The organism is Maribacter sp. 4G9 (assembly GCF_002742265.1).
Lineage (GTDB): Bacteria > Bacteroidota > Bacteroidia > Flavobacteriales > Flavobacteriaceae > Maribacter.
Genome location: NZ_MDGL01000126.1, coordinates 1 through 57,671, shown reverse-complemented (window position 1 = coordinate 57,671; position 57,671 = coordinate 1). Strand labels below are relative to the sequence as shown.

Below are 57,671 nucleotides of genomic sequence, written 5' to 3'. Positions count from 1 at the left end.
CCATTGATATCCGTAATGCCAGCCTTTTGTGTGGTAATATTCAACACGTGGGTGGCCGCCACGTCCCCATCCTTGCTGGTGACCCTGCCTTTTAAATTTTTGGTTTCCCAGGTTTGCGAAAAAGCCAGAACGGGGAAGAGAATAATCAAAAGGAACTTAGTCCTCATTCAGGTTTTCTCGGAAAGATTTACTCAGATTCACCAGCGAATCGATCAATTGAAATTCGTTTTCCTTACGCAAAAGGGACCTGGCCGGTAATTTTTGGTCGCAATAGGTCAAAAAAGGTTCGATTTGGCTCTGGGTCAATTGTAGGTCCTCCATAAAAAACCGGTTGTCATAAACCCTTCTAAGCACGTCGCTTACCGCTACCTGAGGGCCGTCGTCCGGGGCATCCGCCTTGGCTTTGAAAATAGCCTTAAAAATGTTCACGAAATTGAGTCCGTCCTGCATCCCCCGCTCCGTTTGGGAAAGGGCAATATTTTGAACCTCGGTACTACGGTCGATCTCATATTCCACCTCTTTGAACTCTTCGTTCCTCAGTTGCAAAAAGCGCTCCTCGTTTTCGGGGGTGACGACCACTTCGTCCAATTCTGTAATCTTCTCGTTTACGCTCACGATGATCCTATTTTTCTCCAGGATTTCCGGAGTAATCTTCACTATTTGGTACTGATAATTCACGGCCGTAAAGACCAGCTCGTCACCTTCCTTAACCCGAATGGCAAACTCACCGTCCTCATCCGTCTCCGTGGCCTCTTCGCTGGTAGAGTTGATCACATATTCGTTGGGCACGTCCACGTTTTTATACAAAACATGTCCGTAAATAAGTCTTCTCCCATCATCCTGTGCATGGGAAAAACAAATGAAGAGGAATAAAAGGGACGATAGTAAGTTCTTGGCCATAATGTGTTTGTATGAACTTGTCAAAGATAGGCAAGTCCTATTTAGTGAAGATAAAGTACGTACATGTACCGATTTTAAAAAAAATCCGACAAATAAACTTTTGTTAATTTCTTGTACGTACTTCAAAATACGTATCCAATACGGTACAACCTAAGAGGTTACTACATTCATTTCAACCGATTTAACATACATTTTGTCCTAAAGAGCTATCATTTTAACGCTAAAAAAAGGTTTGGCCTATAGATAATCCTATTTTTGTTTTCCCACTATTTTCAAGTCAAATAGCACTATATGAAACGTCTCTTTATACTCTCCTTTGTTTTGTGCATGGCTACCATGGCAGCCGTGGCACAGATTAAAATTGGCGACAATCCCCAGAACATTGACCCAAGCTCTTTATTGGAACTGGAGAGCAGCTCCAGGGTACTCGTAATTTCGAAAGTTTCCACGTTACAAATGGAGACCATAACACCACAGCGTGGGGGCTTGGTGTACAATACGGATACGGAATGTATCCATTATTACGACGGTGCCCAATGGGTAAATCTCTGCGATGCCGTAAGCTTTACCCTTACTAACGATCCCATTGAAAACCTTAGAAGCACCATCGCCATTACACAGACCCAGGGCAACTATAATCTGGAAGTGGCCACCAATAGTATACGTACCGAACAAATTGCTGATGGCGGCATCAACGGTGTGGACATACAGGATAATTCGATTGGAAGGAATAAACTGGGGGATGCTGCCGTAGGCCCGGATGAACTTGCAACGGAATCCGTGGATTCTGATGCGATCATAGATCGAACCATCGAATCTCGTGATATGGCTATTGCAGGGCCAATTCAAATATTGACGACCAACATAAATGGGATCCCGGATTGGCAGAACCAGAATGAGCTATACGAATTGACCTTTGATAAGGATTCCAATACGTTGACCCTTAACCCGGCAACGGGAACGGGAAGCAATAGTATCAACTTGGAAGCTTTGGTAGGGTCTGATGACCAAACCTTGACGTTAACCCCTGATAACCGTTTACAAATAGAGAATGGCAATGAAATCGATTTGAGCTTTTTAAACAATACTGGGAGTGACAACCAGACAATTGATTCGGACAACACCCCTGGAAATATTGCAATTCTGAATGGAAATGAAATAACCTTAAACGTCAACGATGCGGATGCCGAACCCGATAACGAACTTCAAAATATCAATGAAGTTTTAGCGGACGGGAACGATGCGGGTGGCTTATTAATTAAAAACATAGGTACACCAGTGGATGACCAAGATGCCGCTACTAAGGGATATATAGATACCGAAATCGCGGATATCGTAACATCTGGAGGAAGCGATCCAATAAATGAACAAAACCAAACTTTTGAGGTGGCGGGTGGAGAATTACGGTTAACCGATGTAGCAGGAACACTGGCCGTCCCGCTAACAGATATCGACACAAATACCCAATTGTCCGACGCCGATATAACGGCATTAGGATATATAAAAACAGACCTTGATGAACAAAATCTCGCACAAGTTTTAGCCCAAGGAACAGACGCCAATGCGCTTCAAATTAAAAATTTGTTAGACCCAACTGATCCTCAGGATGCAGCGACTAGAGCCTATGTAGATGCCAATGCTGGAGGCAACCAAAACCTAGCACAGGTTTTAGCACAAGGGACAGACGCCAACACCCTCCAAATAAAAAACTTATTAGATCCAACAGACCTACAGGACGCTGCAACAAAAAAATACGTAGATGACAATATTGTGGCTGCCGGCGGGGGAGTACCGACAGATGAGTTAAATCAAACATTTATTATTAATGGATTAAATATTGAATTAACTGATGCAGGAGGAACTTTACAAATTCCCATTAATCAAATAAACTCTGATGACCAAGATGCTGATGAAGTGCTCGTAACGGCAGCGCCAACGAACTACACAGCCGGAACTCCCAATGTGGAAGCCCATCTTGCGGGAATCGACGCTGCCCTTGCTGCCGGAGGAAACCCAACCGACGAGATTCAGGACTTGGACCTTACGACCGACATACTTACAATTACGAACAACGCCGCGGCAACGCCGATTGATTTAACTCCTTACTTGGATAATACCGATGATCAGGACGCTGCCGAGGTGGCGGTGACAGCAGCGCCAACGAACTACACAGCCGGAACTCCCGATGTGGAAGCCCATCTTGCGGGAATCGACGCTGCCCTTTCAGGTGGAGGGGGTTCTATAGAATTAGCCGATCAAACAACAATAACGGGTGACGGAACTTTAGGAAATGAGTTTACCGTTGGGACCATTGGAACAGGAGAGATTGGGAATGGAACGATTTTGCTGGAAGATATCAATCAAAATGGAGCAGCTGACGGTCAAATAATTAAATGGGATGCCACGGCCAATGCAGGTACCGGGGGTTGGATTGTAGCAGAAGACAGAACCGATGGTACCGGAGTTCCCACATTAACAAATGCGACCATTTTGATTGGAGATGCCACAAATACACCTCAGGAAAGAACTATAAGTGGCGATGTTACATTGGACAATACCGGTTTGGCAACCATTACAGTAGACGCCATCACTTCAGCGGAAGTCACTGATTTGTCCATTGCAACGGATGACTTGGCAAATAATAGTATAACAATAGAAAAAATAGCTGAGGGATTAGATGGACAAATTCTTACGACCAATGGCACTGATGTTATCTGGGCTGACAATACCTTAGCAGTCTCCAATTTAGCAACTGACGATCTTACCCAAGACAATGAAGATCGCATTTACAACTTTGGTGCCAATGCCCTAACTTTTTTAGGAACAGGAACTATTGGGATTTCACAAAACCCTGCTTTTAATGCTGCCGCCGCATTACATGTCGATGGAACTACGTTGAGTAATGGTTTCGCAACGGCTAGCCCCCTAGGTTTTTATTTTAATGGCAATTTGGAAACGGGACTACATTTTGATGAATTTACCCCAGATTTGGTAAGCCTTACCGCAGGAAATATAAGGGCTTTGACTGTTACAAATACAGCTGGAACCACCAATGTTTTGGTTCCCGAACGCCTACAACTGGGTGGATTGGTAGCCGATAATTCAAATGCCGTTGGAACAAATGGGCAAGTTTTGACCTCTACTGGAACTGGGGTAGCATGGCAGGATGTACCCGGAAGTTTAACGGGTGTTACCGGATCAATATTTTTTGCCGATGCAACTGGAGAGGTTTCAGAAAATAATGCTCAACTTTTTTGGGACACAGGATTGAACCGCCTGGGTATTGGGACCAACACCCCTGAACGTAAATTAGATGTCGCCGGTGAAATTAGGGGAAATCAATTTTCATCAACAGGAGGTACTGTAGCAGAGCCAGCATATAGTTTCAGTACAGGTGATGATGCCAATACGGGTATGTTTAGACCAGCCGCTGATGAAATTGGTTTTGCTGTTGGTGGAGTTGAAGCATTAAGAATGGAGGAAGACGGAGGCAATACAAACGTTACCATATTTCAAAGTCTAACCCTTGAGAACCTACTTTTAGATAAAGACGGTGATGCTGGAACTCCGGGTCAAATATTATCTTCTACGGGCACTCAAACGGACTGGATTGATGCTCCCACTGGAGGAGCCATAAATACTGATGCCACGCTTACAGGCGATGGGCAAACTGGAACGCCACTTAGTATCGCGGACAATTCAATAAATTCTGCAAGGATAGCGGATGGCACAATCGCCAACGAAGATATTGCTGCAAACGCCATTGAAACGGCAAACATTCTGGACGCCAATGTCACCGAGGCCAAAATCGCTCCCGGCGCGGACGGGGAGGTACTTACCACCGCAGGTGGAGTGGCAACATGGGCGGCACCGACAGCAGGTGCCGTGTCCACGGACGGTACCACGATAACTGGGGACGGAAACGCAACCGACCTTTCAGTGCCAATCGGAGGAATCACAACGGGCCAAATTCTCGATGGTACTATCGCAAACGCTGACATCGCTGCAAACGCCATTGAAACAGCGAACATTCTGGACGCCAATGTCACCGAGGCCAAAATCGCTCCCGGCGCAGACGGAGAGGTATTGACCACGGCAGGTGGAGTGGCAACATGGGCGGCACCGACAACAGGTGCCGTGTCCACGGACGGTACCACGATAACCGGGGACGGAAACGCAACCGACCTTTCGGTGCCAATCGGAGGAATCACAACGGGCCAAATTCTCGATGGTACTATCGCAAACGCTGACATCGCTGCAAACGCCATTGAAACAGCGAACATTCTGGACGCCAATGTCACCGAGGCCAAAATCGCTCCCGGCGCAGACGGCGAGGTACTTACCACGGCAGGTGGAGTGGCAACATGGGCGGTACCGACAGCAGGTGCCGTATCCACGGACGGAACTACGATAACTGGGGACGGAAACGCAACCGACCTTTCGGTACCAATCGGAGGAATCTCAACGGGCCAAATTCTCGATGGTACTATCGCAAACGCTGACATCGCTGCAAACGCCATTGAAACAGCGAACATTCTGGACGCCAATGTCACCGAGGCCAAAATCGCTCCCGGCGCAGACGGAGAGGTATTGACCACGGCAGGTGGAGTGGCAACATGGGCGGCGCAGGTGGAGTGGCAACATGGGCGGCACCGACAGCAGGTGCGGTAATATCAGATGCCACACTCGATGGAGATGGACAGACCGGCACACCATTGAGCATCGCCGCGAATTCAATAAATTCCGCAAGAATAATTGATGCTAGTATTAACGCGGATGATTTAGCTGATGACTCGGTCGAAACTGGTGAGATTTTAAACGGAACTATATTAAACGAAGATATTGCCCCTGGAGCAGCAATAGACGGTTCAAAAATTAATCCAATTTTTACAGCCCAAATAAATGCAACTGCGGGGATTACTTCGGGCGCGGATATTTTACTGAATGGAAATGCACTTGTACCCGACTACGTCTTCCAAAAATATTTCTTGGGTACATCAACAATTAATGAAACATATCGTTTTGAATCTCTAAAAGAAATCGAACAATTCATTAAGGCTAATAACCATCTCCCCGGGGTGACTTCGGCGGCTACTGCCAAAAAAGAAGGCGCCTGGAACTTGAGCAAATCAAATTTGCAAAACCTTGAAAAAATAGAAGAACTCTTCCTCCATACCATAGAACAGGAAAAGAAAATCGAGACCTTGCAGGAAGAAAACCAAGCACTTTCCAAAGAATTGGACGCCTTAAAGGAACAGGTAAAAGCCATTCAAATCCTATTAGCAAAAGAAAATGAATAGAGTTCTCAACATCATTGCATTCTTTTCCTTGGTTTGTGTTACAGCCCAGACCGTGCTATACAACAATGGCAATATGCGTATACATGAGGGCGGCAGCTTGGGCTTCCACACCGATCTTATCAATGATGCCCCTTTTGATGGAAACCGCGGGCTTGTGGGGTTTTACGGGGAGAACGTTTCGGTTTTTGGTACCGTGGTCCCATTGTTTTACGATGTGGAAGTGGCGGTTGAAAACGACCTAATCTTGACTTTGGGTCTGGATACCACCAATAATACCAATTTTATTTTCGGGGATGTTTTTACACCAAAGGCGAACCCTGCCGTGTATTACAACTTTTTGGGAGATGCCTTTTATAACGGAGAGGGCAACCTACAGAAAATTAACGGCTATGCCGCCATTGCCAACAAACAGAATTTTATGTTTCCGGTAGGGAGCAACGATGCCTTACGACCCTTGTCCCTGAATTCTGAGAGCGTCAATCTCTTTGCCAAATGTGCTTATTTTTTCCAAAACCCAAGTACACAGTCGGTCATACCGGGCAACTTCAACATCGAGGAATTGGACATAGACATTGCAGCCGTTTCCAATATGGAGTTTTGGCGATTGGAGGGCAGTGTACCTTCTACGATTTCCATTTCCTGGAACAGGGACAGCAACATGGCCAACCTTACCGATGACCCCACCACCATCATTCCCGTGGGGTGGAGCAAAGTGTCCCAACGGTGGATCAATTTGGAGGCCTCCTTTGTTACGGGCGATCTGGAACAGGGATTTACAACTTCGGCAACCTTTATTCCCAACGATTATGAAATCATCACCTTAGGGGTGTCCCAAATACCTTTTGAGCCTTTGGAAAAAGAGGTACTTACCCTGGACAACTTTTTTGTTTCGCCCAACGGGGACGGCATCAACGACCGTTTTTTTGTGGAGGAGTTGGCGGAATCGCCCAACAATATGGTGCGCATCTACGACCGTTTTGGGCTAAAAGTGTTCGAACAGGCGAACTACGTGGACGAATTCGACGGTTTTTCAAATGTTGGCAACATTATATTTGGTCGGGAAGAAGGCCTACCCATTGGGGTGTATTTTTATACGATAGACATGTTGGACCTTGATTTAAAGTATCAGGGCTTTCTGTACCTCGCCAGATAGGTTTTATCCCAAAACTTGGCACGCAATTAGATTTGGATAAGGGGTAATATTTCGGGCCGTTTGAACGTTATATACTTGTCGTGCGATTCGGATGGAATCGGTCTAAACGATAATTTTGATTAATTTTAATAGGTATCATTTGACCTATCGGAAACAAAACAAAAAATGAAGAGAAGATCCTTTATCCAAAAAAGTGGCGGAGCGGCCTTAGGGCTTTCCTTGCTTCCCAATCTATTCATGCAGGAAATGGGCTATTCCACGGCGGAATTGATGGGAAAAGCGCGCATTGAACTTTTTGGCAAGGACATCAATCTACGGAAAGAGGCCCATGACGCATTTTTGGAGATGAAAAAAGCGGCGTATTCAGACGGTATCGACCTAAAAATTGTTTCCAGCTTCCGGGATTTTAGCAGACAGGAAGGCATTTTTGAACGCAAATACATCACCTATACCGATGAAGGTATGGAACCCATGGCGGCGGTTGAAAAAATAATCGAATATTCCACCATTCCCGGTACCAGCAGGCACCACTGGGGCACGGATGCCGATATTATAGACGGCTATAGAAAGGTAGACGGCGATGTGCTCGATTTGGAAAAATATGGCAACGGAGGCCCTTTTGAGGACTTTAAGTTATGGATGGACGAGCATTCTGAAACCTATGGTTATTATCTAGTATATACGGACGACCCAAAACGAAGGGGTTTCAAATACGAACCGTGGCATTATAGCTATGCCCCCTTGTCCATTCCCATGTTGGAAGCCTATAGAGGAATCAACATAGTGGCCCTACTTGAGAAAGAGGATTTTTTTGGTGCCGAAAATTTTACACGGGCTTTCCTACGTAGTTACATTCAAAACAATATTTTAGACATAAATAGGGCACTTCTGTAACTCTTTTGTATCTTAGGTTCTGCTATTTAGAACACTAACATCATGAGAAGAGGAAGTTGGAAAATCCGAATCTTTATCGGTTTGGCCATTGTGGCCTTCGCCTTTATCCAAAAATGCAACAACAAAGAGGAGAACCCGTATACAGGACGTTCCCAAACCATTAACATGTCTCCGGAGCAGGAAATTGCCATAGGACTGCAAAGTGCTCCAGAGATGGCGCAACAGCACGGTGGGCTCTACCCCGATGAAAAATTACAGGCCTTTGTGGATGCCGTTGGCAACCGGTTGGTAAGCAGCAGCATTGCCAGGGAAACCCCTTATAAGTACGACTTTCACCTATTGGCCGATGACAGGACCATAAACGCCTTTGCCTTGCCGGGCGGACAGTGTTTTATCACCTATGCCCTCTTTCGCCAATTGAACGAGGCCCAACTTGCAGGGGTTTTGGGCCATGAAATAGGGCATGTCATTGGCAGGCATTCCGCGGAAAGAATAGCCGAAAGTACCTTCTGGCAAACCGTAACCATGGGCGCTTCCGTGGGTGCGGACATGGGGGATATTGTGGGCAGCATCGGCCAAAATACCCTGCTTACCAATGGTAGGGATGATGAGTTGGAAAGTGACGAACTGGGCGTCTTGTTCATGATCCAATCAGGTTATGACCCCAATGAAATGATCAAGGTCATGGAAATATTAAAGGCGGCCGCCGGGCCAAACCGGGTCCCTGAATTTCAGAGTACACATCCCGACCCGGAAAACAGGATCGAAAAAATTAGGGAAGCCATAGAAAAATATAGGAACGAAGGTTAAACGTTAAATTTTGCGGATAATCGGTTTTATACTGAAGATACCTTGTTCTTTTCATTATATTTATAATTCCCGAATCGCTTTAACTACTAAAATTTGACCCTTATAGCTTTGATTTAGTAATACATGCCAAAGGTTTTTTGGTATCTAAACAAGACACTATAATGGGAACACTGACACACTTTAAGAATCTTTATGTTGGCGCATTTGAAAATTGCAAACCGGAAATATTGGTGGTGATCTTAAAGGTCTACTCCGTATTTTGCGCCTTGATGTTGTTTATGGCCGTATATGCTTTTATGCATAGGGCATTGAACGGTTTTGAATTTTAATGGTTGCTCTTTTACTTGAACACTATGGAGCGAACATTTTAAATAAAAAAGCCCATCGAAATCGATGGGCTTTTTTTCTAATTCAAATAAACACCCTAAAAATCAAGAGTTGGAATTTAAAACTTCCAAAACTTCTGTCGCCTTGGACATTTCAGCATAGTCCTTTACCGTATAGCCCTGGTCACTCTTAATGTTCAAATTGGCTTGGTTCAGTAGTAATACTTTTAAAACTTCGGCCTTGTTGTACCTTGCCGCATACATGGCGGGAGTCATTCCCAAGGACTTTTCGTTTACACTTTCGCCAGTGGCGAGCAAACTTCTAACTTTCTCCACATCCCCTTGCATGGCTGCTTTGCACAATGAATTAATATTATCGTTTAAAGTTACTATCGTTACATGGTTTGTAGTGGTATCAAAATTGACTTTACCATAAGAGTTTGAAAAACTCAAAATCCCTATGGCCACGGTTAGTAATAATATTTTTTTCATAAATAGGACATTAGATTGTTAAACATTTTTGTTATATCAACAAAATTAAACAACAAATATTATGAATAATTCATTTTAAGAAAATAATAATAAAAAATTAACAATGACCATCATTCCCTTAACATGTTTTGCAGTTACATTTTCCTCGCTCAGAAAAATTGGATATTCAGAATCGTTTTTGTCGGTCGGTCAGGACAGTTTTTGCAATTTCCTTTAATATAAAAAAGGCCTATTCTCTCTAATTCGCGAACAGGCCTTTCGCCTTTTGATTGATGGTTTCTAAAATCTTAACTGCCCATAGCGCTTTCCAATACAGCGAGTGCATCGGCGGCATTTGAAAGTTCGGCATATTTAAATACCGAAAAACCTTGGTTACTCTTAATTTTCAAGTCGGCACCATGGTCAATGAGCAATTGAAGCACTTCGGCCTTATTATAGCGCGCCGCAAACATGGCAGGCGTCATGCCCAAGGATTTTTTGTCGATGTCTTCCCCTAGTTCTATCATTCGCGCAACCGTTTCAATATCACCCTGCATGACAGCCTTGCAAAAAGAACTAATATCATAGCTCGTTTTGCCGCTCTCCAAGATATCGTGATTTTTGATGGATGTTTCGTTGGCCATAAGACCCGTGCCCATGAACAAAGCCGCCATGGACAACGTTAGGATTGTTTTTTTCATGATGAATGAATTTTAATTGATGAATAGATTGTTCTTATATAATTATAGACGGGCCTTATGATCATATGTTACAGGATTAACACTTATATAACTAAATTTTAACAATGGCCATAATTTAGCTTGGGCCTTTTTAACAAATTCATATTATGATTTAAAAAGAGTCTGTATGTATTAGTTATACTTAGGGAATCCTATTATTTTTGATGAACACTATTTTACGACCCAAGGATGAACAAGAAAGTTATATTAATGATATTGGACGGATGGGGGAAATCCCCAGACCCCAGCGTTTCTGCAGTTGACAAGGCCAATACGCCTTTTATTGACAGTTTGTACAAGAAATACCCCAATGCCAATTTACTTACTGACGGCATGAACGTTGGGCTTCCGGAAGGCCAAATGGGCAATAGCGAGGTTGGGCACATGAACTTGGGTGCCGGTAGAATCGTCTATCAAGATCTGGCAAAAATCAATTTGGCCGTAAAGGATGATACTTTAAAGGATGAACCGGTATTAAAGTCTGCTTTCAAATATGCCAATGAAAATAACAGGCCTGTACATTTTCTAGGTCTTTTAAGTAACGGCGGGGTACATAGCCATATAGACCATTTGAAAGGATTGATTTCTGCTGGTTTGAACTCCGGACTTGAAAACATGTATATACATGCCTTTACGGATGGGAGGGACGTTGATCCAAAGAGTGGCATCGGTTTTTTGGAGGATTTGGTTTCCTTTTGTTCTGGAAAGAAAGCCCAATTGGCATCAGTGGTAGGGAGGTACTTTGCCATGGACCGTGATAAGCGTTGGGAACGCGTAAAAAAGGCCTATGATGTCATGGTCAATGCCGATGGTGAAAAATCCACAAATATTGTTCAAAGTATACAGGAAAGCTATGACAATAACATTACCGATGAATTTGTAGAACCGATCGTAATGGTAGATGACTTGGGCGACCCTATAGGTCAGATCAAGGATGGCGATGTGGTCATATTCTTCAATTTTAGAACGGACCGGGGTAGGGAACTTACCCAAGTGCTTAGCCAGGAAGATATGCACGAGCAAAACATGCATAAGCTAAATCTTTATTATGTAACCATGACGAACTATGACGATTCCTTCAAAGGGGTTCATGTTGTTTACGATAAGGAAAACATAAAGGAAACCTTGGGCGAAGTACTTGCCAATGCCAATAAGAAACAGATTAGAATCGCGGAAACCGAGAAATATCCCCATGTGACGTTTTTCTTTAGCGGTGGACGGGAAGTACCCTTTGAGGGTGAAAAAAGGCTTTTATGTCCCTCACCGAAAGTGGCTACCTATGACCTTCAGCCCGAAATGAGTGCATATGATATTAGGGATGCCATTATTCCCGAACTAAAAAAAGGTGAGGTGGATTTTGTTTGCCTGAATTTTGCAAATCCGGATATGGTAGGCCATACAGGGGTTATGGAAGCCGCTATAAAAGCTTGTGAAACCGTGGATTCCTGTGCAAAGGATGTCATCACTGCCGCTATAGAAAATGACTATTCCGTGCTGGTCATAGCGGACCATGGAAACTGCGAAACCATGGTAAACCCGGATGGCTCCCCAAATACGGCACATACCACCAATCCTGTTCCGCTTATTCTAGTAGACAAGGACATTAAAAACATTAGGGACGGGGTACTGGGCGATATAGCCCCAACAATATTAAAACTCATGGGTGTGGCGCAATCCCCTTACATGACCCAAAAATCACTGGTGGACTAGCCAAATCCAAAATAAGCGTACTTTTGCAGTTATGGTAAAAATAAAATCGGCGGAAGAAATAGAACTCATGCGTGAAAGCGCCCTGATTGTATCAAAAACCTTGGGCATGTTGGCTTCGGAAATTAAACCAGGGGTCAACGCATTATATCTAGATCAATTGGCGGAGACGTTTATACGGGACCATGGCGCGGAGCCCGGTTTTTTAGGAATGTACGATTTTCCAAATACTTTGAACATGAGCCCAAACGCCCAAGTGGTACATGGTATTCCAAATGCCGAACCCTTGAAGGATGGGGATATTATATCCGTAGATTGTGGGGCATTAAAAAATGGCTTTTACGGCGACCATGCCTACACTTTTGAGGTTGGCGAAGTGGCCCCGGAAGTAAAACGGTTATTGAAAGTAGCGAAAGAATCCCTTTATATTGGTATTCGGGAATTTAAGGCCGGTAACCGCGTTGGCGATGTAGGCTATGCCATTCAAAACTATTGTGAAAGCCATGGCTATGGTGTGGTACGTGAACTTGTGGGACATGGACTGGGCAAAAAACTGCATGAAAGTCCGGAAATGCCCAATTATGGCAAAAGAGGGCGTGGTAAAAAGTTTGTTGAGGGCATGACCGTGGCCATTGAACCTATGATCAACATGGGAACCAAAAACATAAAACAACTGAAGGACGGTTGGACCATTCTTACCGCGGATGGAGCACCCAGTGCCCATTTTGAGCACAATGTAGCCATCGTAAACGGAAAGCCGGAGTTACTATCCACCTTCCAATATATTTATGATGCCCTAGGTATCATATCTGATGAGGAGAATGAGTTTAGACAGACAAAAATACGATCTTGAGTATTTTTCAAATGTTATATAGAGATGACCCGATTTTAATCGGAAAACAACGATCCTCGTTTTTTGGGTAGATGAAAAAAATCTTCAAATTTTATCTAAACCTTATACCAAGACCTCTGCTTATCAAAATAAGCTATTTGGTTAGGCCATTACTGGTATTGTATTATTCAGGTAACAAATACCAAGACCCTATAGACGGTAGGACCTTCCGCAGTTTTCTGCCTTATGGCTACGAAAATCCTAGGGAAAATGTGCTTTCCCCTTCCACCCTTTCTTTGGAAAGACACAGACTGTTATGGCTCTTTTTGAAAAAGAACACCAATTTTTTTCAAGACAACCTGAGGGTATTGCACTTTGCCCCGGAACAGGCCTTTTATAAAAGATTTAGAGAACTTAAAAACCTGGAGTACGTTACAACCGACCTAAATTCGCCTTTGGCAGACGTTAAAGCGGACATTTGTAATCTGCCATTTGAAAGCAACAGGTTTGATGTGATTCTATGCAACCATGTTCTGGAGCATATTCCCAATGACACCAAGGCCATGGAGGAACTTTATAGGATTTTAAAACCGGGCGGATGGGGTGTTTTTCAAATCCCGCAGGACTTACAAAGGGAAAAAACCTTTGAGGACAATTCCATCATCGATAAAAGAGAAAGAGCCAAAATATTCGGTCAATACGACCATGTGCGAATTTATGGCAGGGACTATTTTGAAAAGCTGAGATCTATAGGTTTTAAGGTCGAGGAAATAAACATGACATCCAAAATGGCACAAGAGGAAATTGAAAAATATAGATTGGCAAATGGAGAAATTATCCCCTTGGTGAAAAAATAATCACTCTACCAAGAGTGCCTTAAACCCATTGGTCAAAAATTCTTGGGTAACCCCTTTTTCGTCCAAATAGATTATATAAGCTTCCAAGTCCTTATTATAGTTTATTACCTTAAAAGCCTCGTGCAAATCCATGGCCATAAATGCCGTTGCATAGGCATCGGCCGTAGCACAATCATTCGCCAGTATAGTGACCCCTAACGTATTTGAGTTTTTAGTGTAACCGGTAATAGGATCAATGGTATGTACATATTTTTTACCTGTAGTACTATCCACCCTATATTTTCTATAGTTACCGGATGAGGCCAGGGCCTTATCGGACATGTTTATCAATAGCTTCAATTGTCTACCTTCTTCCGCTTGTGGATCGTCAATACCCACGACCCAAGGCTTTTCCTTTTCCAAATTTGTTCCCTTTGCCACTACTTCACCACCTACTTCCACCAGATAATTTTGAATGCCTTTTTGATCAAGCATAACCGCCAACCTATCTATGGCATATCCTTTGGCTATGGCATTAAAATCGAAATAGATATTGGGATTATCCTTAACGATTCTATTCTGCGAAGTAAGCGAGACCTTTTTGAACCCTACATAACCCAACAAACTATCCACCGCCAAGCTGTCCATAGCGATTTGTTCCCCGGGACCGAAGCCCCATGCATTGACCAGTGTGCCCACGGTTGGGTCAAAATACCCCCTTGTTTCCTTATGGACCTTTCTTGATAGCTCAAAAACTTCCCGGAACATGTTATCCACAACGACAAGACTATCGCCCCCATTTATTTTTGAAATATCGGAATCTGGAATATAGGTCGATAGAGATTTATTTACAGCAGTAAAAACGGAATCAATATTCTTCTCTAAATCCAACTCCTCACTTGCTAGATATATAATATTGAAAGTCGTACCAAGTGCCTCTCCCCTTGTTTGATTTCGTACAATCCCTTTATTACAGGAAAAAACAAAAAGTACTCCTGCCAAACAAATCCATTTCCTCATTATTCAATTTCTATTAATCCTTCATAATCCACTATATACTCTTCGTTAAGGTATACAGGCAGATTGTAATCCTTTGCATTCACCAAACCTACGGGCGCATAAAAGGTTTTAGCCTCAAATTTTAGTGCATGATCCCTCATTTTATATAGATCTGCCCTAAAAAAATCCAAATCCAGGGGGTCTCCGGGGTATTCGATTGCCTTTACCACAACAAAACTCATCTTCTTTTCCTTGATACAAACGAATTGCGGATTCTTTCGAAGTTCGCTATTCACTGCCAAGAATTCGTACCCATCCCCCTCCAGTTGCTTTCCTACCAAATTCATGGCCAAATTATGAAGTTCCTGTTCTGATAATGGTTTCATTGTTTCAAACTATTAGAACCATCCTTAGGTAATGAACTGAAAAATTATCGAATTCAGTGTATCCTATAAATTCTTTTCCAAAAAAAACCGATATGTTGGCATATCGGTTTTTCCTTTTTTTGCTTTCTATATCCTTAACCTCCGAAATCGTCGAATCGAATATTTTCATCGGGAATACCGAAATCCTCTCCCATTTTCTGAACTGCCTTGTTCATTAGAGGAGGTCCACAGAAATATAATTCAATATCCTCTGGAGATTCATGTTTACTCAAATAATTGTCGATTACACAGTTATGGATAAACCCTACGAAGCCATCCCCTGGTGCGTCGATGTCTTCCTTAACTTTCCAATTGTCTTCCTCCAAAGGCTCTGAAAGGGCCAAATAAAACTTGAAGTTGGAAAACTCTTTTTCGAGCTGATAGAAGTGATCTAAGTAAAAAAGTTCCCTCTTGGACCTACCACCATACCAGTAGGTCACTTTTCTTTTTGTCTTCAACGTCTTGAAGAGATGATATAGATGGGAACGCATAGGGGCCATACCGGCTCCACCACCCACATATAACATTTCGGCATCTGACTCATTAATAAAAAATTCACCGTAAGGTCCGGATATGATACAATCATCCCCTGGCTTTAAGCTGAATATATACGATGAAGCAATTCCTGGGTTTACATCCATCCATCCATTTTTAGATCTATCCCATGGTGGTGTAGCAATACGCACATTCAGCATAATTTCACGTCCCTCTGCTGGATAAGAGGCCATAGAGTATGCCCTTTCAACAGTTTCAGGATTTTTCATAACCAAAGGCCACAGATTGAATTTATCCCATTCCGCCTGAAATTTATCGGGTGTTTCGTGTTCCTCTGGATGCGCAGTGATATCTATATCAGAATATTTTATCTCACATTCCGGTATTTCTATTTGAATATAGCCACCAGCCTTATAGTTCATATCCTCAGGGATTTCCACCACAAATTCCTTAATGAAAGAAGCAACGTTATAATTCCTTACGACCTTGGCATTCCATTTCTTTATCCCAAAAACCTCTTCGGGAATGGTAATCTCCATATCCTGCTTTACCTTCACTTGACAAGCCAAACGGGCACCATGGTTCAATTCCTTTTTAGAGAAATGAGGTGTTTCCGTGGGCAAAGCCTCACCACCACCGGATAATACATGGCACTCACATTGAATGCAGGTACCTCCTCCACCACAAGCGGAAGGCAAGAATATTTTTTGGTTTCCCAACGTTGAAAGTAAGGAACTTCCAGAACCTACTTCTATTTTTTTCTCACCATTTATAGTGATAGTTACGGGTCCGGATGGTGATAGTTTTTCCTTTGTGAACAATAACAAAGCCACTAATATCATCAGTAGGATTAAGAAAGCGACTACCGTAATCAAAATTGTTCCGCCTGTACTTGCAGCTAAAATCATGCCTTTTATTTTACGTCGTTATAGGAGATTTCCTTCTCGTCCATCTCAGAATTATTTTCAGTTACCTCTTTTGTTGGTGTTTCTATCTTTACCTCCTTGGGTGCTTCAATATGTACGGTTTCCTGGGCCTCTTCTGCTGCATCATCACCACCTGTCAACATACCTCCAAAGCTTTGAAACCCTATCCCCATTAAACCGGTTATAATAAAGGTAATCCCCAAACCCCTTAATGGCGCAGGAACATTGGAATATCTTATTTTTTCACGGATGGCCGCTATGGCCAAAATCGCCAAAAACCAACCTATACCGGAACTAAGACCATAATTAAAAGCTAGTCCGAATGTTTCGATCTGTCTGGATTGCATAAAAAGAGACCCACCTAGAATAGCGCAGTTTACTGCAATCAAAGGCAGGAAGATACCCAAAGAATTATACAACGATGGAGAAAATTTTTCAACCACTATCTCCACTAATTGAACCATAGTAGCAATGGTTGCAATGAACAAGATGAATGAAAGGAAACTTAGATTGTAATCCGCGTATTCCGGGCCCAACCACGACAATGCGCCTTCTTGTAGAAGGTATCTATCCAATAACCAATTCAAGGGAACGGTTACCGCGAGTACAAATATTACTGCTGCACCAAGACCAACGGCCGTTGCCACTTTTTTGGATACCGCCAAATAGGAACACATTCCCAAGAACACGGCGAATACCATATTGTCAATAAAAATGGACCTAAAAAACAATTCTATATGTTCTAACATAATATATTTATAAGTATGTTCTTAATTCTCTTCTACCAAAGCAGGATTTCTGGATCGCTGTACCCAAATTATGATTCCCACTACAATCAAGGCCGCAGGTGGTATGATCATAAACCCGTTATTCTCATAACCAAAGGAATACAGACCGGTTTTCTCTATAGGGTCACCAAATACTGGATATCCAAAAAGAGTTCCAGACCCCAATAGTTCCCTAAAAAAACCTACGATTACCAAAATAATGCCATACCCTAATGAGTTACCAATTCCGTCCAAAAACGATCTCCAAAGCCCGTTACCTAATGCAAAAGCCTCAAAACGCCCCATGATGATACAGTTGGTAATAATCAATCCAACAAATACAGAGAGCGTTTTACTTAATGGATAGGCAAAAGCTTTGAGTACTTGATCCACTACAATTACTAAGGTTGCAACCACGATTAGCTGGACGATAATTCTGATTTTTGATGGGATGATATTCCGCATCGCAGAAATAACCACGTTTCCTAGACCTAAAACGAACATTACTGCAATTGCCATAACAACGGAAGCCTTAAGTTCAGCGGTAATGGCCAATGCGGAACAGATTCCCAATACCTGAATGGTAATAGGGTTATTATCCGCTAATGGATCCTTAATTAGATTTGCATCCTTTTTTGATAAAAGTCCCATATTAATTTGTTCTAATAGTTTTTAAATAATCTTTGTAAAGATTCAAAGTTTCCTTAATCATGGCAGATACTCCATTTCCTGTGATGGTGGCTCCGGCCAAGGCATCCACTTCGTTATCCTCTTTATCATTGTTAAGGGGGTCGTTATTCCCTTTTGCCACATTGATTCCTGCATATCTGGTACCAGCCATGATACTTTCCCCAGTGAAATCATCCATGAAATAACGCTGGTTAATGTTAGCTCCCAGACCAGGGGTTTCACCCTTGTGATCAAAAAATACCCCTTGAACGATCATTTTATCATCCAAAGCGATGTATCCCCAGATATCGTCCCATAATCCTTTCCCGTACATTGGAATCACGTAAAACTTCTTTCCGTCCTTTTCACCAATGAACAAGGGCAATTCAGGTGTTTCACCTTTTTTTGCCAAGGCCAATTGCTTTTTCATATCAATTAGATACGCCTCGTCATTATCTACAATCTGGTCCCCTTTAATTATAATTTGCTCGGTTATATATTGGGAAAACTTATCTTCCACAATATCCGTAGGGACAAAATTTACGCTTCCTTCATCAACATTATCGTTGATTCCCATGGCATAAAGAATGTTTTGCTGTTTCTCAAAACGCATATTCTCGTTGATTCGACCACTTAATCCAGTGGCCAAAAAAGCGAGTATGGACCCTACCACGATTACCATAACCGAGGCAAAAACCACGGTGTATACATTTTTATCTGTATTGATTGCCATAATTAAACCGTTTCTACTTTTAGTTCTTCAGCCTTACCGTCCGTATCCTTTGGAAGCACAACGGCATTCTTAAATCTTTTCATTCTCCTATTTATGTTGGCCTTCACCACATAATGATCAATGGTAGGCGCGAATACGTTCATCAAAAGTATCGCCAAGAAAACTCCCTCTGGATAAGCGGGGTTGAAAACCCTTATCATTACCGAAATAAAACCGATAAAGAAGCCGTAAATCCATTTTCCCCGATTGGTCTGCGAACCCGTTACAGGATCTGTCGCCATGTAGACAATACCAAATGCCAAACCACCTACAATTAGGTGTTTCCAAAAATCAAAACTCATCAAGCCATAAAATTTGCTGGTTTCGGTTATCCAACCAAATTCTACAACTTGGTTAAAAATGAATCCCATGACCAGGGAACCGATGATGGCACTCAACATTATCCTCCAACTAGCAATCTTACTAAAAACCAAAAAGAGCCCTCCGATCAAAATCAAAAGCGTAGAAGTTTCTCCCACTGAACCAGGTATAAAACCAAAGAACATGTCCGAGACGGAATAGCTTATATCTGCATTTTGGGCCAAAGACCCAAGAATGGTCTCGCCGGATATGGCATCCGGGCCACCGGCCCTTTCCACGGCACCGTGTACCCAAACCTTGTCACCACTCATCCATGTAGGGTAGGCGAAAAATAGAAAGGCCCGTATAGTAAGTGCAGGATTCAAAATATTCATACCTGTACCACCAAATACTTCCTTACCGATTACCACGCCAAAAACTACGGCAACGGCCAACATCCAGAGCGGGGTATCCACCGGAACGATCAAGGGAACCAACATTCCCGTTACCAAGTATCCCTCTTCTACTTCATGGCCTTTTATAACAGCAAATATAAACTCAACAATAAGGCCCACACCATAGGACACGATTACTAACGGTAAGACCTTAATTATACCGATCCAAAAATTATCCCATGTCAAAAAGTTTTCGAACAAAGACAAACTACGCGGCGTTCCATTAGCCGCATCAATAGCGGCAAAGTGTTGGTATCCTGCATTGAACATGGAAAAAATAAGCACGGGTACAAGTGCCATGATAACCGTGTTCATGGTTCTCTTTAAATCATCGGCCGCCTTTACATGCGTACCGCCATGGGTAGTTTCATTAGGAGTAAACAAAAATGTATGGAAGGCATTGAAGGCAGGCGCCATCTTTTTACCCTGATACTTCAGTTTTAACTCATGCATTTTACTTTTTAAGCTCATATCTTATCCTATTTCTTTTTGCAATAAATCCAATCCTTCACGAATGATTTTTTGATGGGGTTGTTTGGAAATACAAATAAACTCAGTTAAAGAAAAATCCTCTGGTGCAACTTCATAAAGTCCTAGTTGTTCCATTTCATCCAAGTCTTGAACCATACATGCCTTTAAAAGCTGTAACGGGTAGATATCCATTGGAAAAACCTCTTCATACTGTCCTGTTACCACAAATGCCCTGTGTTCGCCATTGGTGTTCGTGGTCAAGTCATACTTCTTGTTGGGTTGCAACCATGAAAAAGTCAAAGCCCTCGTTGTTGAGACTTTATTGAAAATAGGTTTGTTCCATCCAAATAATTCATAATCATCCCCTTCCGGGATAACGGTTACAGCATTGTTATAAAATCCCAAATGTCCGTCAGGCCCGCTTTTTGATCCTGTTAGAACATCGCCGTTAATGACCCTGAAGTTTTCTTCGTTTACACCACTGGCATATAAAAAAGTAGAAATTTCAGCACCAATTTTCGTAGTGTAGTATTTAGGGGATTTAACGGATGAACCTGCCAAGGCCACAATTCTTTCCGCATTGAACTTTCCTGTTAAGAAATATTCCCCGATGATGACCAGATCCTGAGGGGATACGGTCCATACCAACTCACCTTTATTGATAGGGTCAATTTTGTTTATCTGTGTACCTACCAATCCTGCAGGATGTGGACCAGAAACCTTATGCAGCTCCACACCTTTTAGACCGGCCAAAGGAGAATTTCCCGAAGCACCCACGGAAACATGAATTTTTCCGGGCGTAAGTTTTACCAAAGCGGATATGGCCGCCTGTAATTCTTCTTCCTTTCCTTTTAACACATAATCCAAGTCAGCCGCCAAGGGAGCTGTTGCATAGCCTGAAATAAAAATTGCCTTGGGCGTTGTTTTGGGATCGGCAATTACGTCATAGGGACGTTGTTTAACAAAAGGCCAGCATCCAGATTTCAAAAGAGCGGCCTTAATATCCTGCCCTGATGCCTTTTCCAAATCCATTTTTTTGTGCTCGATTACCTCTTGGTTCTTATCGGCCAAAATCTTTACCTTGAGGATTCTTCTTCGTGCGCCCCTTTCTATTTCAACCAATTCCCCACTAACAGGGGAAACGAACAGCATCTCCTCATTACCTTTATTGTAGAATAAGGGCTCTCCAGCTTTTACCTCGGCCCCTTCCTTCAATAACATCTTTGGAGTTATTCCGTGAAAATCATTAAGATTGATTGTGTAAACATTGCTCAAGACCGCTTTTGAAGTAGACAATTCGGCAGCGCCTACCAAATTGATATCCAGTCCTTTTTTAATTCGAATGTCCTTTGACATATTATTGTAGACCTTAGGTTAACAAAATTTGGTGCGAATTTACTACTAAATGAAAAGTTTTCATAATAATTAACCATAATTTAGGCATTCCATCGAGGTAAATTTTTTAGGCATCCTTTTTGTTTACCTTTAAGCTAAATATTATTGTTAAATGCGATTATTCCTTAAACAAATATCCTTAAGTATACTTTGCTTACAAAGTATGATTGCCCAGGTCCAAAAGGAAAAAAACCCGCCCGACCATATTAAGTCAATCGTATTCAGGGGGACTACGGACGATCAATTCCCCGTGGTACAGATTGGGGAAACCATTAAGCTGGAATTTGACGACCTCTTGGCAAATGAACAGGATTACTATTATAAAATTATTCACTGTGATTATGACTGGACTCCTTCGGACCTGCTAAAATCCCAATACTTGGATGGTATAGACAACCAACGTATCATAAATTACGAGAACAGTTACACTACGTTGGAGACCTATTCCAATTACCAGCTCACCATCCCTAACGAAAATGTGCGCCTCAAGGTAACCGGTAATTTTCTAATTGAAATTTATAACAACAGTTACGAACTCCAATTCTCAAGAAGGTTTATCGTATATAAGGATATTGTTAAAGTAGGTGCGGAGGTGAAGCGTTCGCGGGATTTTAATTTTCTGAACGAAAAGCAAGTGGTTCACTTTAGAATCAATCCGGGTAATTTTCAATTGGTAAACCCCCAAAAAGAGGTGAAAGTGGCCCTAATTCAGAACAATTATTGGGACAATGCCATCTATGATATAAAACCTCAATTTACCTTGGGATCAGAATTGGTCTATAGATATGACCAAGAAACCGCATTCTTTGGGGGTAACGAATATTTATTGTTCGACACCAGTGATTTGCGCGCACCCAGTTCTCAAATTGCAAGAATAGAAATAGGGGATCGCCTTTACAATCATTATCTCTTTAGTGATAATTTTAGGGCCAATGAGCCGTACACCTATTTTCCTGATATTAATGGTGACTTTGTCATTAGGACCTTGCAAGGCGACGATGTCTCTAGGGAGGCAGAATACACCAAAGTCCATTTTAGTCTTCCGTATACGGAAGTCTTGGGACTTGACGATGTCTATATTTTTGGAAAATTCAACAACTATGACCTATCCGAAGAAAACAAAATGCTATATAATCAGGAGACAGGAATGATGGAGGCCACCTTGGTATTAAAACAAGGATTTTACAATTACAAATACGTTACCAAGAACGATGCCGGGGAAATAAATTTGAACACTGTTGGCGGTAATTTCCATTTTACGGAAAACAATTATTTGATCTTGGTATATTACAGAAATTTTGGAGACCTTTACGATAGTATTATAGGAGTGGGCTCAACAAATTCCAGAACCATTAGCAACTGATTTCAAGGGTCCCCAATAAGCCAACAACCCATGGAGACCAAACCAAGTGTTAATACAAAAGGCCGTTACCAACTGCGATATAGGGGGGTAGAATGCCTGAACTGTGGTCACCCATTGGATATTAGTGACAAGTACTGCCCAAATTGTTCACAGGCCAACAGTACCAAAAAGTTGACACTAAAGGATTTTTTCGAGGAATTTTTTTCCAATATTATTTCCTACGATTCCAAATTGTTCAGGACCCTTGGGTCACTCCTATTGCGCCCCGGTAGAATTACCAAGGCGTATATCTCCGGGCAACGTGTTTCCTATACAAACCCCTTTAGGTTTCTTCTGAGCTTGGCCATCATTTACTTTCTTTTGGTTGGTTTTTCCAGCAATTTTGAACGATTAAATCGATTTGGCTCTGAGTCCAACCAACTCCCTATCAATTTTGGAAGCTCTCTTATGGAAGAATTTGATTTTGGGGAATCAGAGAAGGACACGGAACAAATCATGGCCCAATTGGACTCCTTGGAACTCAAAGAGTTAATTTCCGAACAAATGCGGGTTAAGGATTCCATTATCCTTGCCGACCCAAAAAAACAAATTGAGGCTGCTTCTGAAAAATCCCTTTTAGGTTCTTTGTTTCGCAAACGGGAAATATTTTCAACCTTGATCCAAAAGGACACCTTATACGTCTTTGATGAAGTGAGGGAAAAGTATTCAATTGAAGGCTATTGGCACAACAATGTATCCTTCAATATGGCGCAAAGTTTGATCCGGGTAAAAAGACAGCCAGGGGCCTATTTGAGTTCCGTTTTTTCAAAATTGCCATTTACCACATTTTTCTTTTTACCGGTGTTCTCCCTTTTCATTTGGTTGGCCTATATCAGAAAAAAACATACTTATACCGATCATTTGACCTTTAGTTTCCACAATCAATCATTGTTCTTTATCTTGCTCATTATTAGCTATTTGATCAATAGTGTTTTTGGGATAGACACCAATGGTATTTTTATCTTGATTTTTGCAGTTTACCTGTATAAGGCCATGCGAAATTTTTATGATCAAGGTAGGTTTAAAACTATTGTTAAATATATTTTCCTAAATACTATTTTCGTTATTTTAGCTTTTGTAGGAGCTGCACTATTGTTTGCAGGAAGTATATTCACCTATTAAGAATTATGACAACACAAGTTACCAAAGGCATTAAGATTTCGGTCAAAACGAATTTTGAAGGCACCTTCTTCAAGAATTACAAGATGCATTATGCTTTTGGATATACCATAACGATAGAGAACCAAAGTAAGGATTCCGTTCAACTTACCTCTCGCCATTGGAGGATCTATGACTCCTTGAACGATGTTGAAACTTTGGATGGCGAAGGCGTAATCGGAAAAAAACCCGTAATAAAGCCCGGGGAGTCACACACTTATAATTCTGGGTGTCTTTTAACCTCGCCCATTGGAGCCATGAAAGGTCATTACAACATGATAAATTTCTCTACGACGGAAAATTTTAGGGTCTACATCCCAACATTCAAATTCAGTGTGCCTTTTGCCTTAAACTAAATAGCTTTTAACCTCAATTTAGTTTTTAGTGCAATACCCTTTTAGTACTTTTGGTCAACTACTAATTTTAAAAATAAAAATTGACCATGGGCAAAGGATTTTTTCAAGTACCGGCCGCCATTAATGAGCCAATCAAAAGCTATGCGCCAAGCACACCTGAGCGTGACGAAGTCTTAAGACAATACAAATCTTATTACAATAGTACAATTGATGTACCCATGTATATTGGGCATAACGAGATAAGGACAGGTAATACCAAGCCAATGTCCCCTCCGCACGACCATCAACACATTTTGGGCCATTATCATGTCGCCGAAAAAAAGCATATAGAAGATGCCATTTCCAATTGCCTCGATTCCAGAAGGGCATGGGCGAATTTGACCTGGGAACAAAGAGCGGCCGTTTTCCTTAAAGCTGCCGAACTTATTGCCGGACCGTATAGGGCAAAAATCAACGCTGCCACTATGTTGGCGCAGTCAAAAACCATCCATCAAGCGGAGATTGATTCCGCCTGTGAACTTATTGACTTTCTGCGGTTCAATGTGGAATATATGTCCCAAATTTATGAGGAGCAACCTTACTCGTCCGAAGGCATTTGGAACCGTGTTGAATATAGGCCTCTCGAAGGCTTCGTTTACGCCATTACACCGTTCAACTTTACGGCCATTGCCGGAAATCTGCCGGCTAGCGCCGCCATGATGGGGAACGTAGTGGTATGGAAACCTAGTGACAGCCAAATTTTCTCAGCGAAGGTAATCGTGGACGTATTTAAAGAAGCCGGTTTGCCCGATGGCGTTATCAATGTGGTGTATGGGGATCCGGTAATGATCACCGAAACAATATTGGCCAGTCCTGATTTTTCGGGTATTCATTTTACGGGATCAACACATGTATTCAAGGAACTTTGGAAACAAATTGGCAATAACATCCACAAATATAAAACCTATCCAAGGATTGTAGGGGAAACCGGGGGAAAGGATTTTATCATTGCGCACCCTACGGCAAAACCAAAGCAAGTTGCTACAGCAATCACTCGGGGGGCTTTTGAATTCCAAGGACAGAAATGTAGTGCGGCTTCAAGGGTGTATCTACCAAAATCGACTTCAGAGGAAATTCTTGAGTTCGTCAAAAAAGATATGGAATCGTTTAACAAACCAGGTTCTCCTGAAGATATGGGCAATTTTATAACCGCCGTCATTCATGAAGGTTCGTTTGATAAACTAGCCAAGTATATCGATCAAGCAAAAAATGATAAGGAAGCAGAAATCATTGTTGGCGGAGGATATGATAAATCAAAAGGATATTTCATAGAACCGACAGTTATTTTAACCACGAACCCGCATTATACCACCATGGAAACAGAGCTTTTTGGCCCAGTGGTAACTGTATACGTATACGAAGACACAGAATGGTCCAAAACATTGGAGTTGGTAGATAGTACTTCTGAATATGCGTTAACGGGAGCGGTACTTTCCCAAGATCGCTATGCAATTGACGAAGCCACCAAGGCATTGCAAAATTGTGCAGGAAACTTTTATATCAATGACAAACCTACTGGAGCGGTAGTAGGCCAGCAACCTTTTGGTGGCGCCAGAGCTTCTGGAACCAACGATAAGGCCGGGTCGGCACAAAATCTATTAAGATGGGTCTCCCCAAGATTGATAAAGGAGACGTTTGTGACACCAGAGGATTACAGATACCCTTTTTTAGGTTAAGTATTTGAATTTTAACAAACTAAGAACTAATTAACAAAGATTTTGATTACATTTAAAAGGTGTTTTTGGAAAATCTGGAAACACCTTCAACCTTTAAAAACATTTTAAATGAAAAAATTAGTTTCGCTCCTATGTATGGTCATGGCAATTGGTTTTGCACATGCACAGGAAAATTTAACACAGAGCACCATCCAAGGGCTACTCAAGGGCAATCAAGATCAAGTGATACAACTTGCCGAGGCCTTTTCTGAGGAACAATATGATTGGAGACCTATGGAGGGCGTTAATTCAGTTGCCGAAGCACTCCTTCATGTTGCAGGGTCCAACTATTTTATTGGATCAAAAATGGGATTTGCCCCACCCGAAGAGGTCGATGTAATGGGATTGACAAAAATAACTGGAAAGAAAAATATTATTGCCGCCCTAAAAAAATCCAATGCCTGGGTATTGGACAAAGTAGGTGAGGTAGAAAGCAGTGAATTGGGAAGCGAAGTTGATTTTGGCTTTATGAAAATGAACAAATTAGGAGGTCTTTTGATCATAATGGAGCACAATGGTGAACATAAAGGTCAGTTAATTGCGTATGCAAGATCCAATAATGTTGTTCCGCCCTGGAGCGAATAATTCCTTACAGAACTATGAGTAAAAAGCGCCAATTCGGCGCTTTTTTTATGCCTACAATCAATCTTGCCTATAATTTAAATGTAAATTTAACGTTAATTAATTGTAAACTAAATGTTTTATGTCGAATTTTACAATTGATTATGAATACTTTATTTAAAACATATCAAATTACTAAGCTCTATTTTTGCTGCATTCGAATACATTTTTGGAACCGATTGAAAAAATATGCGAAGAAATATCGCCTAAGCTATTATGGTCTACTCAGTTTGTAACTGTTAACCCTTAAATTTCAGCGGGAGATAAACCACCTTCTTCGTTTCAAAGAATTCGTCTTCAAAATAGTCTGCAAGTTCAAAGGTTTCCGCATTTCTATAAGCCTCCAACTCACCCATTAAATCACCACCTTTCAAATACAAAATACCATTTCTTCTTTCATGCAGGGACTCTTTTTTGATTTTTCCCTTTACCCAATGCACAAATGTTGGCATGGCGGCCACTGCCCTGCTTACAATAAAATCAAACTGCTTTGGGACTTCCTCCACCCTAGAATTTACCGTTTGCACATTTTCCAGTTTTAGACCTTCCACTACCTCATCTACCACCTTGATTTTTTTACCTATGGAATCCACAAGCGTGAATTTCACATTCGGGTAGAGGATAGCGAGGGGAACTCCCGGAAAACCTCCACCAGTGCCTACATCCAAAATTTCGGCTCCATCATTGAAAGCCTGGACCTTGGCTATTCCCAAAGAATGCAGTACGTGCCTCAAGTAGAGTTCATCGATGTCCTTCCTGGAAACTACATTGATCTTTTGGTTCCAATCCTTGTACAGTTCTTCCAAAAGAATTATTTGATTCTGTTGCACTTCTGATAAATTGGGAAAATATTTGAAAATGGTTTCGGCAGTCATCCGTATATTTGTATTATAATAAAATTTATATATTCACTTGTGCAAAGATTTCTTTTTTAATCAACCTACCAAACTATTAGGATATCCTTTGCGTTATTTTTAGAAACAAAGATTACCGTTTATGGAAAACAAAACCATTAGATTCCCCAGAAAGGATTCAACACAGTTCTTTAAAACCCTCAATGCAAGGGTGAACGATTACTTTAACAAAAATAAAATAAAGAAAACAGGAAACTGGAAACTCCATTTAAAGACGATAGTCATGTTTACCCTGTTTTTGGCCCCGTATTTTCTGATTTTAACCTTGGGGCTTCCCAACTGGGCCAATATCCTACTTACTATTATCATGGGTATAGGCATGGCAGGTGTAGGCATGAACGTTATGCATGATGGCAACCATGGTTCCTACTCCAATAAGAAATGGGTAAACAAAATCATGGGCAGTAGTATTTACATTCTTGCCGGAAATGTCTATAACTGGCAGGTTCAGCATAATGTCTTGCACCATACGTACACCAACATCCACGAGCATGATGAAGATATGGAAGCTGGCAGGATTCTGCGTTTTTCCAAGCATGCCGAATGGAAAAAGTACCACAAATTTCAGCATTTCTATTCCGTATTCCTTTATGGATTGCTAACATTTAATTGGGCCATTACTACGGATTTTCAACAAATGTACAGGTATATGAAACGTAAACTGGCCTATGGTAAATTGCCAAGTGCTACCATAAACTGGAGCACATTGATCATAACCAAAATACTTTATGTTACCATATGGATTGTATTGCCCATGTTGGTTTTGGATATAGCTTGGTGGAAAATCCTCATTGGATTCTTCTTGATGCATTATGTGGCCGGCGTGATTCTGAGCGTAGTGTTCCAATTGGCACATATTGTTGACCACGCAGAAACACCACTCCCTGATGAAAGCGGCACGATGAAAAATACTTGGGCCATCCATCAACTATTCACCACGGTAAATTTTGGTACCAAGAATAGAATCGTAAATTGGTTTACAGGAGGCTTGAACCATCAAGTTGAACATCACATATTTCCTAACATCAGTCACATCCATTACACAAAAATTTCAAAAATTGTGAAACAGACTGCGAAAGAATTTAATTTACCATATCACGAATATAAAACTACTAGAAAAGCTATAATTTCGCACTTCAAACACCTTAAGGAGTTAGGTAAACAGCCTACTTTACAGTACTAGTAATTTTATACATATGAGCAATCAACTTTCGGACAGGATAAACAGCCTTACTCCTTCCGCAACATTGGAAATGGCCGCAAAAGCCCGAGAGCTTAAAACGGCAGGCAAAGATATTATTGGTTTAAGTTTGGGCGAACCGGACTTCAACACCCCGGATTATATTAAAGACGCAGCGATTCAGGCAATCAATGACAACTATAGTGCCTATACGCCGGTCGACGGGTATGCAGAGTTAAAAAGTGCCATCATCACAAAATTCAAAAGGGACAATAATTTAACCTATGACCCTTCCCAAATTGTAGTCTCAACGGGGGCCAAGCAATCACTTTATAACGTTGCCCAAGCCATGATCAATGAAGGGGACGAAGTTATTTTACCTTGCCCATATTGGGTTAGTTATGCCGATATTGTCCAACTGGCCGATGGTGTACCAGTAGAGGTGCCCACCACCTTGGAGAACGATTTTAAAATGACTCCTCAAGAATTGGAAGATGCCATTACACCAAAAACAAAAATGCTTTGGTATAGTTCTCCCTGTAACCCTAGTGGTTCTATTTATAGCAAGGAAGAATTAAGGGCATTGGCAGATGTGCTTCAGAAGTATCCGCAAATCATTGTGGTCAGTGACGAAATTTACGAGCATATTAATTACGGTGTCACCAAACATGCCTCTATGGCCGAGTTTGAGGATATGTACGACCGAACAGTTACCGTAAACGGAGTAGCAAAGGCATTCGCCATGACCGGATGGAGGATTGGTTATATTGGTGCACCTACCTACATTGCCAGGGCCTGTAACAAATTGCAGGGACAAGTAACTAGCGGTGCCAACTGTATTGCACAACGAGCGGTCATCACCGCCTTAGAAGAGTCCCCGGACCGTATCCAGTACATGGTGGATGAATTCAAGAAGCGCAGAAAGCTAATTTTGGACTTACTGAACGATATCCCAGGATTTAAATGCAATGAACCGCAAGGGGCCTTTTATGTTTATCCCGATGTAACAGCGTATTTTGGAAAAACTTTGAACGGTACAAAAATCAACAATGCATCTGATTTTGCCATGTACTTGTTGGAACATGCCAACGTAGCTACGGTGACGGGCGATGCCTTTGGCAATGGAAATTGTATTCGGATTTCTTATGCGGCTTCGGTCAAGGAAATCGAGGAAGCCATGGCCAGAATTAAGAAATCGCTTTCATAAACCAAATTAGAAAATACCTTAAAAAAAGCCCATAATTCAATTTATGGGCTTTTTCCTTTTTAAGACGACGCTTAATATAATTATGTTCTTTTCCAAAAATAGGGATTCAACAAAATAAGGACAGTGAAAAGCTCCAATCTTCCGGCCAACATCAAAAACCCGCACCACCACTTGGCCAAAGCAGGTAAACTATTAAAATTACTCACCGGATTTAAACTGCCCAATGCAGGCCCAACGTTACCTAATGAGGATGCCGCTCCCCCCACGGCCGACTCAAAATCGAGACCAAGCATACCCAGAACGAGCGCCCCGATAATAAAGAGCAACATGTATAGCACAAAGAAGCCTATAATATTATAAACTATCTTCTCTTTCACGGTTTTATTATTGTAGCGTACAGGTATAATAGCGTTACTGTGTAAGGTTCTTTTGAACTCCAAAAGTCCGTTCTTGATTATCAAGAGGTGTCGCATGATCTTTATACCGCCCGATGTGGAACCCGCAGAGCCCCCCATAAAAAACAATCCAAAAAAGAAAACGGTCAAAAAAGGTGTCCATTGGGTAAAGTCGGCACTTACAAAGCCCGTTGTGGTAATTACAGAAATTACCTGAAAGGTGGCATGCCTAAAAGAACTTTCGGCTTTACCTAGAACCATAGGATATCCCGGCGTTTCTTCGGTAATATTGGCCTGAAAATAGATAACCCCGGCCACAACAATGGAAAATATCACAATGGCTAGGGAATAATACTTCCATTCCTCATCCTTCAAAATGCGCTGTACCTTTCCCTTAAAGGCAAAATAGCTCATCACAAAATTGCTTCCCGCCAAAAACATAAATACGATGATTATATACTGTATCAAAGGCTGGTTGTTCCAATAGGCAATACTCGCATTCTTTGTGGAGAAACCTCCAGTGGAAAGGGTAGCTAAGGCATGGTTAATGGCATCAAAAAATGACATTCCCGCCAACTTTAACAGAATGGTTTCAGCTATGGTATATCCCAAGTAAATCAACCATAACCGCTTGGCTGTATCCGTAATACGGGGGTGCAATTTATCGGCACTCGGTCCAGGTGCTTCAGCTGAAAACAATTGCATACCACCAATTCCCAAAAGCGGTAAAATAGCTATGGCCAGAACGATGATACCCATCCCTCCTATCCAATGCGTAAGGCTTCGCCAGAAAAGGATACCCTCCGGCATGGATTCAATATCATCCATAATGGATGCACCCGTGGTCGTATATCCTGAAACCGTTTCAAAGAAGGCATTGGTAATACCCGGTACAGCTCCGGAAAAAATATAGGGAAGCGTTCCTGAAATTGACATGACCAACCATCCAAAGGTAACGATGATATAGCCTTCCTTTTGTTTGACCTCTTTCCTATGGCCCCTGGTATAGTACATGGCGAAGACACCCGCAAACATGGTCGCCACGGACGCCAAGGTTATGCTCAACGTTGCCCCATCATTATAAATACCACTTACCAAGGCAGCCAATAACATAAAGCCACCGTTACAAAGAAGCAACAGCCCCATTAGATGAAAAATGATTCTAGAATTCAAGCGCATGCTATAGGAACATTCGTTCTATTTTAGGAATCTGTTCAGGATGACAGCAAACAACTACCCTATCGCCTTCCTTGATAGTAAAACCACCCAAGGCTATGATTCCTTCACCATCCCTTACTACACCTCCAATGGTCGCGTTCTTTGGAAAGTTCAAATCCCTAATGGTGGATCCTGTTACCTTGGAATTCTTTTTTACTATAAATTCCAAAATTTCAGCATTTAGATTGTTCAAACGCATCAAGGCCACTACTTCGCCCCTACGTATATGCCGGAAAATATTGTTGGCCGCCAAAAGCTTTTTGTTAATCAGGGTATCTATTCCAATGGAATGTGACAATTGAAAATAATCCATGTTCTCCACCAAGGCGATTGTTTTCTTGATATGTTTGGATTTGGCCACCAAACAGGACATGATATTGGTTTCTGAGTTCCCGGTAACCGCTATAAAAGCATCCATGGATTCCAAACTTTCCTCGTCCAACAACTCTACATTTCTACCATCACCGTTAATAACCAGTGCATTGGGAAGGTCATCGGCCAAATCAAAGGCCTTTTCTTTATTCTTCTCTATCAATTTTACGTTGAAACGTCTGGAACATAGATCCCGGGCCGTTTTATAACCAACTTTACTCCCGCCAAGAATCATAACGTTTTTAATATCCTCCTTCTTCTTACCTGTGAGTTTATAAAGCTCATCCACCCCTTCCTTGACAGTGATAAAATAAACCTGATCTCCTTCCTTGAAATAGGTATCACCACGAGGTATGACCGTATACTGTGTTCCCAATCGTTGAAGGGCAATGGGCATAAAGTGCAACTCCGGAAATACCTTGGCCGCCTCCTTTACCATTTTCCCGACGAACGGGGCCGATTTTGGCAGGGAAACACCTACCATTATCAACTCACCTTCCTCAAATTCATAAGTATCGTTAAATGCAGATTTGTTCAGCAGTAACTGTATTTCCGTAGCGGCGAGTTCTTCCGGGGAAATTAGTTCATCTATGCCGAGTTCAGAAAATTTTAGCAATTCTTTATTATCTATAAATTCCGTATTGGAGATTCTGGCGATAGTCCGTTTGCATCCCAGTTGTTTTGCCAACATACACAGGGTCAGATTAGTGGTCTCGGAAGAAGTTACCCCAATAACGAGTTCGGAATCCTGAACCGAAGCATCCTTTAAAATGGAAATGGACGTGGCATCCCCTCTTAGCACCCTAATGTCCAAGTGGTTGTCCGCATACGCCAGACTTTCCTTATCGGTATCGATCAACGTAATGTTCTGGGATTCGTAGGATAGTAATTTCGCCAAATGAAATCCAACTTCACCAGCTCCGGCAATAATTATTTTCATTTAAATTCTTAAGCTAGCCTCATCGGAAACTTTTAATTGGTTCCAGATTCCAACCTTCTTAGATCGGCAGCTATGTTTTACAAGTAAGTAAATTGATGGGTACAAAATTACATAATTTTATGAGCTTTCAATTTATTTTCAAGCTTTTAAGAAGGATTTGATCGTTTAATGAATGTGCCAAAATTTCATGGAACCTTCTTCTATATCGTATCTTTGCCAAAAATTTTGCAGATGGCAAAAAAAGTTACCCCATATAAGGACTCCAACTTGGGAAAAAAGGAGCAGGTCACTAAAATGTTCGATACCATTTCTACGGATTATGATGGCCTAAATCGCGTCATTTCCTTTGGTATTGACATCAAATGGAGAAAAAAGGTTGTCACCATCTTAAAGGAGGAATCGCCCAATACTATTTTGGATATTGCAACCGGTACTGGGGATTTGGCGATCGCCATGGTAAAAACAGGGGCAAAAAAAATTATAGGTCTGGATATTTCCCCTGGAATGCTTTCCGTAGGTGAAAAAAAAATAAAAGAAAAAAAACTGTCCCCTATTATTGAAATGGTTGTTGGTGATAGTGAAAATCTTGAATTCGAATCCAATTCCTTTGATGCCGTCACCGTTTCATTTGGTGTTCGAAACTTTGAAAATCTTGAAAAAGGTCTAGAGGAGATACTCCGTGTTTTAAGACCAGGAGGAACACTGGTCATTCTAGAAACTTCGGTCCCCACAAAAACCCCTTACAAACAAGGATACGGCATCTACACCAAATACATGCTTCCCCTGATAGGAAAACTGTTTTCAAAGGACAATTCTGCGTACGGCTACCTCAGCGAATCTGCCGCTGCGTTTCCCCATGGCGAAAACTTCAACAATATTTTGCGGGAAATCGGGTTTATAGATGTAGCGAACAAACCTCAAACTTTTGGCGTATCCTCTATTTACGTCGCCAAAAAACAAGGGTAGCACAACGACTGACATTTTAGTAAATGAAGAATTTGTTTTTCACATGTTTGGGAGTATTGTTATTCACCCCGGCCCTATTTGGTCAATTCAATGAAAACCCCGTTTTAAATAAGGAGAACGAGGACAAAAAATTCCTTAACTTGGGCTATTTTTTAGGCCTGAACCAGTATGATTTCAAGTTTGAATATAAGGACGATTTGGGATTTGATGCCAACGGCAAGGACCTTACCACGGTACAGGTAGCCAAATCTTTAGGTTTTAATGTGGGTTTGATCGGCGAAATGCGGATCAATGAATTCCTGGATGTACGGTTGGAGCCCGGCCTTCATTACACATCAAGACTCTTGGGGTTTCCTTCGCCCTTATTGGAGGAGGATAGGGATGCGTTAAGGGAAGTAAAATCCACCTATATAAATTTCCCCTTGTTACTAAAGGTAAGTACCAAAAGACTGGGCAATTGGAAACCTTTTTTAATAGGCGGAGGCTCCATGTCGTTGAATTTAGGAAGCAATGAAGCGAGTTTGGACGATAATCTTTCGAACACCTTTAGGATGACAAAATGGGTGTATAACTACGAATTGGGCTTTGGTATCGATTTCTATTTGGAATATTTTAAATTCAGTCCATCCATTAGAGGGGTTTTTGCCCTGACCGATGAATTAATTAGGGACAACGATCCAAATAGTCCATGGACGGGGAACATAGACTCCATGAAATCCAGGGGTATATTCATCAATTTCACCTTTGAATAGAAGTACCCAAGCTTACTACCTACGTTTGATTTCGTTCAAAAAAATTGCGGTGGCGGTAGCTACGTTTAAACTTTCCGTTGTTTTTTTTCCAAACTGGGGAATACTTATTTCATGGCTGCAAAGACTTCGGATAGGTTCAGAAATGCCGTTACCCTCATTACCCATAATCAGAATGCCCTTTTCGGGCAGCTTTGTTTTATAGATATTATCGCCTTCCATAAAGGTGCCAAAAACAGGCACTTGGGCGGATTTTAAAAACTCGGCCAGGTCCATGTAAAAAATGTTGACACGGGCAATGGAGCCCATGGTCGCCTGTAAGACCTTTGGATTGTAACAATCTACGGTTTCCTTGGAACAAATGAGGTTTTCAATCCCAAACCAGTCGCACAACCTTATGATAGTTCCCAAATTTCCAGGATCTTGTACATCATCGAGAACAAGGGTCCAGCCATCCATATGTACACCAGAAATTGATTTTTTATGGAAAACCCCCAGAACCCCGTTTGGATTTTTTAGGCTACTGACCTGTTTTAGTTCCTTCATGGAAATAGCTTGCACCTGTGAAGCCATGGAACCCCTTAATTTTTGGTCCATGGAGTACAGTTTAAAAACCTCAAACCCGGACTCCAGCAATTCTTCCACGGCCTTTTTGCCTTCCATCACAAAGAGGCCTTTTTCATTTCGGTATTTTTTTTGCTGTAGGTTTTTTATAAGTTTCAATTCACTTTTTACAACCATTCAAATGATGTATTTTTGATTTCTATGAAGACCGTAGCATGCTATAAATACTACATAGCTAAAATAAGCTTAATCTTGCTACTGGCAATAGGTATTACCTCCTGCAATTCTCTTAAAAAGGTAGAGGAAACTGAGTATTTGATAGTTAAAAATACCATTTTGGTCGATTCTGTCAAGGTGAACAACGAGGACCTTCAAAGTCTTCTATATCAAAAGACCAACACCGCTATATTAGGGTATCCTTTGCGGCTCAACCTTTACAATTTAGCGAAGGAGAATCCAGATTCCCTGTACCAAGCATGGCTCAATAAAAAATCCAAAAGAAAGGAAAGACTCGAAAAAATTCTTTCGGAAAAACAGGTAGATAGGCTGGGTGAATCCTTTTTGGTCAAAGGTCTGAGCGTGTGGCTGAAGGATGTGGGGGAAGCTCCCGTTATTTTGGACACAACACAAACCAGAAGAAGCCTGGAAAGGTTAAGTGCTTTCTATAACAGTAAAGGATATTTTAATAATAGGACCACCTATAACATTGATACGACCAACAGAAAAAGAAAGGCCGCAATCGATTACCGCATAAGCTTGGGCAGACCTTATTACATTGATTCCCTCTCAAACGACATTTCTTCAAAGGCAATCGATTCGCTTTATTTTTTGCATGCCGATGCTTCCCTTGTTAAAAAAGGGGAACAATTCGATTTGAACAATTTTACATTGGAAAGGGAAAGGTTAACTGCCATTTTCAGGAACAGTGGGATTCGAAACTTTCAAGAGAGTTCGATCACATTTGATATCGAAAGGGATACAGTAAGGGCTTCGGACGACCAAAAAATGAATATTAATTTGAATATTGGGGATTTAAGAAGACGAGGCGAAAATCAGGTTACAACTTCGGATTATAGGGTCGAGAAAATCAACAAAATTAATGTGTATACCAATTTTTTATCAAATACCGACTTGTCTACGCTGGACTCCGTTCAATACAAGGACCTGAATATTTACTACTCGGGAAAATTTAAGATCAAGCCAAAGACTTTGGCCGATGCCATTTTCTTTGAAAAGGATAGTATCTATAGGGACCTGGACAAGATCAGGACTTCAAGGCAGTTGAACAGCCTGAATATTTTTAAGTACCCCAATATTATCTTTGAAGAAGACAGCGTCCAAAACTTGGTGAACACCAACATATACCTCGCCCCAAAATCCAAATATTCCCTAGGAACGAATTTTGAGGTAAGTAGGTCCAATTTACGTAGGATCGGTGTAGGTATAGGTGCCTCCCTATTAATTCGGAATATTTTTAAGGGAGCGGAGAATTTGAGCATCTCCGCAGATGGTACCTTTGGCCTTTTGAGTACGGATATTTTCCCAGATGATTTTTTCTCGGAAATAGGTGCGGATATCTCCCTTGATTTTCCAAGAATTTGGTTTCCCTTCATAAACACGTCCAACATCATACCCAACTATACCTTACCAAAAACAAGGGTAGCCATTGGAACCAGTTTTCAAAAGAACATTGGATTGGACAAACAGACCTTCAACACCGTTTTGGGTTATAATTGGTCACCAAACGATTTTAAAAAACACGCCGTTGAGTTATTGAATATTCAATTTGTTAGAAACGTCAATAGAAACAGATTTTTCAGCGTCTACAGAACCACTTACGACCAATTGGACGCCCTTGCGGATGACTACGACGGGTACTTAGACCCAAACGACCCAACGGATTCCGCACAGGTTTTCCCAGAACTGGAGCCTTTATTCGAGACCGTGGAAGGTTCACAAAATCCTAGACTGTTGGTTCCTGATGACAATCCGGATACCCCAGATGGAACTACCGGGTTTACTCAGGCAATTCTTAATGGAACCGTTTCGCCAATTACTACCGAAACGCTTAGGCAAGTTAGCAGAATAGAGGAACGCAGGCAGCGCCTAACGGAGAACAACCTCATTTTTACAACCAATTATACCTTTAATAAAAACAATCGTAACGGTATCCTTGACAACAATTTTTATCAATTCAGATTCAAGATAGAAAGTGCCGGAAACCTACTTTCTGGCTTTTCCAACATTCTACCTTTTAACGAAAATGAGGATGGACAACTCCTCGTTTTTAACGTGCCCTTTTCCCAATACATAAAAACGGAGTTCGATTATGTCAAGTATTGGGACCTTTCCAGATCCAATGTGTTGGCCGCACGAAGCTTTTTTGGCATCGCCATTCCGTATGGAAATTCCAATAACATTCCTTTTGTTCGCAGTTACTTTGCAGGAGGTTCAAACGATAATAGGGCCTGGTTTCCATATTCCCTGGGTCCTGGAAGGACTTCGGCCCTGAACGACTTTAATGAAGCAAATTTAAAATTAGCCTTAAACCTCGAGTACCGTTTTTCTTTGTTCGGTGATTTGAACGGAGCCGTTTTTGCCGATGCCGGTAATATTTGGAATGTCTTTGATGATGTACAAAACAGGGATGCTACCTTCAACGGTCTTGAATCCTTAAAGGATATTGCCTTAGGATCGGGCTTTGGCCTGCGATATGATTTTACCTACTTTTTATTTAGGTTGGACCTTGGTTTTAAAACCTATAATCCAGCAGAAATTCCTTCCAAAAGATGGTTCAGGGATTACAATTTCGCGAATTCAGTACTGCAAATTGGTATAAACTATCCCTTCTAAGTTTAATTGTTTTATTACTTTTGTTGCACATTATAAGAAACTAATTAGACCCACAAAAATTATGGCCCACAATATTAAACCGGGAGTAGCTACCGGAGATCAGGTACAGGAAATTTTTAAGTACGCAAAAGAAAAAGGTTTTGCATTGCCGGCGGTAAACGTCATAGGTTCCAATACCATTAACGGGGTGCTTGAAACCGCTGCAAGCTTAAAGGCACCGGTCATCATCCAATTCTCAAATGGAGGTGCACAGTTTAATGCTGGTAAAGGACTTTCCAATGAAGGCCAAAATGCAGCGATACAAGGTGCTATAGCGGGTGCAAAACACGTTCATCAGTTAGCGGAGGCCTACGGTGCCACGGTAATCTTGCATACGGACCATTGTGCCAAAAAACTGCTTCCTTGGATAGATGGATTGTTGGATGCCAGTGAAAAGCATTATGCCGAAACAGGTAAATCTCTGTTCAGTTCGCACATGATCGATTTATCAGAAGAGCCATTGGAGGAGAATATCGAAATCTGCAAAGGTTACCTTGAGCGCATGAGCAAAATGGGGATGACATTGGAGATAGAATTGGGTATCACCGGAGGAGAGGAAGATGGAGTGGACAATTCTGATGTGGACGATTCAAAATTATATACACAGCCTGAGGAAGTCGCTTATGCCTATGAGGAACTTTCCAAAGTAAGCCACAGATTTACCATTGCCGCCGCTTTTGGAAATGTTCATGGCGTATACAAACCAGGTAACGTGAAACTCACACCAAAAATCCTCAAAAATTCGCAAGAATATATATCTGAAAAATACGGGGTAGGACACAATCATATTGACTTTGTATTCCACGGTGGATCAGGTTCCTCCCTCGAGGAAATTAGGGAGGGTATTAGCTACGGTGTAATTAAAATGAACATCGATACGGATTTACAATATGCCTTTTTAGCGGGTGTAAGGGACTATGTGCAGGACAACAAGGATTATTTACAGTCCCAGATCGGAAATCCTAAGGGTGCCGATGAACCAAATAAAAAGTTTTATGATCCAAGGGTTTGGTTGAGACAGGGTGAAAATACCTTTGTAGAGCGCTTAAAGAAGGCCTTTGAGGACCTCAATAATGTGAACACACTGTAATAATTCTGTCGATAACGTTTTAAATGGAAGACATGACGGCTTGGTTTAAAAGAAAGGAAAAAGGAATCCAGACTTCTACGGAACAAAAAAAGGACACCCCAAAAGGTCTTTGGTACAAATCCCCTACAGGTAAGATTGTAGAATCAGAGGACCTTGCCAAAAACTTTTATGTTAGTCCGGAAGATGACTACCACGTTCGAATTGGGAGCAAGGAGTATTTCCAGATCCTGTTTGACGACAATAAGTTCACGGAACTGGACGCCAAACTTTCTTCGAAGGACCCTTTAAAATTTGAGGATACCAAAAAATATGCGGACCGTTTAAAGGCCGCCCAGAAAAAAACCGGTCTCACAGATGCTGTACGTACTGGTTTTGGAAAATCCTTGGGAAAGGATATTGTAATCTGTTGTATGGATTTTGCCTTTATTGGCGGATCCATGGGCAGTGTGGTAGGTGAAAAAATTGCTAGGGGTATCGATCATGCCATTAAGAAAAAGGTGCCATTTGTAATGATCTCCAAATCTGGGGGAGCTAGGATGATGGAAGCAGCATTATCCTTAATGCAGTTGGCAAAAACCTCTGCAAAATTGGCCCAATTGGCAGATGCTGGCTTGCCTTACATATCTTTATGTACAGATCCAACTACGGGCGGCACCACGGCTTCCTATGCAATGTTGGGCGATATCAATATTGCGGAGCCCGGAGCTTTGATAGGTTTTGCGGGGCCTAGGGTCGTTAAGGACACCACCGGTAAAGAGTTGCCGGATGGCTTCCAATCCTCTGAATTTCTGCTGGAACATGGATTTTTGGATTTTATATCGCACCGCAAGGACTTAAAAAAGAATATCAATCTGTACATCGATTTGATCCAAAATCAACCCATAAGAAAGGCAAAAGTCTAAGGACCCATAAAAAGGTCGTTTTGAATCAAAAAAAAGATATATCTTTGCGCCCTGATTGAAAATCAATCGGATACATAAAAATCATTTAAAACAATATTGGAATGTATTTAACCAAGGAAATAAAAGCCGACATCTTTAAAAAGCATGGCGGAAAAGCGGAGAACACAGGTTCTACCGAAGGACAAATAGCTTTGTTCACACACCGTATCAACCATTTGACCGGTCACCTTAAACAAAATCACAAAGATTACAACACAGAAAGATCTTTGGTGAAATTGGTAGGTAAACGTAGAAGTTTATTGGATTATCTTAAAAAGAAAGATATTGTAAAATACAGGGAGCTTATCAAAGAGCTTGGTATTAGAAAATAAATTGAAAAAGGGGATGGTTGACCATCCCCTTTTTTCAAAAATAGCCTCCAAGTCTAAGGAGTAAAAATAGGCACACACAAAAAGCTACACACAGTTTTTCATTGGTCCACACAACAACACAACAACCCCGACCATAAAAAATGTCGGAAAGACCATTGTTTAACAAACCTGAACGCGTCAGGTTTTAATCAAATTTTATGATTCCAAAAGTATTTAGAGAGGTCATTGACCTTGGTGACGGTAGGGAGATTTCTATCGAAACCGGAAAATTGGCAAAACAGGCCCATGGTTCTGTAGTCGTTCAATCTGGAAAATGTATGTTATTATGTACGGTCGTTTCCAATTACAAACAAAGCGACGTGGATTTTCTTCCACTAACAGTAGACTACCGCGAAAAATTTGCCGCTGCAGGACGTTACCCTGGCGGATTTTTCAAAAGAGAAGCCCGTCCCAGCGATGGTGAAGTTTTGACCATGCGTTTAGTAGATCGTGTATTGCGACCATTATTCCCAAAAGATTATCATTCAGAAACCCAGGTAATGATTCAATTGATGTCCCATGACGAGGACGTGATGCCGGACGCTATGGCAGGTTTGGCAGCATCCGCGGCCATCCAATTATCTGACTTTCCTTTTGAATGTCCCATTTCAGAAGTAAGGGTAGGAAGGGTGAACGGTGAGTTCGTTATAAACCCATCGTTTGCGCAATTGAAAGAATCCGATATCGACATGGTCATCGGTGCATCGGCGGACTCCGTTATGATGGTAGAAGGTGAAATGGATGAAATTTCCGAGGAGGAAATGACGGAGGCCATCAAATTCGCTCACGAAGCCATCAAGGTTCAATGTGCCGCTCAAGTGCGATTGGCAGAATCCTTCGGAAAAAAAGAAGTCCGTGAATATGAGCCGGAAAGGGAAGATGAGGATTTAGCTAAAAAAGTTCACGCCCTTGCGTACGATAAGGTATATGAAATTGCAAAGGCCGGTTCTGCAAAGCACGAAAGAAGTGCGGCGTTTGATGCCATAAAGGAAGAAGTTATCGCTTCATTTTCCGAAGAGGAACAAGAAGAATATGGTGGATTGATCTCCAAATATTTCTACAAGGCCGAAAAAAATGCAGTAAGGGACCTTACCTTGAACGAAGGCTTACGATTGGACGGAAGAAAAACAAACGAAATTCGCCCAATTTGGTGTGAGGTGGACTATTTACCATCAACCCATGGTTCTGCTATCTTTACACGAGGTGAAACCCAAGCATTGGCTACGGTAACCTTAGGTACTTCCAGAGACGCCAACCAAATAGATATGCCCTCTCAAGAAGGGGAAGAGCGTTTCTACCTACACTATAATTTCCCTCCATTTTCAACAGGGGAAGCCAGACCGATCCGTGGAACTTCCAGAAGGGAAGTCGGTCACGGTAACTTGGCCCAAAGAGCCTTAAAAGGTATGGTTCCCGAAGACTGTCCTTACACAGTAAGGGTCGTATCCGAAGTGTTGGAGTCTAATGGTTCCTCATCCATGGCAACGGTTTGTTCTGGTACTATGGCCTTGATGGATGCCGGTGTTCAATTAAAAAAACCGGTTTCCGGTATTGCCATGGGATTGATTACCGATACTGAATCTGGTAAATATGCCGTGCTTTCGGATATTTTGGGAGATGAAGATCACTTGGGCGATATGGACTTTAAGGTAACGGGTACCGCAGATGGTATCACGGCTTGCCAAATGGATATAAAAGTGAAAGGCCTGTCCTATGAAATTTTGGTGAAAGCCTTAAAGCAAGCTCGTGACGGGCGTTTACATATTCTTGAAAAATTAGTGGAAACCATTGATGCACCAAGGGAGGATGTAAAACCCCATGCACCAAAAATGGTCACACGTATCATTCCTAACGAATTTATCGGGGCCTTGATTGGACCAGGAGGAAAAGTTATTCAAGAACTACAAAAAGAAACCAAAACGACCATTGTTATCAATGAGGATCCTGTTACAGAAGAGGGTATCGTTGAAATCTTGGGAACAAATCAAGCGGGAATCGATGCTGTCTTGGCAAAAATCGATTCGCTGATGTTCAAGCCTGAAGTAGGTAGCGTTTATGAAGTGAAGGTCATTAAAATGTTGGATTTTGGTGCCGTTGTTGAATATATGGATGCTCCTGGGAACGAAGTGCTACTTCATGTATCCGAATTGGCCTGGGAACGTACGGAGAATGTGTCCGATGTAGTGAACATGGGAGATGTCTTTGATGTAAAATATTTTGGACTCGACCCTAGAACTAAAAAGGACAAGGTTTCCCGTAAGGCTCTTTTACCAAAACCCGAAGGTTTTAAGGAAAGACCCCCACGTGACAATAGCGATAATAGACGTAGGGACGATCGTCGTGGAAACGACAGGAACCGCGATCGCGATAGAAAACCAAGAAGGGATTAATTCCCGATCTTTTAAATGTAAAAAGCCCCAACAAATATCTGTTGGGGCTATTTTTATTCATTTTATCGATTAATTGAACTTTTTTATACCCTATTGTAACATTCCATGAAAATTTACGTATAAGTATATGCAGTCTATGCAAATTGAACTTAATTTATTTTAATGAGACAGCTTAAGATTACAAAACAGGTCACCAATAGGGAGACCGCATCCTTGGACAAGTACTTGCAAGAAATTGGAAAAGTGGACTTGATTACCGCTGATGAAGAAGTAGAGTTGGCACAACGCATCAAGGCAGGCGACCAAATCGCTCTTGAAAAACTGACGAAAGCCAACCTTAGATTCGTGGTATCCGTTGCTAAGCAGTACCAAAACCAAGGTCTTACTTTACCGGATTTGATCAATGAGGGGAACCTTGGTCTGATCAAAGCTGCACAGCGTTTTGACGAAACGCGGGGATTTAAGTTTATCTCCTACGCCGTATGGTGGATCCGTCAATCTATATTACAGGCATTGGCAGAACAGTCCCGTATCGTTCGCTTGCCACTGAACAAAATTGGATCTATAAACAAGATCAACAAAACCTTTGCTTTCTTGGAGCAAGCACATGAGCGTGTACCATCTGCAGAGGAAATTGCCAAGGAATTGGACATGACCGTAGAAGATGTAAAGCAATCCTTGAAAAACTCGGGTCGTCACGTATCCATGGATGCTCCTTTGATCGATGGTGAGGATTCCAACCTTTACGATGTATTGCGCAGTGGGGAGTCTCCAAATCCGGATAGGGAATTGTTACATGAATCCCTTCGCACAGAAATTGAAAGGGCCCTTGAAACACTTACCCCAAGAGAGGCCGATGTTATTAGGCTCTATTTTGGGCTTGCAGGCCAACATTCCATGACCTTGGAGGAAATAGGTGAAACTTTTGACCTGACTAGGGAAAGGGTTCGCCAAATCAAGGAAAAGGCAATTCGTAGGTTAAAACATACATCTAGAAGTAAGATACTTAAGACATATTTAGGTTAACAATAAAAATTACACGTTAAAGATTCCCTAAATTGGAAATTTGGCATATTAGTTGTAATTTTAAGATTACAAACAGTTTATCATGACTGTTCGTTTTTTGATTGATGAATAAACTCCGGCTGATTACCGGAGTTTTTTCATTTTATTATTTCCATAAAACATACATTTCATGGTATTAGCGATTTGAATATCTTTCTTATATTGACATTAAGTACCACATTTATGAAGTTATTTTCAATTCTTCTAATTTCAACTGTATTGATTATTTCCTGTAATCCCAAATTCGCTTTAAAAGACTACGACTCCTACCCTACCGCCTCTGATGAAAACCTTTGGCCGTACTATACCAAAGACGTCACGGAATTCAAATTATGGGCGCCCACCGCCAAGGAAGTGAAGATTAATTTTTTCGAGAACGGTAACTATTCCCCTATTAAGGAAACCCTTGCCATGAAATCAACGGATAATGGGGTTTGGTCAAAAAAAGTTCAGGGCGACCTACATGGTACCTACTATACCTTTCAAGTAAAAATTGGGAGCACTTGGTTAAACGAAACCCCAGGTATTTACGCCATGGCCATAGGGGTGAATGGCCATAAGGCCATGGTCTTGGATATGGAATCTACAAACCCTTTGGGATGGGAAAATGACGAAGGGCCTATCTTGGATACACCCAATAAGGCAATAATCTATGAATTGCATGTAAGGGACATGACCATTCACCCGCAATCTGGCGTGGAGCATAAGGGAAAATTCATCGGGTTGGGAGAACTGGGCACCCTGGGGCCTGAAAATGTCAAAACAGGCATTGGCCATCTTAAGGAGCTTGGCATTACCCATGTGCATTTGCTACCCTCCTTTGACCACTATTCCATTGACGAAACAAAACTGGATACACCCCAATTTAACTGGGGATACGATCCCAAAAATTACAATGTACCGGAAGGTTCTTATTCGACCGACCCTTATAACGCTTCGGTCCGAATAAAGGAATTCAAACAAATGGTAAAATCATTTCACGATAACGGTATAGGGGTGATTCTGGATGTGGTCTACAACCATACGGGCAAGACTGAGAAATCGCTTTTTAATCAAGAGGTACCCGGTTATTATTATCGGCATAACGAAGATGGCAGCTATTCAGATGCGGCCGCTTGCGGCAATGAAACGGCATCAGAAAGGACCATGATGAAAAAATTCATGTTGGAGTCCTTATTATATTGGACCGAAGAATATCATATAGACGGATTTCGTTTCGATTTAATGGGCATCCACGATATGGATACCATGAACGAAATAGCCTCGGCCATAAAAAAAGTCAATCCCAATGCGCTTTTATATGGTGAAGGGTGGACAGCAAAAGACTCTCCGCTGCCAGAGGAAAAAAGAGCCTTAAAAAAGCACATGCAGCAATTGCCTGAAATTGCTGCGTTCAGTGACGATATTAGGGATGGACTAAAAGGTTCGGTTTTCGATGATATGGATACGGGTTTTGTAAACGGAGGAACCAAAAAAGAGGAATCCATAAAGTTTGGACTTGTAGGCGGAATAAAACATCCTCAAATCAACTATAACAGTGTAAATTATTCCAAGGCTCCTTGGGCCAAAGAACCTTGTCAATCTATTTCCTATACTTCTTGTCATGACAACCATACCTTGTACGATAAATTAAAAATCTCCGATCCGTCCGCGAGCCAAGAAGAACTAATTGCCATGCATACATTGGCCAATGCCATTGTTTTGACTTCCCAGGGCACCCCATTTTTGCATGCAGGCGTAGAATTTTTGAGAACCAAACAAGGAGCACACAATTCCTATAATCTTTCAGATAGCATCAATCAAATAGATTGGAACTTGAAAAAAACCAATCAAGCTGTTTTTGAATATTATAAAAACCTGATAGCATTGCGAAAGGAACATCCGTCGTTTTCATTGGAAAGTACCAAAGAGGTAAACGAGAAACTAAGGTTTCAAATGGTAGCCGATGGCCTCATTTCGTATACCTTGGAGAACCAGACCAGCGGCGATACATGGAAAGAAATACTTGTAATCTATAACGCAAGAAAGGAACCCTATCGATATCCACTTAAGGAAGCCTACAAATTGGCCATATATAAAAATACTTTTGATTTTGAGGGTTCCAAAACCATTCAGGAGTATGTTGATATTCCTCCCATATCCATGCTCATCGCATTTAAAAATTGACACCATGACTCAAAAAAACAATCCGCTCCATGGGGTAAAACTGGTAGATATTTTAGAACATCTTACCCAAGTATATTCATGGGAAGAACTATCGGAAGAAATAAATATCAATTGTTTTAAGAACGATCCATCAATAAAATCAAGCCTTTCGTTTCTAAGGCGAACACCCTGGGCCAGGAAAAAAGTTGAAAACCTCTATTTAAAAACCTTGCGTTGAACATGGCACTTCATATTGTTCTTATTGAACCGGAAATCCATACCAATACAGGGAATATAGGCAGGCTTGCCTTGGCTACGGGCTGCAACCTTCACTTGGTTAAACCCTACGGATTTGAAATTTCGGATAAACGTTTGAAAAGGGCCGGCTTGGATTATTGGCAACATCTAAATATTAGGGAGTATGAAAATCAGAAGGAATTTTTTGAATCCCATAAAGAGGAAAAAATGCTATTTTTTTCCTCCCATGGTTCAAAAAACCATTGGGATGCAACATATACAGAAAATACATTTCTCCTTTTTGGCAAGGAATCCAGTGGGCTTTCCAATGATATTTTGGAAAGAAATACCCGTAATGTCTTTAAAATCCCGCTTTACAGTACCCACGTGAGGAGCCTAAATTTGGCAAATGCAGTTGCCATTACGGTGTATGAAGGTCTAAGACAATTACATTAAATTCCTAAACGTAAGTTTTGTATCTTTTAGCTATCTAAAAGACCAACTTATTATCCATGAAAAATTATTTTCTTCGGTTCATCGCAATATTAACACTAGTTGTGATAACCTATGCCTGTAAGACCGAAACCAAGAAAGAGGCAGCCGACCAAGCCTCTGAAATCAAGTTCAATATTCCCGATGGTTTTTCACTAGAGGAAATCTATCATCCCAGTGCCCATGATCAAGGCTCTTGGGTGTCTTTGGCCCAAGGTCCCAATGGCATAATCTATTCCTGTGACCAATATGGTAAAATTTACTCCTTTACCCCTCCCAAAACCGGGGAGCAACTTTCCAAGGAGGATATATCTCCGTTGGATATTGAGATTGGGCAAGCTCATGGATTACTTTGGGCATTCAATAGCTTATATGTGTCCGTAAATAAAAGATGGGAGGAAGATTCCAATTTTGGTAGCGGTATTTACAGAATTGAAGACACCAATGGCGACGGGGTTTTGGACCAAAGCAAGATGCTTTTGAGATTGGAGGGCGATGGGGAGCATGGGCCGCACAGTTTGGTTTTATCTCCGGATGGAAATGAAATTTACTTCATTGCCGGTAACCACACCTTGGTTCCGGATACTATAAAGAACAACAGCAGGTTGCCCAACAACTGGAACGAGGACAACTTGATACCTACCTACTTGGATGCTAGGGGCCATGCCAACGATATTAAGGCACCAGGGGGTTGGGTAGCTAAATTCAAACCTGATGGTACCGAATGGGAATTGATATCGGCAGGCTATAGAAACCCTTTTGATATTGCCTTCAACAACGATGGGGAACTTTTTACCTATGATTCTGATATGGAATGGGACATTGGTATGCCTTGGTATAGGCCTACGCGTATTTGCCACGTGGTACCGGGAAGTGAATATGGATGGCGTACAGGTTCTGGGAAATGGCCCGCTTACTACCCGGATAATCTTCCGGCCGTACATAACTTGGAGCAGGGCTCGCCCACGGCTGTCCTTTCTTCCGCGTCCTTAAATTTCCCTTCAAAATACAAAAATGGGCTATTGGTAATGGATTGGAGTTTTGGAACGGTGTATTTTATTGATTTAATTCCTAAAGGTAGTAGCTATGAAGCTAAAAGGGAACAGTTCTTTTCTGGAACTCCATTGCCCCTTACTGATATGATTTCCGGTTCTGACGGTAATCTTTACTTTGCCACCGGAGGGCGAAACTTGGATTCACATCTTTATCGTTTATCCTATGAGGGTGAGGTCATGGCCGAAACAGATGTAGCGGTCAATGAGGACAACAAGCAGTTACGGGAACTTCGCCAAACTTTGGAATCCTTTCAAAAAAACACAAACGGGGAAGGACTGGCCTTAGCTTGGGAAAATTTGGGCCACGACGATCGTTTTATACGATATGCTTCGCGTATGGTCCTGGAGCATGCCGATTTCAATGCTTGGAAAGACCGATTTACTTCAGAAACCGATGCTACAAAGCTTATCAATGCAAGTATTGCCCTAGCTAGAACGGACGAACCACAAAACCAACAATTGATTTATCAAAAATTGGAACCGCTTAACCTGGAAACTCTTTCTGATGATAATCGATTGGCTCTTCTACGTGCCTATTCACTCTCCTTTATAAGAATGGGCAAGCCGGCCGGTTCCACGGGAAATGCCATAGCCAAAAAACTAAATCGCTACTTTCCCCATGCCAACAACAGCGTAAACAAGGAATTAAGTCAGATCCTTCTTTATTTGGAAGCTGATGGGATTACGGAGGGATTGGTCGAACAACTACTTAAACATACTGAAGAAAAAACAGTTTCGGATGGTATCGAACTGTTGGACGAGGAAACCACCCTCAGGAGCGAACAATATGGTGAAATCATTAGGGAGGTCGTAGCACAAATGCCCCCTAGTGAGGCCATTTATTATGGCATGCTTTTGAGCAATGCCGATAAAGGATGGACAAAGGATTTACGGGAAACGTATTTTAAATGGTTTTATGATGTTCTTGACAGCAAAGGAGGTATGAGCTTTAAGGCTTACATGGAAAACGTACGTCAAAGGGCCATGTCCCATGTACCCGAAGCCGAAAAAGAATACTTCAAGGAAATATCTGGAGAATACTCCCCGTCAAGTGCCGTGGCCGATCTTCCCCAACCCATAGGACCTGGCAATACGTACATGGCTGGAGACCTCCAGAACATAGTTTGGAACGAAGACCTAAAAGGAGATTCCTACGAAGATGGAAAAAGGGCCTTTGAAGCTGCCATGTGTATCCTTTGCCATAGAATGAGAGGTGAAGGCGGGGCCTCAGGACCAGACCTTACGCAAGCCTTCACTAAATTTGGCACGTACGACCTAATCAATGCTATTGCCAGTCCCAGCGATGAGATTTCGGACCAATATGCAAATACCCTATTTCAATTAAGTGATGGTAAAATCTTGGCAGGTAGAATTAAATCCGAAAATGAGGACAAAATTGAATTAATGCCAAATCCCTTTAATGAAACCTATACAATAACCATAAAAAAAGAAGAGGTATCCGAACGCGGGCCCTCTCCAATCTCACCGATGCCAGGCGGCTTGTTGAACCGACTCAACGAGCAAGAGGTAAAGGACCTATTTAAATATTTACTGTCGGGTGGGGATGAAAATCACGAGTCGTATAATGAAAATGAAAACCTAGAATAGATTGCTATTCCATTAATTACAAGCTACAGAACCAGTAATTTTCATCTTATATTTTTTATCATTTTAAAATAAATAAAACCAACACCAATATGAATTCAAAGTACAAAACTCCACTAATCGTTATTTTTATTTTTTGTGTAACGTTCGCTTTTTCTCAAACGGAAGAGCTACCCATTGACCCATCGTTTTACGAACAACTGGAATGGCGCAATATAGGTCCGGCACGTGGTGGAAGATCTCTAGGTGCTGCGGGAAGCCCATCCAGACCCAATGAATATTACTTTGGGGCCACAGGTGGCGGTTTATGGAAGACCACTGATGGTGGCAACGAATGGAAACCCGTCACTGACGGGCAGGTTACCAGTTCTTCAGTGGGTGCCGTAGCAATTGCCGAAACCAACCCGGATATTGTATATATTGGAATGGGTGAGGTACAGCTGAGGGGAAGTATTACACAAGGGGATGGTGTGTATAAATCCACGGATGCAGGTGAAACCTGGAAGCATTTGGGTTTGGAGGAAACTCAGGCCATTGCTAGAATCCGGATTCATCCTACAAATGCAGACATTGTCTATGTGGCCGCTTTGGGACACCCCTATGGCGATAATGAAGAACGAGGGGTCTTTAAAAGCACAAATGGTGGCGAAACTTGGGAAAAAGTTTTATACGTGAGCCCCAAAGCTGGAGCAGTGGACTTGATTATCGACCGCAACAATCCAGATGTTCTGTATGCCAGCACTTGGGAAGTACAACGAAAAGCTTGGAAAATGTGGGGTGGTGGTGGCGATTCCAAATTATGGAAATCCACTGATGGAGGGGATACCTGGAACGATCTAACCAGCAACGAGGGAATGCCCGCACCACCTATCGGAAAAATAGGTGTTACCGTTTCCCCTGTAGATTCCAACCGCGTTTGGGCCATCGTAGAGGCCAATGAAGGCGGTGTTTTCCGTTCCGATGATGGTGGAAAAACTTGGGAAAGAACCAACGATGAGCGAAAATTGCGGCAACGTGCATTTTATTACTCGCGAATTTATGCCGATCCTATGGACAAGGAAACGGTCTATTGCCTAAATGTCGATTTCTGGAAATCTACCGACAGTGGAAAAACTTTCGATACAGAAATAAAAGTGCCTCACGGGGATAATCATGACTTATGGATTGATCCAAACAATCCAGATCGAATGGTTTCATCAAATGATGGTGGCAGTGTCGTTAGTATTAACGGTGGAAAAACCTGGACGGAGGAAGATTACGTTACTACACAGTTTTATCATGTCACGGCTACCAATGATGTGCCATATCACGTAGCAGGTGCCCAACAGGACAATAGTACATTGGCCATGCCCAGCGATGGCTGGGACCATATGCAAGCCCATGGGCCAAATCATGGGTGGTATTATGCCGTAGGTGGTGGCGAGAGCGGATGGATCACACAACACCCAGTTAAAAAGGATATTTTTTATGCAGGTAGCCAAGGTGCTCTTTTAACACGTTACGATAGAAGCAATGGCCAAACCCGGGACATACAGGTATATCCGAGATTTTTCTCGGGCGAACCGGCAAGTGCACTGCCCGAACGTTGGCAGTGGACTTTTCCTATCATGTTTGCTCCCCAAGATCCAAATGTAATGTACACCTGTTCCCAACATGTTTGGAAAACAACGGACGACGGCCAGTCATGGGAAAAGATAAGTCCCGATCTAACCTATGCCGACCCTTCCACTTTGGGAAAAACGGGCGGTGTAATTACAATGGATATGAATGGGCCGGAAATTTATGCAACGGTTTTCGCTCTTGCACCATCAACCCATGATATCAATACTATTTGGGCAGGTTCTGATGATGGGAAAATACATATCACTAGGGATGGCGGAAAGAATTGGGAAGATATTACCCCAGAAGATTTACCAAAATTTTCAAGGGTAAGCATAATTGATGAATCGGTACATAACCCCGGAACCTTGTATGTTGCGGCAAACCGATATCAGGTCGATGACAGGCAGCCTTATGTTTTTAAGACCCATGATTATGGAAAAACATGGAAGAAGATAATCAACGGAATTTCCGATGGACATTTTGCGAGGGCGGTTCGGGAAGATCCCGTTAGGGAAGGGCTTTTGTTTCTTGCCACGGAACATGGTGTCTATTTCTCAATAAACGATGGGGATTTATGGCAAAGCCTCCAGTTAAAACTGCCCGATACACCTGTAAGAGATTTGGTAATTAAGGACAATGATGTTGTACTTGGAACCCACGGCCGTGGATTTTGGATCTTGGACGATATACAACCTTTAAGGCAGTACAAACCAGAAATGAAGGAACAAGATGCCGTGCTATTCAAACCGAAGAACGCCATTCGTGGAATCAGCGATGCAACCATCCAATATTATCTCAAATCTGAACAAGACACGATTACTTTCGAAATATTGGATGCAAATAATATGATTATCGACACTTTTACGGGTAGTAAGCCTAAATATGAAAAAGACCCGGACGCCCCTTGGTGGGAACGAGGGGGGTCGTCAAAACCCACAACGGCAAAAGGCCTAAATACATTCACATGGGATTTACGTTACCCCGGCGCGACGGTTTTCGACGGAATGATCATTTGGAGCGGTCGACCCCAAAGAGGACCAAAAGCTCCCTTAGGGACTTACAAAGTGAAAATGAAAACAGGCGACTATGAAGAAACATTTACTTTCGACATAGAAATGAACCCCAATTTAAAGGGTATAACCAAAGCCGATCTTCAAGAACAATTTGAACTGGCCAATAAGATTATGAACAAGACCAGTGCCGCGAATGAAGCGGTTATTAAAATACGCCTGGTTCGCGAACAATTGAACGCGCAAAAAGAGGCACTTTCAGGTTCCAATTTTAAGCGAAAAGTCGCTCCTTTTTTAGATAGTTTGACGGCCATTGAAGAAAAACTATATCAAGTTAAGAACCAGTCCCCTCAAGATCCTCTGAATTTTCCGATCAAGTTGAACAATCGTCTTTCCTCCTTACGTAGAAGCGTTGAGACCGGAGATGCCAGACCTACTGACGGGGCCTATAAGGTTTTTAAAGAACTTTCTGCGGAACTTGAAACCCTCTTGTCAAATTTGAACAAAGTAATGGGTTCTCAATTGCCCGAGGTCAATGCCATATTGGAAAAAGCGGGAAAAAAAGCGGTTCAAATTGGGGAATAGTCATGAGTATATATAGAATTCCGGTCGGCCAGGCATTTTTGCTATTGGGTTTAACGATGGTTTTTACCGGTTGCAGAGAAATTAAAAAGGAAAAAACGGAAGCTACGGAGACGGTAACCCTTTTCCAGGGAACATCTGATCGATTCATTACCCCATTGGGCAAGGAATTCGGTATTCCCGAGCCTTCCGAGAAAATGTTGACCCAATACGTAGAGGCGAAACAAGTCTATGAAAGCAATCCCAATAGCGCCGATGCCCTGATTTGGTACGGAAGACGGACCGCCTATCTTGGAAAGTATGAAGATGCCATTGCCTTATATTCAAAAGGAATCGAGAAATTCCCTGAGGACGCCCGTTTTTTCCGACATCGCGGACACCGATATATCTCCATACGGGAATTTGGCAAGGCAATCTCAGATTTGGAGAAAGCAAAAAACCTCATCGAAGGAAAGCCCAACGAAATTGAACCCGATGGGATGCCAAATGCCATGAACATTCCGGTAAGCACACTACACGGAAATATCTGGTATCATTTGGGTTTGGCGTATTATCTAGTACACGACTATGAAAAAGCATTTGATGCGTATCTAAACTGTAGGAAATCAGGAGAGCTGGATGATAATATAGTTTCAAGCACTCATTGGCTATATATGATACAACGCAGACTTGGAAACGAAACATTGGCAAATGAAATGTTGGAACCTATTACCGAAAAAATGGATGTAATTGAAAACCAAAGCTATTATGAACTTTGTAAATTGTACAAAGGATTGATTCCAATAGACTCCCTTCTACGAAACAAATCCGGAAATCCATCGAACGATGCGGTGGCCTATGGACTTTCTAACTGGTATTTTTATAATAACGAAAAAGAAAAAGCCAAAGAGATAATGTTGGATTTAGTGGATAGCCCCTCATGGAGTTCTTTTGGATATATAGCGGCGGAAAATGATTTGATAAATTACTTTGAAAAAATGAGACCGTAAAGCGAATCACATTGGGTTATGCAAAACTCAAATCACTATTTTTGCATGATAATATAGCGGATACAAAATGCGAAAAACAAAAATAGCCCCATCTCTACTTGCAGCGGATTTCGGAAATTTAAGGCGTGACGTCGAAATGGTTAACAATAGTGATGCCGATTGGCACCATATCGATGTCATGGACGGGGTTTTCGTTCCAAACATTTCGTATGGGATGCCCGTTATCAAAGCCATTCAAAAACATGCTACCAAACCCTTGGATGTACATTTGATGATTGTTGACCCTGACCGCTATATTAATACATTTGCTGAACTAGGAGCCTCTATCCTGACGGTTCACTACGAAGCATGTACCCATCTACACCGAACTATACAGGCGATTAAAGCAAAAGGGATGAAGGCTGGGGTATCTCTAAATCCACATAGTAATATCAATTTATTGGAGGATATCATCAACGATATTGATTTAGTATTGCTCATGAGTGTGAACCCTGGATTTGGGGGACAATCCTTTATCGATAACACCTATGTAAAAATTAAAGCCCTAAAAGAGCTTATCAATATAAAAAAGGCTACGGCCCTCATAGAAATCGATGGGGGCGTAACCTCAGAAAATGCCAAAAAACTAACCGAAGCTGGTGCCGATGTATTGGTGGCGGGCAGTTTCGTTTTTAAAAGTGAAAATCCGGCGCAAACAATTCTGGACTTGAAACGTGCGGCAGATGGAAACTACGAACAAAAGGTGGTCAATAATCGGTAAACGATATTGACCACCTTTATTTTTATCCTAAAAACTAATACTGCTCCAAGAGGTACTTTATCAAATCTGTAGTGGTCACGATTCCTACCAAGGTCTCTCCATCCACCACCGGTAGCGCATGAAATTCATTATGCGACAAGATTTCGGCCACTTCCTTGATCGTTGTATCGGAAGAAACACTCTTTAGATTCTTGGCCATCACCTGTGAAATGGTGAACATGTTGTAAACGATGGTCTCCACATCTGCATCTTCTTCGTAGGCACCATCGGCAAAACTTATGCGAAGCAAATCCGTCAAGCTCAACATCCCGATGATCCTATCCCCTTCCACAACCGGAATATGCCGGATATGGTGCTGTTTGAACAAGCGCTCTGCAGTTTCCAATTGATCATTGCTGTTCAACGTGATAATCTTTTTTGTCATAATGGTCGAAACGGGCACTCTATGTCTTAAACTCATAACTTTGGTTTTTAATTGTTACTTAAAGGTCGTTCAATTCGAATACTTAAAGCATGATAAAAATCATTTATAGAAAGGATTTTGCGACTTTTTCAATATCATTTCAAATCTTGTTTCTTATTTAAAATACCTAGTTTTGTACTTTTCAAAATTGAATTTTACTTCAATAAAATGGGCAGCATGGATTTGTTTAATATCGTAATCATTGGAGGAGGGCCAATTGGCATTGCCTGTGGATTGGAAGCCCAAAAAAAAGGATTATCCTACGTCATTTTGGAAAAGGGGCCTATTGTGAATTCCTTGTTCAATTACCCCGCCAATATGCAGTTCTTTTCCTCTTCGGAGAGATTGGAAATTGACGACATCCCATTTATCAGCAAAGAGGCCAAACCGAAGCGAGACGAAGCCCTGGAGTATTACCGAAGAATTGTAACTGCCAATAAACTCAACATACACTTATTTGAAAAAGTCCTTGATGTTCAAAAAGTTGCCGATACCTTTCAAGTAAGAACGAGCAAGGGTACCTATGAGGGCAAAAACGTTATCGTGGCCACAGGTTTTTATGATATTCCCAATTTACTGAACGTTCCGGGTGAGGATTTGGAAAAAGTAGCCCATTACTACGGAAGCCCACACTATTATGCCGGTCAAAAGGTAGCTGTAATAGGAGCCAGTAATAGTGCCATAGATGCGGCTTTGGAATGTTGGAGAAAGGGTGCGGAAGTTACGTTGGTCATAAGGGGGCCGGAAGTTGGTCAGCGCGTAAAGTATTGGGTACGGCCAGATATTATTAACAGGATCGAGGAAAAAAGTATCAAGGCGTATTTTAGTAGTACGGTGAAGGCCATCCATGAGGATTCCATAGAAATTAGCATCGAAAAAGGGGAGACCCAAAGTTTGCCCAATGATTTTGTACTGGCTCTTACTGGATATAAACCTAATTTTGAATTCTTAAAAATGTTGGGCATCCATATTTCAGAAGACGAGAAACGGCTACCGGAGTATAATCCGGAAACGATGGAAACCAATGTTAAAAATCTTTATTTGGCCGGTGTAATCTGCGGGGGGATGGAAACCCACAAATGGTTTATTGAAAATTCAAGAATACATGCCAAAATGATCGTTTCGGATATTTTGGATAAAAGGAAGTAAGTAATAAGATTACTTATTCAGACAGATTTTCTTCGTATTCAACTTCTTGTTGATTCATTCTTGCAAGCGAGGTAATTTGGCAAAGCGACTTTCCACGGGCGTTCCTTGCAAAAAATAGAGAGTTCAGTAGTTATTGCATACTAGCTATACCTACAATGCTCTGCGTTGAAAATAGTTCAAACAAAAAAACGCTCAAGCAAACTTGGCGTTTTTTCTTTTTGAACTATTTATTCGTGACCTCAAACGGACAGGGTTCTAACTTTTTGAAGGAAGATATTGAAACTATTATCAATAAATCATCTCAAATAGAAAGTGCTTGATTCTAATTCAACTAGAAGTTTTATGTTCAAAATAAGAGGAATGAGTTGATTCTAAAATAATTTTTTCTAGAAGCCTATTAATTGCTTTCGGTTTATGAGCCTAAAGTTAGGCGGAATGTTATATTGCGTGAGTTCTTACGTCGAACTCATGTTAAATAGAGCTATTTTTAATATTTTAATATATGAAATGAAAAACTTACTCTGTGGCATAGGAAAATCCAATATTCACGAAAATTTTATTCTGATAACCGAATATCCCTTTGAGCCTTCCTTTGCATATCCAGAAAAACGGATTAAAGCTGATGAGATCCAATCCATTTGTGTTGAATTCGGAATTTGTAAAATTTATGTTGCAGGTGATATTGTTTTTGTATCCTCAGAAAAGAAAGAGTGTTTGAAGAGATTTGCCGAGAATAATGATATCGTTTTATCTGAGCATAGCTGGAATTGGGATTGGATTTTGGAACCCTATCTCGACACGGAGTTTACGGCAGCAAATGAAAAATTAGTTCAGGAAAGACTACTCGAAAACGGAATCGAAAAAAAGGAAATTGACAAAATCCACACCGAAGTTGGTAAGCAGATGTACAAGTACAATTTTGATACTATGTTATGGGATTGGACCAGTTTAGGATTGGCAGATGTGCTATCTGCTATGCGAGCGAAATACAACAAGGAGAAATTTAGAGATTTTTATAAAAGGGCATTGGAAATAGATAGAAGAGGAAAAAACAAAGTGAATACCACTGGTAATGACAGTACAAAACTCTAGGTAATGTATTATTAGGCCGTTTAAAAGTTTAGAAATGTAAATCGTAAAGAAATGGCCTGTGAACACTTGAACGGGCTAGAAAAGTTCTTGTTTATAAACCGAATAATGTCTTTTTTTACGGGACTATCTCATAAAGTGTGTAAATAAAAAAATAGCGGGGGCATGCCCCCGCTATTTTTTTAACTTTAAATTTTCACACCATTATGAAGAACGAGGAATTATTCGACGACAATTTTTTTAAACAGTTCAAGACCGGTGACGAGCTCAACGGTTTTTTGAAGGCACTCCAAAAACGCGGCATC

The 57,671-nt window shown here is 41.6% G+C and carries 50 protein-coding genes (1 of these 50 running past the window's edge); 33 read left to right on the top strand and 17 right to left on the bottom strand.

Annotated elements, in window-relative coordinates; translation table 11 throughout:
• Both BFP75_RS12550 and BFP75_RS12545 read right to left on the bottom strand, forming a co-directional pair.
• A protein-coding gene (locus BFP75_RS12550) for a hypothetical protein (protein WP_099545729.1) crosses the window boundary here: on the bottom strand, positions 1-167 show its start. 607 nt of this gene lie to the left of the window's left edge; 167 of the gene's 774 nt are visible here — the first part of the coding sequence; the start codon lies at positions 165-167; its stop codon lies off the left edge, out of view.
• The gene (locus tag BFP75_RS12545; protein WP_099545728.1) at positions 157-900 is read right to left on the bottom strand and encodes a carboxypeptidase-like regulatory domain-containing protein; all 744 of its coding nucleotides are present in this window, start codon (positions 898-900) and stop codon (positions 157-159) included. Before BFP75_RS12545 ends, BFP75_RS12550 begins: the two co-directional genes overlap by 11 nt.
• A gap of 291 nt (positions 901-1,191) precedes the next feature.
• Between BFP75_RS12545 and BFP75_RS12540 the strand changes: the two genes are divergently transcribed.
• The 6 genes from BFP75_RS12540 (at position 1,192) to BFP75_RS21855 (ending at position 9,386) form a co-directional block, all read left to right on the top strand.
• Positions 1,192-5,571 carry a beta strand repeat-containing protein gene (locus BFP75_RS12540; RefSeq protein WP_123803442.1) on the top strand — a complete coding sequence of 1,460 codons (4,380 nt, stop codon included), beginning with the start codon at positions 1,192-1,194 and terminating at the stop codon, positions 5,569-5,571.
• The gene (locus tag BFP75_RS12535) at positions 5,517-6,200 is read left to right on the top strand and encodes a bZIP transcription factor (RefSeq protein ID WP_099545726.1); all 684 of its coding nucleotides are present in this window, start codon (positions 5,517-5,519) and stop codon (positions 6,198-6,200) included. The genes BFP75_RS12540 and BFP75_RS12535 overlap by 55 nt, the downstream gene beginning before the upstream one ends.
• Positions 6,193-7,353, top strand: coding sequence for a gliding motility-associated C-terminal domain-containing protein (locus BFP75_RS12530; protein ID WP_099545725.1), 1,161 nt, complete (start codon positions 6,193-6,195; stop codon positions 7,351-7,353). Before BFP75_RS12535 ends, BFP75_RS12530 begins: the two co-directional genes overlap by 8 nt.
• Positions 7,354-7,518: 165 nt before the next feature.
• Positions 7,519-8,247 carry a M15 family metallopeptidase gene (locus BFP75_RS12525; protein WP_099545724.1) on the top strand — a complete coding sequence of 243 codons (729 nt, stop codon included), beginning with the start codon at positions 7,519-7,521 and terminating at the stop codon, positions 8,245-8,247.
• Between the two features lie 42 nt (positions 8,248-8,289).
• Entirely contained in the window at positions 8,290-9,057 is a 768-nt protein-coding gene (locus BFP75_RS12520) for a M48 family metalloprotease (RefSeq protein ID WP_099545723.1), read from the top strand.
• A 161-nt stretch (positions 9,058-9,218) separates the two neighbouring features.
• Positions 9,219-9,386, top strand: a complete 168-nt coding sequence (locus BFP75_RS21855) for a DUF6747 family protein (protein ID WP_165776593.1) — start codon at positions 9,219-9,221, stop codon at positions 9,384-9,386.
• A 102-nt stretch (positions 9,387-9,488) separates the two neighbouring features.
• Here the strand turns inward: BFP75_RS21855 and BFP75_RS12515 are convergent, their stop codons facing one another.
• Both BFP75_RS12515 and BFP75_RS12510 read right to left on the bottom strand, forming a co-directional pair.
• Positions 9,489-9,875 (bottom strand): ankyrin repeat domain-containing protein, encoded by a 387-nt coding sequence (locus tag BFP75_RS12515; protein WP_099545722.1) that lies wholly within the window; start codon positions 9,873-9,875, stop codon positions 9,489-9,491.
• 287 nt (positions 9,876-10,162) lie between these two features.
• Positions 10,163-10,555: an ankyrin repeat domain-containing protein gene (locus BFP75_RS12510; protein ID WP_099545721.1), complete on the bottom strand. Its 393-nt coding sequence runs from the start codon at positions 10,553-10,555 to the stop codon at positions 10,163-10,165.
• A 228-nt stretch (positions 10,556-10,783) separates the two neighbouring features.
• On the opposite strand from BFP75_RS12510, the gene gpmI reads away from it, so the two are divergent.
• From gpmI to BFP75_RS12495, 3 genes are all read left to right on the top strand, one after another.
• Complete coding sequence (gene gpmI / locus BFP75_RS12505) at positions 10,784-12,304, top strand: 2,3-bisphosphoglycerate-independent phosphoglycerate mutase (RefSeq protein ID WP_099545720.1); 1,521 nt, start codon at positions 10,784-10,786, stop codon at positions 12,302-12,304.
• Positions 12,305-12,335: 31 nt separating this feature from the next.
• Entirely contained in the window at positions 12,336-13,154 is an 819-nt protein-coding gene (map, locus tag BFP75_RS12500; protein ID WP_099545719.1) for a type I methionyl aminopeptidase, read from the top strand.
• A gap of 71 nt (positions 13,155-13,225) precedes the next feature.
• Positions 13,226-13,990: a class I SAM-dependent methyltransferase gene (locus BFP75_RS12495; RefSeq protein ID WP_099545718.1), complete on the top strand. Its 765-nt coding sequence runs from the start codon at positions 13,226-13,228 to the stop codon at positions 13,988-13,990.
• Here BFP75_RS12495 and BFP75_RS12490 read toward each other — a convergent pair whose 3' ends face one another.
• The 8 genes from BFP75_RS12490 to BFP75_RS12455 all read right to left on the bottom strand — a co-directional run bounded on the left by BFP75_RS12490 (position 13,991) and on the right by BFP75_RS12455 (position 21,604).
• Complete coding sequence (locus BFP75_RS12490) at positions 13,991-14,989, bottom strand: FAD:protein FMN transferase (RefSeq protein ID WP_099545717.1); 999 nt, start codon at positions 14,987-14,989, stop codon at positions 13,991-13,993.
• Entirely contained in the window at positions 14,989-15,354 is a 366-nt protein-coding gene (locus BFP75_RS12485) for a Na(+)-translocating NADH-quinone reductase subunit F (protein ID WP_099545716.1), read from the bottom strand. The genes BFP75_RS12490 and BFP75_RS12485 overlap by 1 nt, the downstream gene beginning before the upstream one ends.
• A 134-nt stretch (positions 15,355-15,488) precedes the next feature.
• Positions 15,489-16,796, bottom strand: a complete 1,308-nt coding sequence (nqrF, locus tag BFP75_RS12480; protein WP_099545715.1) for an NADH:ubiquinone reductase (Na(+)-transporting) subunit F — start codon at positions 16,794-16,796, stop codon at positions 15,489-15,491.
• Between the two features lie 5 nt (positions 16,797-16,801).
• Positions 16,802-17,563, bottom strand: a complete 762-nt coding sequence (nqrE, locus tag BFP75_RS12475; RefSeq protein WP_099545714.1) for an NADH:ubiquinone reductase (Na(+)-transporting) subunit E — start codon at positions 17,561-17,563, stop codon at positions 16,802-16,804.
• 21 nt (positions 17,564-17,584) lie between these two features.
• The gene (locus tag BFP75_RS12470; RefSeq protein ID WP_099545713.1) at positions 17,585-18,232 is read right to left on the bottom strand and encodes an NADH:ubiquinone reductase (Na(+)-transporting) subunit D; all 648 of its coding nucleotides are present in this window, start codon (positions 18,230-18,232) and stop codon (positions 17,585-17,587) included.
• A 1-nt stretch (position 18,233) separates the two neighbouring features.
• Positions 18,234-18,983: a Na(+)-translocating NADH-quinone reductase subunit C gene (locus BFP75_RS12465; protein WP_099545712.1), complete on the bottom strand. Its 750-nt coding sequence runs from the start codon at positions 18,981-18,983 to the stop codon at positions 18,234-18,236.
• Between the two features lie 2 nt (positions 18,984-18,985).
• On the bottom strand, positions 18,986-20,248 hold the full coding sequence (locus BFP75_RS12460) for an NADH:ubiquinone reductase (Na(+)-transporting) subunit B (RefSeq protein WP_099545711.1): 1,263 nt from the start codon (positions 20,246-20,248) through the stop codon (positions 18,986-18,988).
• Between the two features lie 3 nt (positions 20,249-20,251).
• Positions 20,252-21,604, bottom strand: coding sequence for a Na(+)-translocating NADH-quinone reductase subunit A (locus BFP75_RS12455; RefSeq protein ID WP_099545710.1), 1,353 nt, complete (start codon positions 21,602-21,604; stop codon positions 20,252-20,254).
• Between the two features lie 151 nt (positions 21,605-21,755).
• Here BFP75_RS12455 and BFP75_RS12450 point away from each other — a divergent pair, with 151 nt between their 5' ends.
• The 5 genes from BFP75_RS12450 to BFP75_RS12430 all read left to right on the top strand — a co-directional run bounded on the left by BFP75_RS12450 (position 21,756) and on the right by BFP75_RS12430 (position 26,898).
• Positions 21,756-23,006 carry a DUF5103 domain-containing protein gene (locus tag BFP75_RS12450; RefSeq protein ID WP_099545709.1) on the top strand — a complete coding sequence of 417 codons (1,251 nt, stop codon included), beginning with the start codon at positions 21,756-21,758 and terminating at the stop codon, positions 23,004-23,006.
• A gap of 30 nt (positions 23,007-23,036) precedes the next feature.
• Positions 23,037-24,167 (top strand): DUF3667 domain-containing protein, encoded by a 1,131-nt coding sequence (locus tag BFP75_RS12445; protein ID WP_099545708.1) that lies wholly within the window; start codon positions 23,037-23,039, stop codon positions 24,165-24,167.
• Between the two features lie 5 nt (positions 24,168-24,172).
• Positions 24,173-24,559 carry a Co2+/Mg2+ efflux protein ApaG gene (apaG, locus tag BFP75_RS12440; RefSeq protein WP_099545707.1) on the top strand — a complete coding sequence of 129 codons (387 nt, stop codon included), beginning with the start codon at positions 24,173-24,175 and terminating at the stop codon, positions 24,557-24,559.
• Positions 24,560-24,645: 86 nt separating this feature from the next.
• On the top strand, positions 24,646-26,274 hold the full coding sequence (gene pruA, locus BFP75_RS12435; protein WP_099545706.1) for an L-glutamate gamma-semialdehyde dehydrogenase: 1,629 nt from the start codon (positions 24,646-24,648) through the stop codon (positions 26,272-26,274).
• A gap of 108 nt (positions 26,275-26,382) precedes the next feature.
• Entirely contained in the window at positions 26,383-26,898 is a 516-nt protein-coding gene (locus BFP75_RS12430) for a DinB family protein (RefSeq protein WP_099545705.1), read from the top strand.
• A gap of 275 nt (positions 26,899-27,173) precedes the next feature.
• Here the strand turns inward: BFP75_RS12430 and rsmG are convergent, their stop codons facing one another.
• The gene (rsmG, locus tag BFP75_RS12425; RefSeq protein ID WP_099545704.1) at positions 27,174-27,809 is read right to left on the bottom strand and encodes a 16S rRNA (guanine(527)-N(7))-methyltransferase RsmG; all 636 of its coding nucleotides are present in this window, start codon (positions 27,807-27,809) and stop codon (positions 27,174-27,176) included.
• A 121-nt stretch (positions 27,810-27,930) separates the two neighbouring features.
• On the opposite strand from rsmG, the gene BFP75_RS12420 reads away from it, so the two are divergent.
• Both BFP75_RS12420 and BFP75_RS12415 read left to right on the top strand, forming a co-directional pair.
• Positions 27,931-29,031, top strand: a complete 1,101-nt coding sequence (locus BFP75_RS12420) for a fatty acid desaturase family protein (protein ID WP_099545703.1) — start codon at positions 27,931-27,933, stop codon at positions 29,029-29,031.
• Between the two features lie 13 nt (positions 29,032-29,044).
• On the top strand, positions 29,045-30,235 hold the full coding sequence (locus tag BFP75_RS12415) for a pyridoxal phosphate-dependent aminotransferase (protein ID WP_099545702.1): 1,191 nt from the start codon (positions 29,045-29,047) through the stop codon (positions 30,233-30,235).
• 80 nt (positions 30,236-30,315) lie between these two features.
• Here BFP75_RS12415 and BFP75_RS12410 read toward each other — a convergent pair whose 3' ends face one another.
• Both BFP75_RS12410 and trkA read right to left on the bottom strand, forming a co-directional pair.
• The gene (locus BFP75_RS12410) at positions 30,316-31,809 is read right to left on the bottom strand and encodes a TrkH family potassium uptake protein (RefSeq protein ID WP_099545701.1); all 1,494 of its coding nucleotides are present in this window, start codon (positions 31,807-31,809) and stop codon (positions 30,316-30,318) included.
• Between the two features lies 1 nt (position 31,810).
• Positions 31,811-33,160 (bottom strand): Trk system potassium transporter TrkA, encoded by a 1,350-nt coding sequence (gene trkA / locus BFP75_RS12405; protein WP_099545700.1) that lies wholly within the window; start codon positions 33,158-33,160, stop codon positions 31,811-31,813.
• Positions 33,161-33,391: 231 nt separating this feature from the next.
• Here trkA and ubiE point away from each other — a divergent pair, with 231 nt between their 5' ends.
• Positions 33,392-34,126 (top strand): bifunctional demethylmenaquinone methyltransferase/2-methoxy-6-polyprenyl-1,4-benzoquinol methylase UbiE, encoded by a 735-nt coding sequence (ubiE, locus tag BFP75_RS12400; RefSeq protein ID WP_099545828.1) that lies wholly within the window; start codon positions 33,392-33,394, stop codon positions 34,124-34,126.
• A gap of 23 nt (positions 34,127-34,149) precedes the next feature.
• On the top strand, positions 34,150-34,878 hold the full coding sequence (locus BFP75_RS12395) for a porin family protein (RefSeq protein WP_099545699.1): 729 nt from the start codon (positions 34,150-34,152) through the stop codon (positions 34,876-34,878).
• 15 nt (positions 34,879-34,893) lie between these two features.
• On the opposite strand, the gene BFP75_RS12390 is transcribed toward BFP75_RS12395, so the two are convergent.
• Positions 34,894-35,598, bottom strand: a complete 705-nt coding sequence (locus BFP75_RS12390) for an RNA methyltransferase (protein WP_317044531.1) — start codon at positions 35,596-35,598, stop codon at positions 34,894-34,896.
• Between the two features lie 93 nt (positions 35,599-35,691).
• Between BFP75_RS12390 and BFP75_RS12385 the strand changes: the two genes are divergently transcribed.
• The 13 genes from BFP75_RS12385 (at position 35,692) to rpe (ending at position 54,665) form a co-directional block, all read left to right on the top strand.
• Positions 35,692-38,292, top strand: a complete 2,601-nt coding sequence (locus BFP75_RS12385; protein WP_317044530.1) for a BamA/TamA family outer membrane protein — start codon at positions 35,692-35,694, stop codon at positions 38,290-38,292.
• 61 nt (positions 38,293-38,353) lie between these two features.
• Positions 38,354-39,421: a class II fructose-bisphosphate aldolase gene (fbaA, locus tag BFP75_RS12380; RefSeq protein WP_099545696.1), complete on the top strand. Its 1,068-nt coding sequence runs from the start codon at positions 38,354-38,356 to the stop codon at positions 39,419-39,421.
• A 32-nt stretch (positions 39,422-39,453) separates the two neighbouring features.
• Positions 39,454-40,323, top strand: a complete 870-nt coding sequence (gene accD, locus BFP75_RS12375) for an acetyl-CoA carboxylase, carboxyltransferase subunit beta (RefSeq protein ID WP_099545827.1) — start codon at positions 39,454-39,456, stop codon at positions 40,321-40,323.
• Positions 40,324-40,424: 101 nt separating this feature from the next.
• Complete coding sequence (gene rpsO / locus BFP75_RS12370) at positions 40,425-40,694, top strand: 30S ribosomal protein S15 (protein WP_094997796.1); 270 nt, start codon at positions 40,425-40,427, stop codon at positions 40,692-40,694.
• Between the two features lie 197 nt (positions 40,695-40,891).
• Positions 40,892-43,123, top strand: coding sequence for a polyribonucleotide nucleotidyltransferase (locus BFP75_RS12365; protein ID WP_099545695.1), 2,232 nt, complete (start codon positions 40,892-40,894; stop codon positions 43,121-43,123).
• Between the two features lie 162 nt (positions 43,124-43,285).
• Positions 43,286-44,149: an RNA polymerase sigma factor RpoD/SigA gene (locus tag BFP75_RS12360; RefSeq protein ID WP_099545694.1), complete on the top strand. Its 864-nt coding sequence runs from the start codon at positions 43,286-43,288 to the stop codon at positions 44,147-44,149.
• A 222-nt stretch (positions 44,150-44,371) separates the two neighbouring features.
• Positions 44,372-46,354, top strand: coding sequence for a type I pullulanase (gene pulA, locus BFP75_RS12355; RefSeq protein ID WP_099545693.1), 1,983 nt, complete (start codon positions 44,372-44,374; stop codon positions 46,352-46,354).
• 4 nt (positions 46,355-46,358) lie between these two features.
• On the top strand, positions 46,359-46,571 hold the full coding sequence (locus BFP75_RS12350) for a VF530 family DNA-binding protein (RefSeq protein WP_099545692.1): 213 nt from the start codon (positions 46,359-46,361) through the stop codon (positions 46,569-46,571).
• A 2-nt stretch (positions 46,572-46,573) separates the two neighbouring features.
• Positions 46,574-47,026, top strand: coding sequence for a tRNA (cytidine(34)-2'-O)-methyltransferase (locus tag BFP75_RS12345; RefSeq protein WP_099545691.1), 453 nt, complete (start codon positions 46,574-46,576; stop codon positions 47,024-47,026).
• A gap of 56 nt (positions 47,027-47,082) precedes the next feature.
• Positions 47,083-49,725 (top strand): c-type cytochrome, encoded by a 2,643-nt coding sequence (locus BFP75_RS12340; protein WP_099545690.1) that lies wholly within the window; start codon positions 47,083-47,085, stop codon positions 49,723-49,725.
• Positions 49,726-49,814: 89 nt separating this feature from the next.
• Positions 49,815-52,919 (top strand): WD40/YVTN/BNR-like repeat-containing protein, encoded by a 3,105-nt coding sequence (locus BFP75_RS12335; RefSeq protein ID WP_099545689.1) that lies wholly within the window; start codon positions 49,815-49,817, stop codon positions 52,917-52,919.
• 2 nt (positions 52,920-52,921) lie between these two features.
• Positions 52,922-53,905, top strand: coding sequence for a tetratricopeptide repeat protein (locus BFP75_RS12330; RefSeq protein WP_099545688.1), 984 nt, complete (start codon positions 52,922-52,924; stop codon positions 53,903-53,905).
• A gap of 67 nt (positions 53,906-53,972) precedes the next feature.
• Positions 53,973-54,665 carry a ribulose-phosphate 3-epimerase gene (gene rpe, locus BFP75_RS12325; protein WP_099545687.1) on the top strand — a complete coding sequence of 231 codons (693 nt, stop codon included), beginning with the start codon at positions 53,973-53,975 and terminating at the stop codon, positions 54,663-54,665.
• Positions 54,666-54,699: 34 nt separating this feature from the next.
• On the opposite strand, the gene BFP75_RS12320 is transcribed toward rpe, so the two are convergent.
• Positions 54,700-55,125 carry an HPP family protein gene (locus BFP75_RS12320; protein ID WP_240531779.1) on the bottom strand — a complete coding sequence of 142 codons (426 nt, stop codon included), beginning with the start codon at positions 55,123-55,125 and terminating at the stop codon, positions 54,700-54,702.
• A 180-nt stretch (positions 55,126-55,305) separates the two neighbouring features.
• Between BFP75_RS12320 and BFP75_RS12315 the strand changes: the two genes are divergently transcribed.
• Entirely contained in the window at positions 55,306-56,277 is a 972-nt protein-coding gene (locus BFP75_RS12315) for a YpdA family putative bacillithiol disulfide reductase (protein ID WP_099545825.1), read from the top strand.
• Positions 56,278-56,784: 507 nt separating this feature from the next.
• Positions 56,785-57,369 (top strand): hypothetical protein, encoded by a 585-nt coding sequence (locus tag BFP75_RS12310; protein ID WP_099545686.1) that lies wholly within the window; start codon positions 56,785-56,787, stop codon positions 57,367-57,369.
• Positions 57,370-57,671: the final 302 nt, after the last annotated feature.

Coding starts and splice junctions, on each gene's coding strand:
- ubiE (WP_099545828.1), top strand. CDS start 33,392: ATGGCAAAAAAAGTTACCCCATATAAGGACTCCAACTTGGGAAAAAAG.
- rpe (WP_099545687.1), top strand. CDS start 53,973: ATGCGAAAAACAAAAATAGCCCCATCTCTACTTGCAGCGGATTTCGGA.
- rpsO (WP_094997796.1), top strand. CDS start 40,425: ATGTATTTAACCAAGGAAATAAAAGCCGACATCTTTAAAAAGCATGGC.
- BFP75_RS12520 (WP_099545723.1), top strand. CDS start 8,290: ATGAGAAGAGGAAGTTGGAAAATCCGAATCTTTATCGGTTTGGCCATT.
- pruA (WP_099545706.1), top strand. CDS start 24,646: ATGGGCAAAGGATTTTTTCAAGTACCGGCCGCCATTAATGAGCCAATC.
- BFP75_RS12310 (WP_099545686.1), top strand. CDS start 56,785: ATGAAAAACTTACTCTGTGGCATAGGAAAATCCAATATTCACGAAAAT.
- BFP75_RS12350 (WP_099545692.1), top strand. CDS start 46,359: ATGACTCAAAAAAACAATCCGCTCCATGGGGTAAAACTGGTAGATATT.
- gpmI (WP_099545720.1), top strand. CDS start 10,784: ATGAACAAGAAAGTTATATTAATGATATTGGACGGATGGGGGAAATCC.
- nqrE (WP_099545714.1), bottom strand. CDS start 17,563: ATGTTAGAACATATAGAATTGTTTTTTAGGTCCATTTTTATTGACAAT.
- BFP75_RS12450 (WP_099545709.1), top strand. CDS start 21,756: ATGCGATTATTCCTTAAACAAATATCCTTAAGTATACTTTGCTTACAA.
- BFP75_RS12335 (WP_099545689.1), top strand. CDS start 49,815: ATGAATTCAAAGTACAAAACTCCACTAATCGTTATTTTTATTTTTTGT.
- BFP75_RS12470 (WP_099545713.1), bottom strand. CDS start 18,232: ATGGGACTTTTATCAAAAAAGGATGCAAATCTAATTAAGGATCCATTA.
- rsmG (WP_099545704.1), bottom strand. CDS start 27,809: ATGACTGCCGAAACCATTTTCAAATATTTTCCCAATTTATCAGAAGTG.
- BFP75_RS12530 (WP_099545725.1), top strand. CDS start 6,193: ATGAATAGAGTTCTCAACATCATTGCATTCTTTTCCTTGGTTTGTGTT.
- accD (WP_099545827.1), top strand. CDS start 39,454: ATGACGGCTTGGTTTAAAAGAAAGGAAAAAGGAATCCAGACTTCTACG.
- BFP75_RS12460 (WP_099545711.1), bottom strand. CDS start 20,248: ATGAGCTTAAAAAGTAAAATGCATGAGTTAAAACTGAAGTATCAGGGT.
- map (WP_099545719.1), top strand. CDS start 12,336: ATGGTAAAAATAAAATCGGCGGAAGAAATAGAACTCATGCGTGAAAGC.
- BFP75_RS12430 (WP_099545705.1), top strand. CDS start 26,383: ATGAAAAAATTAGTTTCGCTCCTATGTATGGTCATGGCAATTGGTTTT.
- BFP75_RS12315 (WP_099545825.1), top strand. CDS start 55,306: ATGGATTTGTTTAATATCGTAATCATTGGAGGAGGGCCAATTGGCATT.
- BFP75_RS12525 (WP_099545724.1), top strand. CDS start 7,519: ATGAAGAGAAGATCCTTTATCCAAAAAAGTGGCGGAGCGGCCTTAGGG.
- BFP75_RS12420 (WP_099545703.1), top strand. CDS start 27,931: ATGGAAAACAAAACCATTAGATTCCCCAGAAAGGATTCAACACAGTTC.
- BFP75_RS12455 (WP_099545710.1), bottom strand. CDS start 21,604: ATGTCAAAGGACATTCGAATTAAAAAAGGACTGGATATCAATTTGGTA.
- BFP75_RS12340 (WP_099545690.1), top strand. CDS start 47,083: ATGAAAAATTATTTTCTTCGGTTCATCGCAATATTAACACTAGTTGTG.
- trkA (WP_099545700.1), bottom strand. CDS start 33,160: ATGAAAATAATTATTGCCGGAGCTGGTGAAGTTGGATTTCATTTGGCG.
- pulA (WP_099545693.1), top strand. CDS start 44,372: ATGAAGTTATTTTCAATTCTTCTAATTTCAACTGTATTGATTATTTCC.
- BFP75_RS12395 (WP_099545699.1), top strand. CDS start 34,150: ATGAAGAATTTGTTTTTCACATGTTTGGGAGTATTGTTATTCACCCCG.
- BFP75_RS12545 (WP_099545728.1), bottom strand. CDS start 900: ATGGCCAAGAACTTACTATCGTCCCTTTTATTCCTCTTCATTTGTTTT.
- BFP75_RS21855 (WP_165776593.1), top strand. CDS start 9,219: ATGGGAACACTGACACACTTTAAGAATCTTTATGTTGGCGCATTTGAA.
- BFP75_RS12410 (WP_099545701.1), bottom strand. CDS start 31,809: ATGCGCTTGAATTCTAGAATCATTTTTCATCTAATGGGGCTGTTGCTT.
- BFP75_RS12445 (WP_099545708.1), top strand. CDS start 23,037: ATGGAGACCAAACCAAGTGTTAATACAAAAGGCCGTTACCAACTGCGA.
- BFP75_RS12320 (WP_240531779.1), bottom strand. CDS start 55,125: ATGAGTTTAAGACATAGAGTGCCCGTTTCGACCATTATGACAAAAAAG.
- BFP75_RS12515 (WP_099545722.1), bottom strand. CDS start 9,875: ATGAAAAAAATATTATTACTAACCGTGGCCATAGGGATTTTGAGTTTT.
- fbaA (WP_099545696.1), top strand. CDS start 38,354: ATGGCCCACAATATTAAACCGGGAGTAGCTACCGGAGATCAGGTACAG.
- apaG (WP_099545707.1), top strand. CDS start 24,173: ATGACAACACAAGTTACCAAAGGCATTAAGATTTCGGTCAAAACGAAT.
- BFP75_RS12510 (WP_099545721.1), bottom strand. CDS start 10,555: ATGAAAAAAACAATCCTAACGTTGTCCATGGCGGCTTTGTTCATGGGC.
- BFP75_RS12540 (WP_123803442.1), top strand. CDS start 1,192: ATGAAACGTCTCTTTATACTCTCCTTTGTTTTGTGCATGGCTACCATG.
- BFP75_RS12490 (WP_099545717.1), bottom strand. CDS start 14,989: ATGAGGAAATGGATTTGTTTGGCAGGAGTACTTTTTGTTTTTTCCTGT.
- BFP75_RS12465 (WP_099545712.1), bottom strand. CDS start 18,983: ATGGCAATCAATACAGATAAAAATGTATACACCGTGGTTTTTGCCTCG.
- BFP75_RS12330 (WP_099545688.1), top strand. CDS start 52,922: ATGAGTATATATAGAATTCCGGTCGGCCAGGCATTTTTGCTATTGGGT.
- BFP75_RS12345 (WP_099545691.1), top strand. CDS start 46,574: ATGGCACTTCATATTGTTCTTATTGAACCGGAAATCCATACCAATACA.
- BFP75_RS12495 (WP_099545718.1), top strand. CDS start 13,226: ATGAAAAAAATCTTCAAATTTTATCTAAACCTTATACCAAGACCTCTG.
- BFP75_RS12535 (WP_099545726.1), top strand. CDS start 5,517: ATGGGCGGCGCAGGTGGAGTGGCAACATGGGCGGCACCGACAGCAGGT.
- BFP75_RS12360 (WP_099545694.1), top strand. CDS start 43,286: ATGAGACAGCTTAAGATTACAAAACAGGTCACCAATAGGGAGACCGCA.
- BFP75_RS12365 (WP_099545695.1), top strand. CDS start 40,892: ATGATTCCAAAAGTATTTAGAGAGGTCATTGACCTTGGTGACGGTAGG.
- BFP75_RS12485 (WP_099545716.1), bottom strand. CDS start 15,354: ATGAAACCATTATCAGAACAGGAACTTCATAATTTGGCCATGAATTTG.
- nqrF (WP_099545715.1), bottom strand. CDS start 16,796: ATGATTTTAGCTGCAAGTACAGGCGGAACAATTTTGATTACGGTAGTC.
- BFP75_RS12415 (WP_099545702.1), top strand. CDS start 29,045: ATGAGCAATCAACTTTCGGACAGGATAAACAGCCTTACTCCTTCCGCA.